The following is a 57169-nucleotide window of genomic DNA, read 5'->3' as shown; positions in this document are numbered from 1 at the left end:
CCAAACGACGCATGGCAAATTCCGCTTGGCCTAATCGGTGGGCTGCGCGATGAATCGGCCATTGTGTTGCAAGAAGACATGGCGAGCGGGCCGGTGGACCCGAGGTCGCTGGAATTCACTGCCGTGGAAATTGAGATCCAGCGGCATGAGGAGAGTATTCGCGCGGCCTCCTGGCATATCGTGAAGAAGTCCGACATGGTGACGGCAGGCCGCTATATCGCTCAGGAAGAAGTTTTCTACCGTGGTCTTGCTGGACGCCTGAGGAAGGACGAACCTTGGCTCTGTAACTTCCTCGAGGGCCGGCTCAAGCCGGCAGCAGAAGCAGCGCTCAAACCGAAACTAATCGGAGAAATCACCACCCCTTTCGAGCCTACATCGGCACCGATCAACAAGCTTCTTGCAGCATATCTGCTGGAGACTGACCGAATCTTATACGAGTGCAAACCACGTACCGAAACTGATGAGGAATTGAGGGCAATCAAAGACGCAACCCGCCTCGCCACTGTAGAAACGATCGCGATCTGCCGATATGGTGCCAACCGCAACTTCCCATCCACCAAGAAACATCGGCCCGCTAATACGGTGGATGTCTTCCTGAAAGTAAATAGTTCCGCGACTAAGTCGGATGAGACGGATTTAGAAAGTCAGTTGATTGATCTACTGAGTGGGCTTTCCGGCGGCGAATACGTCTATTTTGATGCGATGCCTCACCCGCTCGAGTTGGCACGAAATGGGCATAATCAAGCGCAAATGATCCAAGGCACGCGCGAGCGGTTCAAGCCGATCATTGAGGGTTTTGCGCGTGCAGAGTTGGGCGCCACCGAAGTGACCTTGATACCTCCAAGGAAGCAAGTGCCAGCAAAGTGGTCCATCAAGACTGAGATGCGTTCCGACGCAATTCAGCAAAAGTTGCGTCTTCTTGGTGGTATTGACGGTATATTTTGCGGCGCGCCGATCGTTGTTACACGCGAGATACTGCCAGAAGAGGAGAATTTTTGAAACTCAACCTTCAAAGCGAAGTGCGCACAAGGCACAGCACCATGCCTGTAAGGCTTTCGGGTGTCTTCCTTGACGCCGCGGGCAGCGAAAAAGGATTGACTGTGCTGCGTGTGCTTCCGAACGCGGCACCGACAGATGAGTGGACGTCAAGTATGAGTGTTGTCCCGCAACCGGTTTTCTGCCCCCAGCAAGGCGAAGTCGGCATCCTAGACCCATTCTGGTGGCAGTCGCTGGCCCAGGCGGACGCCAATGCGGAAACTCCGGCTGCGTTCACTGGCGGCGCGATGACTTGCCTCTTCACGCTGGCCAAGGATGTCGAATCTGATGACAGCCGCTGGCTGAAGGGCCAAGCAAGGATTGCTTCACCCGGTGATTACATCGACAGGCCCGTCCGATTGCCTGAAGGCGCCGAGATTGGCGCTATTGTTAATGAAATAAACCACGTATCCCTAAATGGACGATCCATCTATCCATTGTTGAAGTTGCGTCGCAGTAAGACAGACATGTCGATGCAAGTCGGCATCCGAAATGGCGCCATGGTATTCGCACAGAATGGCGCAATGATTGGCGTTATAGTCGCAACTTTTGGCGGCGGAGAGTTCTATTCCATTGCCCCGATTGAGGATATCATGGAGTGGCACGCGCTGAGCTTTTTTACCAAACCGCCGCAAGACAGACTCCAAACAAAGAAGAAGCGAATAGAGGTACGGGAGTTTGAGAGGCAAATTCGGGGTTCAGAAGAACTTATTCGGATGATTGGGAGTTGACCATGCACTTTGCCTCCCGCTCCCGACCTACTGATCGAAGCGAACTCTGCAGCCAGCTAATCATGAGCGCAGCCTTCGTCGCCTATGAAACTCAGAAAGTTAAGGCTCAAAGAAAGTGGGTGGAGGCGAACAAGAATCGCCAAATTATTTACGTCTTCGACACCGACATTATCAGGACCTGGTGCGCGCCTTGGAGAAGCGGGCCAGTCGATCCGATTACACTGGGCAACGGCTATGGCCAGGTGTTGCCGCGACAGATCATTGTCGATTTCAATGTCGACGAGGCAAACAACATTCTTCATAGGGAACGAAATCAGGCAGAAGCTGTTGCTTGGCTGCTTGCGAGCAGAGCTATGCGGGAGGCTTTCAGTTCGGGCGCACCGCTGTTGCTTACTGAGGCGCACTTTTCGGAAACGATGAAAGTCTATCAGAATGTCAAGAGAGACGCGGCAGTTCATAGGGATGTAGGGTTGAGGACTGTCCATGCTCGTCTGGACTTCCAGTTGGCTTCGACATTAAAGGCGGTACGAAGCAATCTCAATTCTGACGACAAGTGGGCGATTAACGCCCGAAACGCCGGAGCGATCGTCGCAAACATCCTTCGCATCATCGAATCTCGCAATGCCACGCGAATCCACGGGGCCGTGCGAGAATGGGATTCTTTCCACGATATCGTGCGCATCGGCAACGGCTTATTTAAGCTGACGGAGTTTCGTCCCGACCCTGAGACATTTGGCCGTAGAGTTGCGGACAAATGGGAGGGCCTCTGCAAAGCCGTCGTTGAGGGAGAGGATGCTGCGGAAATCGAGGAACTGCGGCAAGCGCTTCTGCCTGTTATCCGTCGCGCAAAGAGCAGGCTTAGTTTCGAGCGCTCCGAAATTGATGCTGCAGCAGTCGCCGAGGTAGCCTATCTAAACCGTCGCCTTCGGGCTGAAAACGTTGATTTGCGCGTCGTGCTCCTGACCGGTGACCGTGGACTGGCTTTAGCCATGGCACATGAAGGGGATGCAACGCTCTCGGGCAGCGACGAAACGGTCAGTGGTTTCGCGTTCGGTCATGTCCGGCATCTTTGGTCTTTCATCGATGTCGTGAAAAATGGCGAGGACGCTAGCGCAAAGCCAAAAGAGTTGTTCTCGGGGCTTCTTGCGTTTGAAGATGAGATCGAAAGCGCTAGCGACTTTCAGCGAGTACTTTTGGAAAACGCTATCGATCCGGGCCACGCCTATGTCCGGCGTGTTAGTGAAGTAGAAATTCGTGACGCGTATGAACGCTGGGAGCGATATACTAAGCAAGCATCGAATACGCAAAAGCATTTTCTTTTCGATACGCTAAAACTAGACGCGATCTCGAAAATCATAGTTGCTAAGATTTCTTCCGCAGAACCCGATATCACCAAAGAGCGAGTGCTTTCCCTTGTCACTGAGACGACAGCTAGAGCTCGTGACCGGGCGAATGTCGAATTCTCCGGTATCGGCGCCAACTCCTTGCTCGATCGTCACAAAAATGGCATCCGCAATCCGCCTGAGTTGATGTTCGACAGCCTCGTGAATACGGACGCGATATTCAAGGATCTAGCTCGGCCAAGACGTGTCTTCCAGACGGCGGAAGACTTCGCCGTTCGCTTCGATCAAATCTCGCTGGATTGCCATCAGCCCGATAAGGATGACACCATCGACGACGATTTTCGGCAGGAATGCTATCTGAAGTACCTTGTGCTTGGCGCTCTCTTCGCAAGCGCAAATCGCTGGATCGTTGCCGAACAGCACGCTGAAAGCGCAGTGCGGATCATCGAACGAGCTAGGGCGCTCAACGACCCAATACGAGTAAAGCAGACGGGAATAGATGAGCCAAGATCCCATATGAGTGGACGCGAAGGCTATTTCCTGCTCGCATCGTCCAAGCGCGTTAGGGCACAGACTATCACGCAGTTCAACGAGGCTCATAGAGTGTTGTTAAAGGCCCGCGAGCGCCTACGAGAAGATCGCAGCAAAGGTACGGCTCTTGGCGTACCATTCATTCGCTTCGACTCTGAGGTAGTTGCGATAGCCCTGGGACGCTACTACTCTGCTCGGAAACTTGCAATTGAGAAGCTTTCTATCGATGACCCTTGTAATGATCTTGTTGACGAGCTGTATGGAAGCATCGAGACCCTCCTAAAGGTCTTTCGTGATATGCATCTCGCGGACGAAAGGTCCGGTGCCATCAAAGGCGACAAGTTAGCCAACCTCCCGGCCGGGACAAGCACGAGCATCGCGACAAATCTCATTCAGGTGTTTGTCATCTCTGAGTTCCGCAAGCGCAGGGAATTCGAGGGACAGGCTCGCATTCCGATCAATAGGGCAATCATTTCCGACGCGGTCGACGTGATCATTGATCAAACTGATATTCTGTCGAAGTTTAGCGCTCACGGTTTTCTCGCCAGTGACGGTATAAGCGCGGAACAAGGTAACATAATCTGCTCTCCCTTGATGATGCTCTACGCAGCTGTGGGAGACCTAATCTTAGGCGCCAGGAAGATCCCTGTATTCAGAAAAGAGGCTGACGTCGATAAGATATTCGATCGTTATAGAGCGCTATTGACGCATTATGACGAGTGGCGATTCGGTGAGTTGCGAAAGTTCACAAGAATACTTATCGGGGAATATCGCAATTAAATTTTTTCCAACCGTACAAAATCGAAATTCATTTATCAAGGATATTTCTTTTCCCTGAGTTATAACAACGGTCATATCCCCTGACCGACATGCGCCCAGTCCCGCATTCCGATTGACGTGATCGTGTGTGGCTGGGCGAGGAGCTTGCGCCAGGCGTCGCAGGCGGCCTCGATGATCGCCTCGTAGTCGGCAAAGACGCGGTTCGACAGCCAGTTGCTGCGCAGGTACTGCCAGAGTAAGCGCTGTCCCGGCGTATCCCTCCGGTGTGGGCCGCAGGAGATCAGCTTTTCCGTTCGTCGGCCATGATCCGCTCTATCAGGTCAGGATTGGATTCCTGATCGATGAGGAACTGCCGGATGCCGCCGGGCCAGGAGCGGACGTCCTGGAGGAACTCCTGAAGGCTCTCGATGCCGCGCGCGGTGAACGCGGTGATGCCTTCCTCGGACCCGTCGATGATATGGATCATCTCGCCGTAGTCGATGTCGTCGGGATTGGCGGCGACGACCTCAAGCAGCTCCCGGTTCTCGCCGATCATCGTTGCCGCGTGTGCGAGACTGTAAAAGGTGGTGTCGCGAGCCATCAGGCGGCTTTCGGCTCCCGCTCGCGCCCGGCCGCCCAGTTCCACGGGAGCAGTTCCGTCAGGCGCGACATGGGCAGGTTCGGCATGCGGCCGAGCACATCGGCAAGCCATGCCTGCGGGTCGATGTCGTTGAGCTTGGCGGTGACGATCAGTGTGACCATGAAGGCCGCGCGCTCGCCGCCGCGTTGCGAGCCGGCGAAGAGCCATGCCTTTCTTCCCAGGGCGATACCGCGCAGGGCCCGCTCGGCGGCATTGTTCGTCAAACACACCCGACCATCGTGCAGGAACCGCGTGAAGGCGTCCCAGCGGCCATCCTTCTCGACCATGTAGTCGATCGCCTTGGCAACCGGATTGTGCCGGGACATCTGCGCCCGCTCGCTGCGGAACCAGGCGTGGAGTTCCTCGACGAGCGGGCGCGACAGCTCCTGTCTGGCTTGGCGCCGGGCATCGGCGGAGAGACCGTTGAGGTCGCGCTCGATCGCGAAGAGCGCGTCGATCCGCTCGACGGCCTTCAGCGCGACAGGCGATATCGCATGTGTGGCCTTGCCCTTGCGCACGGCATCGGCGACGTCGGCCAATTCGAAGAACTTCCGTCGGGCGTGGCTCCAGCACAGGGCGCTGGTCACGGGCGCTGGCTCGCGGCCCGCCCGGTAGAGATCGTTGTAGCCTCCCCCCGGGTCCGGCCTGTGGCCGGCCCGAGGGCAGGCTCCGGCATCGGCCTGCAGGACGCCGGTCCATCCGGCGAGGTGCCGGTTGGGATGGGTCTTCTCGCGATCGGCAGAGAAGTGGAACAGGACGGCGGGCGAGGCACCGCCGGCGAAGGGGCGGTCGTCACGAACATAGGTCCACAGCCGCGCCTGCCGGGTTCCACCTCGCGCCAGCAGCGGCACCGTCGTGTCGTCACCGTGGAGCCGATTGCCCGCCAGCACATGGGCCTTGATGAGCGCATGGATCGGCTCCAGCGCCACCGAGCAGGTTCCGACCTGGTCGGCGAGCGTCGACAGGCTGAGGTCGACGCCTTCGCGGGCATAGCGCTCGGCCTGCCGGTTCAGCGGCTGATGTTGCCTGAACTTCTCGAAGAAGATGGTGGCCAGAAGGTTTGGTCCCGCCCAGCCCCGCGGCGTGGCATGGAAGGGTGCCGGCGGCTGGCTGATCTTCTCGCAGTCCCGGCAGGTGAACTTCTCCCTGACGGTCTGGATCACCTTCCACCGGCGTGACACCGCCTCCAGGGTCTCGCTCGCCATTGTCCTCGGACCAATGGCGGACGATGGCTCGCCGTCTTCTCCCATCTTCACGATGCGCGAGGAGCCGCAGCAGGTGCATGCCTTCGGCGGCTCGATCACCACGCGCTCGCGCGGGAGATGTGCGGGGAAGGGCTTGCGGGCCGGACGGCGTCGCTCGAAGGCGGCGACCGTGGTGGTGCGGGCCGCTGCACGCTCGGACGCGATCTCGTCCTCGGTGGCGGCGGCTTCGAGATCCTCGAGCTGCAACTCCATCTGCTCGATCAGCCGGGCACGCCGTTCGGAGCTGTGGCCATACTGCTCGCGCCGGAGCTTGGCGATCTCCAGCCTCAGATGCGCGATCATCGCCTCAGATGTCGAGACCAACGCACGCGCCTCGGCCAACTCGGCCTCCGCCACCCTGGCGCGGGCGTCGGAAGCGGCGAGTTCGGCACGAAGTCTGGCGATCTCGGCGGCACCGTCGGACATGGCCAAATCTACCATGACCAACAGGTAAAACCCAGCATAACAGCGCAGTAGCCGCTCTCAACCAGCCTTTGCCGGACGCTGCGTCCAGCGCGGATTGCGCCAGTCGATCCCGTCGAGGAGATAGCCGAGCTGGGCTGCCGAAATCGCCACGGCACCCCCACCTGGACCGGCAGGCCAGACGAACTTGCCCGCCTCCAGACGTTTGCCGTAGAGCGACATGCCGATCCCGTCGTGCCACAGGATCTTCACCAGATCGCCGCGCCGACCACGGAAGCAGAAGATCTCCCCACCGTGCGCATCACGCCCCAGACCCTGCTGCACCTTCAGTGCCAGGCTGTTCATGCCGCACCGCATGTCGGTGACGCCCCCTGCGATCCAAACCTTCGCGCCGGCAGGAAACGCGATCATGATGCGTCCACGATCGGCAGCAGGCGAGCGAGCACGGCCGGATCGATCGAGATCGGCACGATCATCCGGCGCGCATTCCCCAGAACCACCTCGATCGTCGCCTCCGCGACGGGCGTCGCCACCACTAGCGGCGGCGTCTCGACGACCGCTGCCGATGCTGCGCTTGCCGCAAGCGACACAGCCATGAACGTCGGTGCCGCAGATCCCAGCCGGCCATCGCGATAATCCGCCCGCCATCGCGTCAGCAAAGAACGCGAAATCCCAACACGCCGTGCCGTCGCCGATCCCTGCCGGTGCCCCCGCAGGCTCTGCTCGACGATACGGATCTTCTCCTCGTCGGTCCAAGCCCGCCGGCGTCCGACCTCGTCGACAGATAGAACCTCAAACTCCGAAATGACCTTAGCGCCTGCCAAAAGGCATGCTCTTACGCACCAGCTCCTCAGTCAGCCAGACGGCCGACGCCGGAGGGATACGTCCCGGCCCCACCTTTCGCGCGTGGTCGTGAGCCACGATGTTCGAAGCCTTTGAAGGCTTGGACATATGACGATTTCAGAGCTTACGCTTAATACCAACGGCGTAACCGCCGTTCTCAGGCCACGGCCTTGAGTGGCGCCGGGGCATAGGCCCAGGGCAACAGGTCGTAGAGCTTGTTCTGCGGATGGCCGGCGACGATGCGGGTGATGACGTCGGCGAGGTATGCGTACGGATCGATGCCGTTGAGCTTGCAGGTCTCGATGAGCGAGGCGATCGTCGCCCAATGCTCGCCGCCGCCGTCGGAGCCGGCGAAGAGCGCATTCTTCCGATTGAGGGCGATGGGGCGGATACTGCGTTCGACGACGTTGGAGTCGATCTCGACGCGACCGTCATCGAGGAAGTGGGCTGGCCCGGCCCAGCGCGCGAGCGCGTAGCGGATCGCTTCGGCAAGCTTGCTCTTCTGGCTGACCAGCGCGAGCTTTTCGCGTAGCCATGGCTGGAGGGCATCGATGATGGGACGGCTTCTCTCCTGGCGCGCGGCGCGCCGCTCTTCGGGCGAGCGGCCCCGGATCTCGTTCTCGATCCTGTAGAGCTCGGCGATGCGGGCGAGCGCCTCCGTGGCGATCGGCGCCGGACCGGATTGCGCCAGTTCGTAGAACTTGCGACGGACATGCGACCAGCAGAATGCCAGGCTCACGGCGTTGCGCCGACCGCCGACTCTCTTGCGCCAAGAAAGCCGGACGCCGCAGATCAGTTGAGCATCGTGATGGCGCCGGAATTCTCGATGCAGCCGCTGCTCAACAGAAGCGAGGCCCGTGTCTTCAAGGAACTTGACCGGATGGTCCTCGACCGCAATCCCTGCTGGCAGGTCATGGCGCAGGTCTCTCTCGGCGAGATCCTCCGTTGCAAAGATCCGGCAGCTTATGGATGCATCAACTCGAAGCGCATCGACCTCCTCCTCGTCGGCGAGAACTGCCATCCACGCTACGCCGTCGAGTACCAGGGCGGCGGCCATCATCAGGGCGCTGCCGGCGCAGGCGACGCCGTCAAGAAGGAAGCGCTCCGTCGGGCCGGCATTCCTTACCACGAAGTCGTCGCCGGACCGACAACACCATCCGAACTGCGGCGCCTCGTCGAAAGGCTAGTGGATGTACCGATCGCTGAAATCCCAGACACAGCGAAAGCGGGGTTCCAACCGCACCTTCTTTGCACGGTTCTGACGAGGCGCGGTAGCGATCCTTTTGGAGGATCGTTTTGTGTCTGGACTTGACCATAGACTTGAGCCGGAGGGCGAGATCCTGCGGCGCGGCAATCAACGTGAGAGCGCAGCGACAATCAGGATGAGAATGCCGGCGGCTTGAGACGCAGGGAGGGCGTAGCCCGACCGGAGTTTCAAGCCGCCGGCGGCGTTCCTATTGGTGCGCCGTCTGTGATCGCGGCCGACCGGGTATGCCGGTGGTTTTTCCGATGGGAGGAATCACTTTGTGCCCGGACGCCATGTAACCGATCACCAGATGAGGCTTTTCATGAAGTTCCGGCAGACCCACACGACGGCCGTCGCGGCGGCGAAGGCGTCGATCAGCGCGGCCACGGCCTATCGCATCGAGAAGGATGCGAGGCTGCCCTCGCAGAGGAAGGTTGCGCGCCAGCGCCGCCGCCCCGATCCGCTCGCCGACATTTTCGACACCGAGATCGTGCCTTTGCTGAAGGCGGCGCCGGGTATCCGGCCAATCGCAATCTTCGAGGAGATGCTGCGGCGTCATCCCGAACTCGGTGCCGGCATTCGCCGCACCATCGAACGCCGTGTCCGATCCTGGCGGGCCGTTCACGGCGAGGAACAGGAGGTCATCTTCCGGCAGGCGCATGAGCCGGGCCGGCTCGGCCTGTCGGACTTCACCGACATGGGCGGCGCCGGCGTCACCATCGCGGGTCAGCCGCTCGATCATCGGCTCTATCACTTCCGGCTCGCCTATTCCGGCTTCGAGCATGCCCATGTCGTGCTCGGCGGTGAGAGCTTCGTCGCGCTCGCCGAAGGCCTGCAGAACGCGCTCTGGTCGCTCGGCGGGGTGCCGCGAGAGCACCGCAGCGACAGCCTCTCGGCGGCATTCCGCAACCTCGACAGGGATGCGCGTGCCGACCTGACGCGTCGTTACGAGGACCTCGTCGCCCATTACGGAATGACGGCCACCCGCAACAATGCCGGCATCGCCCACGAGAACGGTGCAATCGAAGGATCTCACGGACACCTCAAGCGGGCGATCGATGACGCCCTGTTGATGAGAGGCTCGTGCGACTTCGACGATCTGGCCGCCTACCGCCGCTTCGTCGACGAGATCGTCAGTCGCTGCAATGTCCGCCATGCCAGGCGCATCGACATCGAGCGCGCCGAACTCCAGGAACTGCCCGCCCGGCGGACATCCGACTAGGAGGAGGTCACCGTGCGCGTCACGTCATCGGGCGGCTTCACGCTGCGCAAGGTATTCTACACCGTGCCCTCGCGCCTGATTGGCCACCGCCTCAGGGTGCGCCTGTTCGACGATCGGCTGGACATCTTCATCGCGGCACGCAGCTCATGACCCTGCCGCGCGGGCGGGCCTCGCCATCCGGCAAGCACGACCAGGTCGTCAACTACCGCCATGTCATCCATTCCTTGCGCCGCAAGCCGATGGCGCTCCTGAACCTCGTCTATCGCGACCGGCTCTTTCCACGCGAGGCCTATCGACGAACCTTCGACATGCTCGTGGATCGTCTGCCGAAGCGGCAGGCCTGCCGCACCATGGTCGAACTCCTCGCGATGGCCCACGAGCGGGGTTGCGAGAGCGAACTGGCCGATCAGCTGCGCATCTCGCTCGACGCTCGACGACTGCCGGACATGGCCGCGCTGCGCGAACGGTTCGCGCCGGATCCGTCCCGGCTGCCCAGCGTCGTCGTGCATCTGGCGTCCCTCGATGCCTACGAAGGCCTGATCGGCGGCAGCCATGACCATGACCTCGCGCCAGGAGAGGTCGCATGAAGACGAACAGCGCCCCTTCGACGCCGCCCGCGGCGTCGCTCAGGACAGGCATCGACGCCGCAAGGCTCAGCCTCCTGCTCAACGAACTGCGTCTGCCCGCCATCAAGGTGATGTGGCCGCAGTTCGCCGAAGAGGCCGACAAGGAAGGCTGGCCGGCCGCCCGCTTCCTCGCCGCCATCATCGAACACGAGCTTGCCGAACGCGATCGGCGCCGCATCGAGCGCCATCTCACTGAGGCTCGCCTGCTGCCCGGCAAAACGCTTGACACCTTCGCATTCGACGCCGTGCCGATGATCTCCAAGGCGCAGATCATGGCCATCACCGCCGGCGACAGCTGGCTCGAGAAGGGAGCGAACCTGCTGCTGTTCGGCCCGCCCGGTGGCGGCAAGAGCCATCTCGCCTCGGCCATCGGCCTTGCTCTCGTCGAGAACGGCTGGCGGGTCATGTTCACCCGCACCACCGACCTCGTCCAGAAGCTGCAGGTCGCGCGCCGCGAGCTCGGGCTCGAAGCCGCCATCAACCGGCTCGATCGCTTCCACCTGCTGATCCTCGACGACCTCGCCTATGTCACCAAGGATCAGGCCGAGACCAGCGTGCTGTTCGAACTCATCAGCGCCCGCTACGAGCGGCGCTCCATGCTCATCACCGCCAACCAACCCTTTGGCGAATGGGGCAAGATCTTCCCGGACCCCGCCATGACGCTCGCCGCGGTCGACCGCCTCGTCCATCACGCCACGATCTTCGAACTGAACGTCGAGAGCTATCGGCGCCGCGAGGCCATCGAACGAAAACGTGGCCCAGGCCGGCCAGCGTCATTCGCAACACCGGCCAACATCGCTCCTGATTGACGCGCCGCGACAATCAAACCGACCAGCCCTCTTGCGCACGACAATCAATGCCGCGATCATGACCACCGCCGCGACACAAGATTCTCATCCAGATTGTCGCGCGCATCTCACCAGATTGTCGCGCTACAAGATCCGGCGTTTTGAGGTCATCAACGGCGCGATGGGCCGCCGGCGTTGGTCGCCCGATGACCGAGCGCGCATTCTGGAAGAGACACTTGCGCCGGGCGCGGTGGTGTCGGCGGTCGCGCGCCGGTATGACCTGACCCCGCAGCAACTGTTCACCTGGCGACGCGAAGCCCGCAAGCGTGCGGAGGCAGACGCTAAAGCGCTGGCCTCAGCGCCCATACCGCTGAATGAAATGGGCCGAATCGAGCGCGTCGGCACCTCGGCGGCTGCCCGACATGGCTCGATGACCTCCCAAACAGAGCCTCTCTCAATAAATTCCACCATCACCTTGCAGCGGTAAAGCTCGACGTCTGCCCCGGATAAGAATCCGCTTGACTCTAGATAGTGTTGTCTACCAAAATTCTAATACCGTAGGAGGAATGAATGTCGCAGCGGTGGCGCTTTGCGGTGCTGTCTTCTGTAGCCCCAAAGCAAAGGTTCAGCGTGAGGCGTCTCGTGCCGCTGATCATCGGTCTTGGATTGCTCTGTTCGCTGTACGGCTGTGCAACTTTCTCCGCTGGGCCTGCGCGCGTCTTCAACAACGAGACCGAATGCCCGGCGCTACGTGCGCAGTTCGGCGGGCCGGACTATGGTCGATACTTGGCGCTGTCGCCGACCGATCGCCGTGACTGGCGCAACATCTACGTCTTGACGGCAAAGAACTGCATGGATCGGGCGTACACGTCTTATGCAGCGTCGCTTGCGAACGGCGAGCGCGCCGGAGAGCTTATTGCCGCGATCACCAATATTGGACTGACGCAAACAGCGACGCTGATCAGCGCTGTCGAAACGAAGGATGTACTCACCGGCATTGCCTCCGGCTTGACCGGAGCGAAGGCCGCCTACAGTGAGAAGGCGCTGGTTCGCAACTCGATCCAGCTCGTGCTGACGCAGATGGATGCCAGCCGGGCGCTGATCGCGGGCCAGATCAATTCGAAGCTTGCCCTCAGCGATGCTGCTTATCCATTGCCGTTGGCGGAGTCAGATCTTGAGGAATACTACAGGGCCGGCACCTTGGCCGGAGCCATCATCAGGCTGCAGAGCACCGTCAGCGCGAACCAGCTGGCGGCGGAAAGCGCCAAGCAGACAGTCATCTCCTACGAACTCGGGCGAGGATCGGGTCAAGCCGCGCTTCGAAACGCCGTCACGCAGGGCGGGCGTCTAAACGAGGGCGTCAAGGCGGCGATCGTTGCCGCCCTCGCAGGCTCCGGGATCAGCTTCGAAGCTGTACTGTCGGAGCCGGCTTACGAAGAAAAGGCTAATGAAATCGCCAGAAGGCTTGGTTATCTCTAGGTATATCGGGAGGTCGTCTTGTCTGATATCCGGATCATCAACAAGCTCAGCGACGTGGAGGCTCAACAGCTCCGCATCGCCTTCGAGGCAGGCGGTCAAGTGACGATCGTCCCGGATAACACCGGAACGTTCACGCTGGTCTTCGTGCCAAGGGACGCCAAAAGCGGCCCCGCCACGTCGGGCACTTCTGCCTCGCCAAGTGGCGGATCGTCCTCATCCAGCCATCCGTCGCCGACATCGCCGTCGGGGGTCACCGCCTACATCTCGGAACTGCTGCGCCTATGCGACCAGGAGTGGCGCTTCTTCGGCGGGCAGACTTATGACCTTACAGGAAACACCACCACGATCGGGCACAAGGAGCAGGAGGACGGCTTCGCCGAACGCATCGGCGTCTACTGGAAGGATGGCGCCGATCTTTCCGGCATCAACGGGACGAACACCGACTGGCCTTGGTCGGCGGCCTTCATATCCTGGGTATCGAAGACGGCCGGAGCCGGTGCCCGCTTCCGCTATTCGAGCCAGCACTCCGTCTATATCAGTCAGGCGATCCGCGATCGCTCAACTAAGCGAGAGGACGCCGGCTACTGGTGCGAGCGTCTCAACGAGCGAAAGCCGATGGTCGGCGACATCGTCTGCTGGGCACGCGAGACCGGGGTCGACTACGACCACCAGAAGGGCGGCGACTATAAGAGCCATTGCGACGTCGTCGTCGAGGTGGCCGGGGACAAAGCCTGGGTGATCGGGGGCAATATCGGCAATTCGGTCACAAGGAGACCGCTCGCGCTGACGGCGGAAGGGTTCCTCTCCCCCAACCAACCATGCGGCGAAACTCTCTTCGCTATCATGGGTTGCCGGATCGACGAGCAGGCGGCCGTGGCGGCGGGGGTGTCGACGGATACGACTGACACCCTTCTGTCGAACCTCGTCGACGCCGTCAATGGCGGCGCGACCAAGATCGCGTTCGGCAAAGTCCTGGCGCTGGAGCTGAAGCAAAGTATCATCGAGCTCGGGCAAACGCTCGGCTGCGATCCGAGCCATCTTGCCGCGTGCATGGCCTTCGAGACCGGCGAAGAGTTCAAGTCGAGCACCCGGAACAAGATCAGCGGCGCGACGGGTCTCATTCAGTTCATGCCGAAGACGGCATTGGGTCTCGGCACCACCACCGACAAGCTCGCCGCGATGACCGAGGTCGAGCAGATGGCTTACGTCAGCAAGTATTTTGCACCTTATGCGGGTAAGATGCACTCGCTGTCCGATGTCTATATGGCCATCCTCTGGCCGAAGGCGGTGGGCAAGCCGGAGGCGTTCGCGCTATTTGTGACTCCGTCGACGGCCTACGTCCAGAACAAGGGTCTGGACGTGAATTCGGATGGCGCGGTCACGAAGGGCGAGGCGGCGTCCAAAGTCCAGGCGAAGCTAGACAAGGGCCTGTCATCGGCTTTCCTCGGATAGGATCGAACAGGAGCGCGCGCGTTGCCAACATTCGTCGACGATGCTCCGGAAACCGCACCGGAACCAACGACGGTTTCCGGACCGTCACCCATTCCGAGCTCCCGACAGGCGGATCAGTACCTTCTGTTGCTGCTCCTGATGCTCTGCATCATCGTCGTGCCATTAATCCTGGCGCTGGGATGGATCGTGATCACACTCGTGTCAGCGTCCGATTTCAAGATTCCCGTCAACGGCCCACTCGCTCAACTGCTGTTTGCGGTAGCTGCGGATCCGAGCCGATACATTGGCTCGATCACCGCGATCCTGCTGCCGACGTCGGCTGCTGTTACGGCGGCGAACTACGATAAGATCGATATACGGGGTTGGGGCTCGACGCTCTTCCTGATCCCGCTTGCCGGCCTCATCGCGGCGCTTATTGCGGCCCTTCTTGTCGACGTTGCGCTGCGCGACGAAACCAAGGACGTCAAAGCCGTGTCCAACATGTTCATCAACATGTCCGGTTCGCTCGCGGTCTATGTCATGATGCTTGTCGGGCTGAAGGCCGGCGCGGGAACGCCAGAGAGCAGGAACGCCAATGGGAACGACTAGAGCGCTTGCATTGTCTCTGGCGGCGGCGATTGGGCTCCAGGCCCATCCCGTCTCGGCGGACGAGCTGAAGATCGCGCTCGTCGTAGCCGCAAGTCCGGCCAGCGATGCTAAGCGCATTGCGCTCGGGATCGGCGGTGGATCGATCGATCTTCTCGCCCCGGTGGGCAAGACGCCGGCCGCGGCATCGATCGCTGCCGACAACACTAGGTATGCGACGCGGCTCACGGTCGAATGGAAGGACGGTCGGGCGCAGAGCATCCCCTTCTACCGTTATTCGGCCTTCGCCGACCTTGAGCCCTTGGAAATAGTCTTCGAGAAAGAGGCGCGGGACGCCGCCGACGGCGCCAATCGCATCTTCGTCGACAGGAATTGCGACGGACGCCAACCGGGATCGATGGCGGTGGCCTTCGCAATCATCGCCAACTGCGCGCCGGTCGCGCACTACATGGCCTCGCGGCTCGTCAGCGATACGGCGAAGGGGACCTATTACCGGGCCCTCAACGGCTGGTTCGTCGCGAACTACTACCTATACAGCGGACTCGGCTACGGCTTCCACCCGTTCGGACTTCATGAGGATCTGATCAGCCAATTGCAGTCTCTGCCGGCGCCGGGATCTGATGGCAAGGTCGGGCCGATCAACATCGCTGACGTCCAGAAGGCGCTGGACGAGTATCAAGACGAGCCGGTGCGAAAGGTATATCTGGTGCGCACACTGGTGAAGCAGCGTCGCTATCAAGATGCGATGGACATCCTCGTCGAGGCGAAAAGGAAGCTGTCGGAACCCGACCCTCAACTCCGGGAGCGCGCCCGCCAGAGCTATGCGACCTCCGAGGCTCATGTCAATCAGCTGATCGCCGACATGAAGAGGATGATACCGTAGAACAGTTTATCCCCGCTGCTCCGAACACGCACCGGAAGAAGCGGACTTGACGACCTGATTGGCCGCGGACCCGACCAGCTTTGGGGCATCCACCCCATACGTTCAATAACGTCGAGGTGAACCGCCCCGGGTTTGCCGGATGCTGTTTCGTTTGAGTCACGCGGCCATGGCCGGTTCCTCCAGCATGGCGTAGTAGCGTTCCTCGGCTTCGGCCGGCGGGATGTTGCCGATGGGCTCCAGCAGCCGGCGTTTGTTGAACCAGTCGACCCAGGTCAGCGTCGCGAACTCGACCGCCTCGAAGGATCGCCACGGTCCGCGCCGATGGATGACCTCGGCCTTGTAGAGGCCGTTGATCGTCTCGGCGAGAGCGTTGTCGTAGGAGTCTCCGACGCTGCCGACGGAGGGCTCGATGCCGGCTTCGGCCAGTCGCTCGGTATAGCGGATGCTGACATATTGCGATCGACGGTCCGAATGATGAACTAGGCCGCCGCGATGGACGGGCTGCCGTTCGTGCAGGGCCTGTTCCAGAGCATCGAGGACGAAGCTCGCATGCGCCGTCCGGCTCACCCGCCATCCGACGATCCGGCGGGCGTAGGCGTCGATGACGAAGGCGACGTAGACAAAGCCCGACCACGTGCTGACGTAGGTGAAGTCCGAGAGCCAGAGCCGGTTCAGCGCCGGAGCATGGAAGACCCGGTTCACATGGTCGAGCGGGCACGGGGCGGCCTTGTCTTGCACCGTGGTGCGGATCGGCTTGCCGCGGATGACGCCCTGAAGGCCGAGGTCGGCCATCAGCCGCTCGACCGTGCAGCGTGCAACTGCGAAGCCTTCGCGCAGCATCTGACGCAAGACCTTCCTCGCGCCGTAGACCTCGAAGTTCTCTGCGAAGACGCGCTCGATCTCCGGCTTGAGTGCCAAGTCTCGCTTTGCCCGCGCCGACAGCTTCTCGGGATCGACGCGCTTGGCGACATGGTCGCGCTAGGTCGACGGGGCGATCGGCAGCACCTTGCAGATCAGCTCGACCCCGTGGGCCTCGCGGTGATCGTCTATGAACGCGATCATCGTTTGAACGGGCGGTCGAGTTCCACCTGGGCAAAATAAGCGGACGCCTTGCGCAGGATCTCGTTGGCCTGCCGAAGCTCCCGGTTCTCCCTCTCCAGCGCTTTCAGCTTCGCGGCCATGTCGGTCGGAACACCGGCCCGCTTGCCGGCATCACAGGATCGCCGCCCAGCGCGACGGATGTTCATGCTCGTGATTCAGCACCAGCCGCACCGCGCGCTGGCGCACCTCCGGGGAAAACTTGTTCGTCGTCTTGCTCATGATGGCTCCACCTTCTCAGGAGTTGGAGCCTCCGGCAAACCCGGGGCGGTTCAGTCGCGGCGAGGCGTGGGATGTCCATCTCGACGACCATAGCGATCGATGAGGACGCCATGTTGATGACCACACGCAAACCGGCCTCGGTCGGCGAAATCCTGACGGAAGAGTTCATGCGGCCGCTCGGCCTGACGCAGGCGGCTCTGGCCGAGGCGATGGGCGTGCAGCGCAAGCATGTGAACGAACTGTGCAATGACCGGCGTAACGTCACGGCAGCGACGGCGCTCATTCTGGCACGGGTATTCGGCAACAGCCCGGACTTCTGGCTGAACACGCAGCGCCGCAGCGACCTGTGGAACGTCATGAATTCGCCCGGCGAGCGGGCGCGGGTGGATCGTGCCAGGCCCCTGGCGAAGGCGGCATAGCAAGGGGCGATCCCGAAGATCTGCCACCGTTTCGTCGCGATGGCCGCACGGCCGGCGTTCTGGCTTCAGTTTCTCCTTTGGCCGCTGCTTGATGCCTGTCCGACCCGCCCCCTCACCAATCACCCGCGAACCGCCGCCTCCCCCCGTCCGCTCCCCTCCCCCGGCATCCAGACCCGCTCCTGCCGGGCGAGCCAGGTCCGTTCGGCGGCCCAGTCGTGGCCCTCCCAGCCCTCCCATGTGAAGCCGAAGAGCCTGAGGGGATGGTCCGGGAAGGAATGCAGGGCGTGGCGGATCCCGACGAAGCCGGTGCTGGGGATGCGCCAGTCCGTTGCGGCCAGCTGCAGGTCCTCGAAGCACTGGCTGGCCAGCGATGCGGGGAGGAGGGAGACTTCCTTTCCCATGCGGCCGAAGCGCTCGAAGGCCTGCTTCGTCCAGTGCTCCTTCCGCGTGACGATCCGCCTCTCCACCCGCTCGCGGAACTTCGGCGTCGGGTGCCACCGTCGGATCGCGTCGGGATGCCAGGGGAGGATCACCCGGCGCGCGCCCCGGATATAGACGTTGCTGACGAACGCGGGGTCCCCGAACCAGAGGCCGAGGAGCTTGCCCGAATTGACCAGCACCATCATGTCGGTCCGGCTCCCGCCCTGCGCGGGCCCGTAGGGCGGGAAATTGAAGCGCATGACGAAGTCCGCTTCGTCGATCTCCCTGCCGTCGCGATCGCCCAGAGGGCCGTTTCCGACGATGGCGACATAGCGCTGCATGCCGTCAGGCCCGGCGGGCGCGGCCGACCGTCTTCCGGCCGGGCCGCGACGCCGTTCGCGACAGGAGACGCCGAGCGCCGCCCCTGGCGGCGGCGAAGACATCCCCGGCCACCGCGCGCTGCGGCTCGCGAGAGGGGACGATGAACGCCGTGTCCGCCCGGGCGGGCAGCGCCATTCGCGAAGGTTCGTTGGAGAGCACGTTGGCCTGGACCGATGACACCCGGCGCCACTATGCCCGTCGCGCGGCGCGCCGCGCAAGCGGCCCGCGCGAAGACACGCCTGGCCTGCGCTCGATCAGGGCCGCCGCGCGGGTGGTCGGGACGTCGGCCCGGATCTGCCGGCGCCCGGGGGGTGGCCTCACGCGATCGATCCTGAAAGCGCCGCTCGCGGGTCGGCTCATACCGCAGAACCCGGTAGACGTACTCGCCGCGGATCCTCTAATCCGTTTCTCAGCGGCTGCCGGCACGTCGCTCGGCAGCAAGACAGGTTAGCGGCGCGCATGAGCAGTTCTCTCTACCGTGGATCGCCCAAGCACAAGAACAGACCGGTTCTCGGCAGGAAAGGGACGCTCTGTCCCGAGTGGACGCACGAGATGGATGCGGGCGGCTACGCCAGCGATCCGTTCGGCCATGCGTGGGAAAAGACCGTCGCCCACACGATGTTCGAGGAAAGCGAACCTGACCCGAACGGTTCGGCCAAGCGCTACGCCACCATGAAAGGGATCGCCTTCGTCGCCCAGCCGACTGCGGACGGGACGTGGCATGGATATCCTGAACCCTGGAACCGCGTCCCTGCCGATCTGGTCGCGAAATGGCAGGACGCGGGAAAGGTGACGACGCAACAATTGAAACGGTATAAGGATTTTCCCACCGACCATGTCACATGGGCGCTGGATGGCGACGATGAGTGAGTTTGCCGTTTTCGGCAACCCGGAGCGATTCGAGATCGCGGTTCGATGGACCAGCGACGCGGAGCCGCGTGCCGGACGTCCGGCGGCCTATGGATGGTCGATGGGGGATCTGCGGATCACCGTCGCGAACCACGTTCTGACCGCAAGCCGTCGCGGAAAGAACAGCCAGACACACGTGGGCTGGTACCTCGCCCCCGTGCTCGACTGGCTTGCATCCAACTGGGCTGCGCTGCTGCACGAAGAGGACTTCGCGTGGCCGGAGCGCAGCGGCGTGCCAGCGGTGATCGCATGTCACCGTGCGCTGGATCGGACGATCGGCGTGAAGGACGTCGAAGGCCGCGAACAGTACAAGGCGACGCAGGCATGGTACCATCGCCATGCATTGCGGAGTGCTGCGGAAGGCGGTCTGGTTCCAGACCTGTTCATACGCCGCCTGCTGGACGACATCGAGCTGTCCTGGTCCGCCGAGGCACCCTTGTTCGCGCCTGACGGATTTACGTTCATCTCCCAACCGGGCGTGGCGCGGCTATCGGTCGACGAGGTCGCCGGACCGCTGTGGGAAGTGCTCGGCTGGGCCGCCAGCCAACCTCCCGCTCTGGACGACGGCGATCGTGCCTCATGGCACGCTCTCGCAGACAAGATCGACCACATTCCATCCTTGGGCTCGGAATCCCTCGATCGCGCCTATGTCGAGGGGCGCATCCTCGAACTGGTGCGCGCGTCGCTGGAGCGGATCGGCAGGGCCGAGCTGATCGAGGAGAGCGTAACGCCCCACAAACCCTATGTGAGCGAGATGTCGCCGGCGGTTGCCATGTTCGGAGGCGTGAGCCCCCGACTGGGCGTCGGCGACGTCGATCGTCTCTGCGGCCTTCTGGCGGCGCGGGCGGGCGGCGGCGACGGCGTTGCTCTGCGCGACCTCGTTTCGGCGAAGGGCAACGCGCCGCTGGGGGTGCCCCATGAGGATGGCTACTCTCTCGCGGACGATTTTCTGGAAACGCTCGGGCTCCCGGGAGACCACGCGTTCATCGACGTCCGGCGGATCGCGTCCGACCTCGGCATCGAGGTGCTGGAGGAAGCGCTCGAAACGGACACCATCCGCGGCGTGGCACTGGCTGGCCAGGGCTTCTCGCCGACCGTCCTTCTGAACACGACGAGCCCTTTCAACCTCAACGAATTCGGCAGGCGGTATACGCTCGCGCATGAACTCTGCCACGTTCTCCATGACCGCTCGCGGGCGCGGCGCGTGGCGCATGTCAGCGGACCGTGGGTCGCGCCGGGCATCGAGCGTCGGGCGAATGCCTTCGCAGCTTACCTGCTCATGCCGCGGGTGCTCGTGACGCAGGGCTGGCGGTCGAGCTTCGTGACGAGTCGCGGCGCGTTCGAGGCCTTCGCCAACCGCCTGCAGGTCAACGAGACGGCGCTGATCGAGCATCTGTACAATCTCAGGCTGATCGACGACCTCGCCCGCGAAAGGCTTCGGGCCGCCTTCCGGCGGCAGTGAGCGGCCGGCAAGCGAACGCTCGTTCCACCGTCGCCGGATTGCGCACTGTCGCGCGGGCTCCGGGCGATCAATGCACCTCGCATCGGCGCGCATCAGCGCGATTTCCTGCCTCCTCTTCCTCAAGATGGACGAGGAGCGCTCCTCAGAGCCATATCCAGCACCGCAACGGTGGCAGTCTGGTGCCTCAGAAGCCGTTCGGGCATCCCGGTCCTGCCGAAGGCGTTCGCCGATGGCGGCTGTCGTGTGCCGCTCTCCGCCCCACCCCGCCCTACGCCGCCACCGCCTCCACCGGCGGTTCCTTCGCCCCGGTCATGAAGGCCACCGCATCCGACATCGTGTAGTCCTTCGGGTCGATCACGCAGAGCCGGCGGCCGAGCCGGTGGATGTGGATGCGGTCGGCGACTTCGAAGACGTGCGGCATGTTGTGCGAGATCAGGATGATCGGGATGCCGCGGGAGCGGACGTCGAGGATGAGTTCCAGCACGCGGCGCGATTCCTTGACGCCCAGCGCCGCCGTCGGCTCGTCGAGGATGATCACCCTGGAGCCGAAGGCCGCCGCGCGCGCCACCGCCACGCCCTGGCGCTGGCCGCCCGACAGGGTCTCGACCGGCTGGTTGATGTTCTGGATGGTCGTCAGGCCGAGATCGGAGAGCTTCTTGCGCGCGAAGTCTTCCATGGCCCGGTGGTCGAGCTTGCGCAGCCAGGTGCCCATGAAGCCCGGCCGGCGCAGTTCGCGGCCCATGAACATGTTGTCGGCGATCGACAGCGCCGGCGACATGGCGAGCGTCTGGTAGACCGTCTCGATGCCCTTGGCGCGCGCGTCGTTGGGCGAGGTGAAGCCGATCGGCGCGCCGTCGAGCCAGATCGTGCCGGCATCGGGGATCACTGCGCCCGACAGCGCCTTGATCAGGGTCGACTTGCCGGCGCCGTTGTCGCCGATCACCGCCAGGATCTCGCCCGGCATCAGGTCGAAGTCGCAGCGGTCGAGCGCGGTCACCCGGCCGTAGCGCTTGACGAGGCCGCGGGCCTTGAGGACGTGTTCCATCAGGCGGATACCTTTCTGATCCACTGGTCCACCGCCACCGCGGCGATGATGAGGACGCCGATGAGCAGGTAGGTCCACTGCGCGTCGGCGCCGGCCATGCGCAGGCCCATCTCGAAGACGCCGACGATCAGCGCCCCGAGGAACATGCCGACGATCGTGCCGCGGCCGCCGAACAGCGAGATGCCGCCGATCACCACCGCCGTGATCGCCTGGATGTTGCCGAGGATGCCGGTGGAGGCCGAGGGCGAGACCGAGCCGAAGCGGCCGATCATCACCCAGCCGGCGATGCCGCAGAACAGGCCGGCCAGCGCATAGGCCTGGATCAGCACGCGCTTGCGCGGCACGCCGGCGAGTTCGGCCGCTTCCGGGTCGTCGCCGACGGCATAAACGTGCCGGCCCCAGGCGGTGTGGCGCAGCACGTAGGCCATGATGGCGACCAGCACGATCAGGAGCACCACCGCCAGCGTCACCCGGGCGCCGGCGAAGTCGAAGGCGCTGCCCCAGAACTGCAGCGACGGCGCATTGGCCTCGATGTCCTGGCTGCGGATCGTCTCGTTCGCCGAATAGATGTAGTTGGTGGCCAGAAACACCTGCCAGGTGCCCAGCGTGACGATGAAGGGCGGGATGCGCATGCGCGCCACGAGCACGCCGTTGATGGCGCCCATCAGCGTGCCGGCGGCGAGCCCGATGGCGATCGAGAGTTCCGCCGGCAGGCCGTAGCGGAAGGTGAACTGGCCCATGATGACGGAGGTCAGCACGGCGATCGCGCCGACCGACAGGTCGATGCCGGCCGTCAGCACCACCAGCGACTGGGCGATGCCCAGGATGCCGACGATGCCGATCTGCTGGAAGATCAGGCTCAGCGTGCTGATGCGCCAGAAATTGGCGTTGATCAGGCCGAACACCACGCAGGCGACCACCAGCACGATCAGCGGCACCAGCGCCGGCGTCCGGTGCAGCAGGCCGTGCAGCCGGTGGAAGAGATTCTTCTCGATCAGGTCGAACTCGGCGACCTTGTCGTCGCGGCGCGCCTTGACGACGTCCTCGAAATTGTCGGCGTTGCTCACGTCACGAACCCTCCCACGGCCGCGCCGGCCGGAACGGGCGGCCCCGTTCCGGGCGTGCGCCCCACTGTGCGGCGATTGTCAGCCGGCGTAAAGGCGGCCGGGCGGAGGTCGTCCGCCCGGCCGGGCGTCGATCAGCCCCAGCAGAGCTTCTTGCCCTCTTCGACGGAGATCGAGCTGACCCCATCGACGGGCTTGTCGGTGACGAGCGCCACGCCCGTGTCGAAGAAGGACTTGCCCTCGCTCGCCGCCGGCTTGGTGCCGTCCTTGGCCCAGGCGGCGATCGCCTCGATGCCCTTGGAGGCCATCAGCAGCGGGTACTGCTGCGAGGTCGCGCCGATCACGCCGTCGGCGACGTTGGCCACGCCCGGGCACCCGCCGTCGACCGACACGATCAGCACGTCCTTCTCGCGGCCGATCGCCTTCAGCGCCTCGTAGGCGCCGGCGGCGGCCGGCTCGTTGATCGTGTAGACCACGTTGATCTCGGGATCGCGGGCGAGCAGGTTTTCCATGGCCTTGCGGCCGCCTTCCTCGTTGCCCTGCGTCACGTCGTTGCCGACGATGCGCGGGTCCTTCTCGTCGCCCCACTTGTTGGGATCGCCGAGCTCGATTCCGAAGCCCTGCAGGAAGCCCTGGTCGCGCAGCACGTCGACCGAGGGCTGCGACACGTCGAGGTCGAGCATGGCGATCTTCGCGTCGGCGGCCTTGTCGCCGAGCGACGCGGCGGCCCATTTGCCGATCAGTTCGCCGGCGAGGAAATTGTCGGTGGCGAACGTCATGTCGGCGGACTCGATCGGCTCCAGCGGCGTGTCGAGCGCGATCACCAGCAGGCCGGCGTCCCGCGCCTTCTTCACCGAGGGCACGATCGCCGAGGTGGACGAGGCGGTGAGCAGGATGCCCTTGGCGCCGTCGGCGATGCAGGTCTCGATCGCGGCGACCTGGGTCTCGTTGTCGCCGTCGACCTTGCCGGCATAGGACTTGAGGTCGATGCCGAGTTCCTTGGCCTTGGCCTCGGCGCCTTCCTTCATCTTCACGAAGAACGGATTGGTGTCCGTCTTGGTGATCAGGCAGGCCGACACGCCGGCAGCCGAGGCCGGGGCGGCGAAAGCGATCATGCAGGCGGCGGCGCCGGCGAAGACGGCCTGCTCGAGTGCGAATTTCCTGGTCACGGTAGTCCTCCCGTTGATTGAACATCCGGTCCGGCCTCCCGCCGGACGCGCAACAATCCGGCCGGTGCCGGCCTGCTGTCCCGCCCATAAAAAGACGAGGCGGCACGGTCTGTCAATAGATAATTCATTCTGATTTAGTAATTGACAGGATCGGCTGCCTCGCGGCATTCTTCGTGCTACCGGTCGAAACCAGAGAGCCGGATTCGGGGGAGAGGCGTGGATAGCGGAGTGACCAGGCCGGACGCGGACGGCCGGCAGGACTGGTTCCAGCGCGGCACCAACCAGAGCGGCATGCGCGACGCCAACGAGCGTCTCGTGCTGTCCCTGGTGCGTCGCCACGGCAGCCTTGCCAAGACCGACATCGCCCGCATGACCAGCCTCTCGGCGCAGACCGTCTCCGTCATCATGCGGGAGCTGGAGGCCGAGCGGCTGCTGCTGCGCGGCGCGCCGGTGCGCGGCAAGGTCGGCCAGCCCTCGGTGCCGCTGTCGCTCGATCCGGACGGGGCGCTGTTCCTCGGGCTGAAGATCGGCCGGCGCAGCGCCAATCTCGTGCTGATCGATTTCCTGGGCAGAGTGCGCGCCACCGAGAGCCGCTCCTATCCCTACCCCACGCCCTCGGAGACCATCGAATTCGTGCGCACCGGCATCGCCCGCTTCCGCGCCGGGCTGAGCCCCGAGCAGGACAAGCGCATCGCCGGGCTCGGCATCGCCATGCCCTTCGAGCTGTGGAACTGGGCCGACACGGTGGGGGCGCCGCGCGCCGTCATGGACCAGTGGCGCGGCGCCGACATCCGCGCCGACATCGCCCTGCACTGCCCCTTCCCCGTCTACCTGCAGAACGACGCGACGGCGGCCTGCGGGGCGGAGCTCGTCTTCGGCGACACCAGCGACCTGCGCGATTTCCTCTATTTCTACGTCGGCTCCTTCATCGGCGGCGGCATCGTGCTCAACGGCGCGCTCTACACCGGGCGAACCGGCAATGCCGGCGCGCTCGGCTCGATGCCGGTGCCGGGGCCGGACGGCCGGCCGATCCAGCTCATCGACATCGCCTCCATCGCCGTGCTCGAACGCGAGATCGCGCGGACGGGGCGCGACGCCACCTTCCTGTGGACCTCGCCGGAGGACTGGGGCGACATCGAGCCGGCGCTCGGCGCCTGGATCGAAAGTGCCGCGCGCGGCATCGCCTATGCCGTCGTCGCCGCCTCCTCCGTCGTCGATTTCGAGGCCGTCTTCATCGAGGGCTGGATGCCGCGCGTCGTGCGCGACCGGATGATCGCGGCGGTCGACGAGGCGCTGAAAGGGTTCGATTCCGAAGGCATCCGGATTCCGGCGCTGCGCGCGGGCAGCGTCGGCATCCATGCGCGGGCGATCGGCGGGGCGAGCCTGCCGCTGTTCGACCGCTTTTTAACCCAGACCGCGCTGACCAAGGACCACCCATGATCCTGTGCTGCGGAGAAGCGCTGATCGACATGCTGCCGCGGCTCACCGCCGAGGGCGAGCCCGCCTTCGCGCCGCATGCCGGCGGGGCGGTGTTCAACACCGCCGTCGCGCTCGGCAGACTGGGGGCGCCGGCCGGCTTCTTCTCCGGCCTCTCGACCGATTTCCTCGGCCACCAGCTCGACCGGGCGCTGGCCGACGCCGGTGTCGACACGCGCCACTGCGTGCGCTCCGACCGGCCGACCACGCTCGCCTTCGTGCGGCTCGAGGGCGGCCACGCCTCCTACACCTTCTACGACGAGGGCACCGCCGGGCGGATGATCTCGGCCGACGATCTCCCCGCCCTCGGCGACGACGTCACCGCCCTGCTCTTCGGCGCGATCAGCCTGATCCCCGAGCCCTGCGGCAGCGCCTACGAGGCGCTGATGGCGCGCGAATGCGGCCGCCGCGTCGTCATGTTCGACCCCAACATCCGCCCGGGCTTCATTGCCGACCGCGACCGCCATCTCGCCCGGATGCGCCGGATGCTCGCCCTGTCCGACATCGTCAAGCTGTCGGAGGAGGATCTCGCCTGGTTCGGCGAACCCGGCGACATCGGCGCGGTCGCACGCGGCTGGCTGGCGCTCGGGCCGAAGCTCGTCGTCGTCACGCGCGGCGGCGACGGCCTTGTCGCCTTCAACCGCGACCACATGGTCTCGGTGCCGGCCCGGCGCGTGCCGGTCGTCGACACGGTGGGTGCCGGCGACACCGTCAATGCCGGGATTCTCGCTTCGCTGCACGCGGCCGGGCGGCTGACCCGGGAGGGCATCGCGCAGCTCGGCGAGGCGGAGCTGATCGCCACCCTCGAATTCGCCGCGCTCGCCGCTTCCGTCACCGTCGGCCGCGCCGGGGCCAATCCGCCCTGGCGCCACGAACTGTCCTGACACGACGCGCACCGTTCCCGCGCCGGTCCGCCTTCCCCCCGCCACCGCGACGCGGTTGGCGCTTGGCGCCTCGCCCCTTCGCCTGTAGGAGATGGCGCCGGGGAGACGGGGCGCAGGAAGGCGCGGAGAGACGAGAGTGCGGATACTGGTCACCGGCGCGGCCGGCTTCATCGGCTACCACGTGGCGAAGGCCCTGCTCGAGGCCGGCCACGCGGTCACCGGCTTCGACGACGTCAATCCCTATTACGATCCGAAGCTGAAGCGCGACCGGCTGGCGCTGCTCGCCCCCTATCCCGGCTTCCGCATGGTCGAGGGCGGGCTCGAGGATCGCGCCGCGATGGAGACGCTGTTTTCCGAAGGCCGTTTCGAGCGGGTCGTCCATCTCGCCGCCCAGGCCGGCGTGCGCCATTCCATCGCAAACCCGCACGCCTATGCCGGTTCCAACCTCGTCGGCTTCCTGCACGTCCTGGAAGGCTGCCGCCACACGGGGGTCGGGCATCTGGTCTATGCGTCGAGCAGTTCGGTCTATGGTGCCAACCGCAAGCTCCCCTTCTCCGAGCACGACAACGTCGACCATCCCGTCAGCCTCTATGCCGCCACCAAGAAGGCCAACGAGCTGATGGCGCACAGCTATGCGCATCTCTACCGCCTGCCGGTGACCGGGCTGCGCTTCTTCACCGTCTACGGCCCCTGGGGCAGGCCCGACATGGCGCCGATCAAGTTCGCGCGCGCCATCCTCGCCGGCGAGCCCATCGACGTCTACAACGGCGGCAATCTCTCGCGCGACTTCACCTATGTCGACGACGTCGTCGACGGCGTGGTGCGGGCGCTCGGTCACGTTCCCGCAGCGCCCGACGGGCCCGTCGCGCCCGATCCGGCGACCTCGCCGACCGCGCCCTACCGCGTCTTCAACATCGGCAACAGCGCGCCGGTGCCGCTGATGGATTTCATCGCCGCCATCGAGGCCGCGACCGGCCGGACGGCGAAGCTCAACATGCTGCCCATGCAGCCCGGCGACGTCGCCAACACCTTCGCCGACGTCGGCGATCTGGCGGCCGCCACCGGCTTCGCGCCGAAGGTTTCGGTCGACGAGGGCATCCGCCGCTTCGTGGCCTGGTACCGGGGCTACTACGGCGCCTGACCGCGCCGCCGCCTGCCGCCGCTTCCACCGGCGGTCGGTCGCGAATTCGGGGCGTCTCGTGCCGATTTTCCGGTCGACAGGATGTTTTTACCGCCGATCGCCCGTCCCGTGGCATGGCTTGGCTTGCCGCGCGGCGCGAAATCCGGGACAGAGCGTGCAATTCCAAAATCCGCGAAGGCTGAACGACGGCATGTCCGCACCGATGTCCCATCTCAAACGGCTCGAGGCCGAGTCGATCCACATCATCCGCGAGGTCGCCGCGACCATGGCCAAGCCGGTGATGCTCTATTCGATCGGCAAGGATTCGGCCGTGATGCTGCATCTCGCCATGAAGGCCTTCCACCCCGGAACGCCGCCCTTCCCGCTCCTGCACGTCGACACCACCTGGAAGTTCCGCGAGATGATCGCGTTCCGCGACCGGACCGCGCGCGAACTCGGACTCGATCTCCTCGTCCACATCAACGAGGACGGGGTGCGCGACGGCGTCGGCCCGTTCAGCCACGGCTCGAACGTCCACACCCACGTCATGAAGACGGTCGGCCTGCGCCAGGCGCTCGACCGGTACGGCTTCGACGCGGCCTTCGGCGGCGCGCGCCGCGACGAGGAGAAGAGCCGCGCCAAGGAGCGCATCTTCTCCTTCCGCGACGGCCAGCACGGCTGGGACCCGAAGAACCAGCGGCCGGAAATGTGGAAGATCTACAACACGCGCGTCGCGCCCGGCGAATCGATCCGCGTCTTCCCGCTGTCGAACTGGACCGAGCTCGACATCTGGCAGTACATCCTGCTGGAGGCCATCCCGATCGTCCCGCTCTATTTCGCCAGGACGCGGCCCGTCGTCGAGCGCGACGGCATGCTGATCATGGTCGACGACGACCGCATGAAGCTGCGCCCCGGTGAGACCGTCCAGCAGCGCAAGGTCCGCTTCCGCACGCTCGGCTGCTACCCGCTGACGGGCGCGATCGAGTCCGATGCCGAGACGCTGGAGGACATCGTCGAGGAGATGCTGATCGCCCGCACGTCCGAGCGGCAGGGCCGGCTGATCGACCGCGACGAGGCCGGCTCGATGGAGAAGAAGAAGCGCGAGGGCTATTTCTGATGCACGACACCGTCGCGAACACTGCTACGCCCCGCGACCTGCGCGGCTATCTGGCCGAGCAGGAGCGGAAGTCGCTGCTGCGCTTCCTCACCTGCGGCTCGGTCGACGACGGCAAGTCGACGCTGATCGGCCGGCTGCTCTACGACACCAAGCTGATCTTCGAGGACCAGCTGGCGGCGCTGGAGAAGGACTCGAAGAAGCACGGCACCACCGGCGACGACATCGATTTCGCGCTGCTGGTCGACGGGCTGGAGGCCGAGCGCGAGCAGGGCATCACCATCGACGTCGCCTACCGCTTCTTCGCCACGCCGAAGCGCAAGTTCATCGTCGCCGACACGCCCGGCCACGAGCAGTACACCCGCAACATGGCGACCGGCGCCTCGACGGCCGATCTCGCCGTGGTGCTCGTCGACGCGCGCGCCGGCATCATCCGCCAGACGCGGCGGCATTCCTTCATCGCCTCGCTGCTCGGCATCCGCCACGTGGTGGTGGCCATCAACAAGATCGATCTCGTCGGCTATGACAAGGCCGTCTTCGACAGGATCGCGGCGGAGTACCGCGCCTTCGCCCGCGACCTCGGCTTCGAGACGATCACGCCGATCCCGATGTCGGCGCGCTACGGCGACAACGTCACCACGGCGTCGGCCAACACCGGCTGGTACGACGGCCCGACGCTGCTCGAGCATCTGGAGGCCGTGCCGGTCGACCGCATCGACGCCGGCAAGCCGTTCCGCCTGCCGGTCCAGTACGTGAACCGGCCGAACCTCGATTTCCGCGGCTTCTCCGGCACCATCGCCTCGGGCACCGTCTCTGCCGGCGACGCGGTTGTGGTGGCCAAGTCGGGCAAGGCCTCGACGGTGGCGCGCATCGTCACCGCCGACGGCGATCTCGAGACGGCCGAGGCCGGCCAGGCGGTGACGCTGGTGCTCGCCGACGAGGTCGAGGTGTCGCGCGGCAACATGCTGGTGTCGCCGTCGGCGCGGCCGGAGGTGGCCGACCAGTTCAACGCCGACATCGTCTGGTTCGACGAGCAGCCGATGCTGCCCGGCCGCACCTATCTGCTGCGCACCGAGACCGACCAGGCGCCGGCCTCGGTCACCGAACTCAAGTACCGCATCGACGTCAACAGCTTCGCGCACGAGGCGGCGAAGTCGCTCGACCTGAACGAGATCGGCTCCTGCAACCTCTCGGTGCAGCAGCCGATCGCCTTCGACGCCTATGCCGACAACCGCGCCACCGGCGCCTTCATCCTCATCGACCGGATGACCAACCGCACCGTCGGTGCCGGCCTCATCCGCCACCCGCTGCGGCGCGCCTCCAACATCCACTGGCAGTCGCTCGACGTCGACAAGGCGGCGCGGGCGCAGATGAAGCACCAGAAGCCGGTGGTGCTGTGGTTCACCGGCCTGTCGGGTTCGGGCAAGTCGACCATCGCCAACCTGCTGGAGAAGCGGCTCCACACCGACGGCCGCCACACCTACATCCTCGACGGCGACAACGTCCGCCACGGGCTGAACCGCGATCTCGGCTTCACCGAGGAGGACCGCGTCGAGAACATCCGCCGGGTGGCCGAGACGGCGAAGCTGATGGTCGATGCCGGGCTGATCGTCATCGTCTCCTTCATCTCGCCCTTCCAGGCCGAGCGCCGCATGGCGCGCGAACTGGTGGCCGAGGGCGAGTTCGTCGAGGTCTTCGTCGACACGCCCTTCGAGGAATGCGCGCGGCGCGACCCGAAGGGGCTCTACGCCAAGGCGCTGCGCGGCGAGATCAAGAACTTCACCGGCGTCGATTCGCCCTACCAGCCGCCGGAGAACCCGGAGATCCGGCTCGACACGGTCGGCCGTTCGCCGGAAGACCTGGTCGAGGAGGTCGCGGGCTGGCTGCGCACGCGGGGGATCGCATGACGACCCCTGCCCTGCCCTCCGACGAAGACATCCTCGCCCTCTTCGAGGACCTCGCGCTCGCCGCCGGCCGCGCGATCATGGCCGTCTATGCCACCGATTTCGACACGCTGACCAAGGCCGACGAATCGCCCGTCACCGTGGCGGACCGGCAGGCCGAGGCGATCATCCTCGACGGGCTGCGGGCGGCGCTGCCGGGCATCGTCTGCGTGGCCGAGGAAGAGGTGGCGGACGGGAAGGTGCCGGCTGCCCTTGGCTCGGCCTTCATCCTCGTCGACCCGCTCGACGGGACGAAGGAATTCGTCGGCCGCAAGGGCGACTTCACCGTCAACGTCGCGCTGGTGCGCGAGGGTGCTCCCTCGATCGGCGCGGTCTACGCGCCGGCCCGCAACAGGCTCTATTCCGGCCGGCCGGGCGCGGCCATGGTCGCAGAGGTCTCGCCGGAGGGCGTCGTCCTCGCCCGCCGGCCGATGGCGGCGCGCAAGCCGGCCAGCCCGCCGCGCATCGTCGCCAGCCGCTCGCACCGGACGCCCGAGACCGACGCCTTCATCGACCGGCATCCCGGCGCCGAGACGGTCTCGGTCGGCTCCTCCCTGAAGTTCTGCCTGCTCGCCGATGGCGAGGCCGATCTCTACCCGCGCTTCGGCCGGACGATGGAGTGGGACACGGCGGCCGGCGACGCCGTGCTGCGCGCGGCCGGCGGAACGACCACGCTCGTCGACGGCGGCACCTTCGTCTACGGCAAGCGCGGCCAGGCCGACGACGTCGACTTCGCCAATCCCTGGTTCATCGCCCGCGGCGCCTGACCGGACTTCTCTCTCGCTTCAGCCATGAAAAAAGGCGGCGAGGCCGAGGCCCGCCGCCTTCGTCGTTCGACGGAGCGGATCGCGCGTCAGCCGCGCGCCTTGCCCGGGATCAGCGCCCAGACGGCCGGCACGATCGCCGAGGCGAGCGCGACCTTGACGAGGTCGGGGACGATGAAGGGCACGACGCCGAAGGTCCAGGCCTTCTCCGCACCGATCAGCACGGCGAGCCAGCCGAAGCCGCAGGCCATCATCGCCGCTTCCGCCACCAGCATGGCGCCGAAGAGCTTGAAGGCGGAGCGGTCCCAGCCGCGGTCGGCGGCCCAGCCGGCGATGGCGGCCATGGCGACGAAGCCGATCAGGTAGCCGCCGGTCGAGCCCATCATGTAGGCGAGGCCGATGCCCTTTTCCGGCGTCGACTGGAAGACCGGGAAGCCCATCGCGCCCTCGACGAGGTAGAGGGCGAGCGTGGCGACGGCGAGGCGCATGCCGAAGGTGGTGGCGATCAAAAGGATGGCCAGCGTCTGCAACGACAGGTCGACCGGGCCGAGCACGACCTTGGTCTTGGCCGACAGCGTGAGCAGCAGCGTGCCGCCGACGACGAGCATGGCCTGCATGGCCAGGCGCGAGGCGCCCTTCTCGGGCATTGCCAGCATGGCGAGAGGAGTGGTTGCGCTCGCTGCAGTCATGGGGGAGGCTCTCCGTTGGGTTCGGGCGGCCGCCAGTGGCCGTTGCGTTTCCCTATAGAAACTTCCGTGTTATGCGGCAATCTCCACCGGCCCATCTTCCACCACAGGCAGCGCATTTCATGGCCATCGAATTCGACACCCGGTTCGAGCCGGCCCACGGGCAGGCGGTCGAGGTCGCGCCGGGCGTGCGCCGGGTGACGGCAAACAATCCGAGCCCCTTCACCTTCCACGGCACCAACAGCTACCTCGTCGGCACCGACACGCTGGCCGTCATCGATCCCGGGCCGGAGGACGAGGCGCATCTGAAGGCGCTGCTTGCGGCGATCGGCGGGCGGCCGGTCAGCCACGTCTTCGTCAGCCACACCCATCGCGACCACTCGCCGCTCGCCCGCCGGCTGGCTGCGGCGACCGGGGCGCGGGTGTTGGCGGAGGGACCGCACCGGCCGGCGCGGCGGCTCAGGATCGGCGAGACCAATCCGCTCGACGCCAGCGCCGATACCGATTTTTCGCCGAACCATGCGCTCGCCGACGGCGAGATCGTGCAGGGCGACGGCTGGGCGATCGGCACGGTGCTGACGCCCGGCCACGCGGCCAACCACGCCGCCTTCGCGCTGGAGGGGACCGGCATCCTCTTCTCGGCCGACCACGTGATGGCCTGGTCGACCTCGATCGTCGCCCCGCCGGACGGCGCGATGGCCGACTACATGGCCTCGCTGGACAGGCTGGCCGCGCGCGATGACGGGCTCTATCTGCCCGGCCACGGCGGGCCGGTGGCGAAGCCCGCCGGCTTCGTGCGGGCGCTGCGCACCCACCGGCGGATGCGCGAGGCGGCGATCGTCGAGCGGCTGAAGGCCGGCGACCGGACGATCCCGGACGTGGTGCGGGCGATCTATGCCAGCACCGACCCGCGGCTCTTCGGGGCGGCTGGGCTGTCGGTGCTCGCCCACCTCGAGGATCTCGTGGCGCGCGGGGTCGTGGCCGTGGACGGCGAGGTGTCGATCGACGCCGCCTACCGCCCGGCCTGAACGAGCCTCAGCGCTTGCGCACGAATTCGGTGCGCAGCACGAGGCCCTTGATGGTCTCGTGGCGGCAGTCGATCTCGTCGGGATTGCCGGTCAGCCGGATCGAGCGGATCACCGTCCCCTGCTTCAGCGTCTGGTTGGCGCCCTTGACCTTCAGGTCCTTGATCAGGGTCACCGAATCGCCGTCGGCGAGCACGTTGCCGGCCGCGTCGCGGACGATGTCGGCAGCCGCGGCCGCGGCCGCCATCTCGGAGGCCGGGCGCCAGTCGCCGGTCGTTTCGTCGTAGACGTAGTCGTCGTCGCCAGCCATGGCGGTTTCCTTCGGTGGGAGGGTGGGAGGGTGCGGTCCGGGCGGCCTAGTCCTCGGTGCCCGGATCCATCCGCGCGTCGAGATCGGCGAGGAAGCTGCGGATGCGGGCGGCGTTGTCGCCGAGGTCGTGGCGGGCGAAATGAGAGGCCGAGCGCAGGTCGACGAAGGTCGATTCGCCCTCGTCGGTCAGGCGGATGACGAGGTCGCAGGGAAAGCGCAGCCAATGCGAGAAGGCGCGCACCTCGATGCTCGCCTCGCCGTCAGCGAGCGCGTCGGCCGGCTGGTCCTCCGCCGCGTCCGGCAAGGGCGGCGGCGGCGCGTCCTCGGCGGTCGGCGCGGGGGCTTCCTCGGCCGGCGGCGCCGCGCCGCCCTCGTCTTCGGCGGCCGGCGGCGCGGGTTCCTCGGCCACCCCGTGGCGGGCAGCGACCGTCCAGCCGCGATCGGCGATCAGCAGCATCACCTGCGCCATGACCTGATCGGGGGAGACGGGGTAGCGGCGGCCGACGAGGTCGGGATAGCCCTCGCGGATCATCCGCGCGGCGGCGGCGTCGATCGGGCCGACCCGGTTGGCGAGCGGCGGGCGTTCGTCCGCGAGGGTGCGGAACTGCGGCGGATCGGCGAGGTCGGTGGCGACGTCGCTGAGCTGGGGATGCTCCAGCACGCGCCAGGCGCTGACCGCAAAGGGCGAAAGCAGGATGCAGCAGACGATTGCGGCGAAGAGTGCGCGCCGGCCGCCGCGGTCGCCGCGCTCCCAGAGATCGGCGAAGCCCGCGAAGGCGAAGGCGAGGCCGGTGGCCGCGACGAGGCAGCCGATCAGCAGGACGCCGAGGAAGGGCACGGTTTCCAGCAGGCCGTAGCGGTGCGACAGGCCGGCCATGAGGAGCAGGACCGTGTCGAACCAGGCGAACCGCGCCGCCCAGCGCGCGGCGCGCGAGTCGCGCCGCTCGATGACCGCCCTGGCCTTCTTCATGGCCGCGCCGCTGCCGGGGCGGCGAGCGCCGCCCCGCGGGTCACCGGCGCGTGAAGGCGGTCGGCGCCCATCGTGTCAGGCCGTCGGCAGCCGGTAGCCGCGGAACTGGTCGCGCAGCGTCGTCTTCTGGATCTTGCCGGTGGCGGTGTGCGGGATCTCGTCGACGAAGACGACGTCGTCGGGCATCCACCATTTGGCGATCTTGCCGTCCATGTAGCCGAGGATCGCCTCCTTGCTCGGCTCCTTGCCGGGCTTGCGGACGATGACCAGCAGCGGCCGCTCGTCCCACTTGGGATGGGCGACGCCGATGACGGCGGCCTCGGCGACTTCGGGATGGCCGACGGCCAGGTTCTCGAGGTCGATGGTCGAGATCCACTCGCCGCCCGACTTGATGACGTCCTTGGCGCGGTCGGTGATCTGCATGTAGCCGTTCGGGTTGATGTGGGCGACGTCGCCCGTGTCGAACCAGCCCTCGGCGTCGAACTGCTCGGCGCCCGCGCCGCCGTAATAGGAGGAGGCGACCGCCGGGCCGCGCACCTTGAGCCGGCCGAAGGTCTTGCCGTCCCACGGCCGCTCATTGTTCTCGTCGTCCGTCACCTTCATCTCGACGCCGAAGGGCGCGTAGCCCTGCGTCTGCTTGATGTCGAACAGCGCGTCGCCCTCCAGACCCGCATATTCGGGCTTGATGGTGGCGAGCGAGCCGAGCGGGCTCATCTCGGTCATGCCCCAGGCGTGGATGACCTGGACGCCGTAGTTCTTCTCGAACTTCTCGGTGATGGCGCGCGGGCAGGCCGAGCCGCCGATGACGACCTTGTTGAGATGCGGCAGCAACAGGCCGTTCTGCTCCAGATGCTGCAGGAGCATCAGCCAGACGGTGGGCACCGCGGCCGAGAAGGTGACCTTCTCGGTGTCGAGCAGTTCGTAGATCGAGGCGCCGTCCATCTTGCCGCCGGGCATGACCATCTTGGCGCCGATCATCGGGGCGGACTGGGCAAGGCCCCAGGCATTGGCGTGGAACATCGGCACGACCGGCAGGATGACGTCGCGCGAGGAGATGCCCATGGCGTCGGGCATGCAGGCGATCATGGCGTGCAGCACGTTGGAGCGGTGCGAATAGACCACGCCCTTCGGATCGCCGGTGGTGCCGGACGTGTAGCACATGCCGCACGCCTCGTTCTCGTCCATCGCCAGCCAGGCGAAATCGCCGTCGGCCTCGGCGATCCAGTCCTCGTAGGCGACGACGTTCGGCAGCCTGCTTTCGGGCATGTGCGCGGCGTCGGTGAGCACGATGACCTTCTGCAGGCTCTTCACCAGCGGCGCGATCTTCTCGACCAGCGGCATGAAGGTGAGGTCGACGAAGAGCGCCCGGTCCTCGGCGTGGTTCATGATCCAGGCGATCTGCTCGGGGAAGAGCCGCGGGTTCAGCGTGTGGTAGACGCCGCCCATGCCCATGATGCCGTACCAGGCCTCGAGGTGGCGCGCCGAGTTCCAGGCCAGCGTGCCGATGCGCTCGCCGCGCTTGAAGCCGTCGCGCGCAAGGCGCTGCGCGACCTTGAGCGCGCGCGTCCGCGCCTGCCCGTAGGTCGTGCGGACGATCGGGCCCTCGACCGAGCGGGAGACGATCTCCCGGGCGCCGTGCTGCCTGGCGGCGTTGTCGAGGATCTTGTGGTTGAGCAGCGGCCATTGCTGCATGAGACCGAGCATGAATGTGCCTCCCGTCGTTCTTTTTGGATGCGTACCTATAGCCTGTCGGGCTCCCCGCTTGTCCAGTAGCGCGAACGGACCGGGGCCGCAAATTGCCAAGCCGCCGTCACCTGCCATACTAAGGCCATGCTCGCCGTCGAAGTTTGATTCGTCGGGGCGGCGATACACACGACGGAGAACCCCGCCATGGATTCGCGTTCGCACGACGATTTTTTCCCGCCCGAGCGTTCCGTCCGCGACGAAGCCTTTGCCGCAACCGAGACGGTGTCCGCCGCCGGGGAGCCCGCGCATGACGAAGCCTCCGGACGCGGCGACCTCCACGACGCCATCGACGATCTCGAACTCGAACTGGCAAGCTTGCTGACCCCCGACCTCGAAGCCATCGACGTCGAGACCGTGGAACTCGAAGCCTCGGACCTCGACGGCCTGGACCTCGACCGCCTGGATGTCGCGGCGGAGCCCGGCGCGGTGGAGCCCGGGGCATCGGAGCGCGCCGCACCCGGTGCCGAGGCGACCGGCCAGGACGCGCAGGAATTCGACGCGGCCGGCCGGCCGGAGTCGGGGCCTGCCGCGGCTGCGCCGGCGATCGCCGTCCTGCCCGCCGCCGAACCCGCTTTCGTCCTGCCGCCGGAAACGGCCGAGGCCGGTGTGGACGCGGATGGAGAGGCGGCGAGCGCCGAGGCGTTCGTGGCCGACAGGCTGATCGAGACGATCGAACTGGAGCTTTCGCTCGACGACGCGGACGGCACGATCGCACCGGAAGCCGAGGCCGCGGAAACCCCGGTGATCGCCGCGGAAAGCGGAACGGTCGTCGCGGAAGCCTGGAGCGGCGTCGCGGAGGGCTCCGGCGAGACGGTCGTCGTTGCAGCCGCGACGCTCGCCGTCGCTCGGGACGAGGTTCTGCAGGCCGGGGACGAGAGCGCAGCCGGCGTCGCGACCGCCGATCCGGAAGCCGGTGACCCGGTCGCCGAAGCGGCCCCCGCCGAGGAGCCCCTCGATGCGTCCCTCGACGCGCCGCTCGACGCTCCCCTGGGGCCGGTCGCGGAAGCGGCCGCGCCGGCCGATGCCGAACACGAGATGCCGGTCGAGGTCGCCGCCGCTGCGGCGCCGGAGGCCGGGGCTGGACCGGCCGAAGACGTCGAGCCGGCGCTGCCGGTGATCGCGGAGGCGCCGGCCAGCGACGTCGCGCCGGCCGCCGAGGCCACCGGAGACGGGAGCGGCGCTTCGGCGGTCGAGGCCGGTGCGGCCGCCGAGGCCGACGCCGCGGAGGATGGCGGAACCGACATCGTGCTGCCCGCAGCGATCATGGTCGCGCCGCAGCCCGAGGGCGCGGAGGCGACCGGCGCGCGTTTCGAGGAGGCGCTGGGCGCGCAGGACATTCCGGCCGCCGGCTTCGAGGCCGCGGTGCGCAAGGCGGCCGCGCAGGCGGCCGGGCGCTTCCTGTTCCAGATGCCCGTGCATACGGTGCACGACTGCCAGCGCGTGGCGGCGGTGAACCTGGCCGGCGACGAGGCACCGACGACGATGCTGGTGCTGCTTGCCGGCGACGGCCGGTCGTTCCGGCTGGAAGACGCGCGGGCGAGCGACAATCCCTTCGCCGGCATGGCGGTCTCCTATGGCGGGCTGCTCGCGCATCTGAAGAGCCTGCCCCCCCGCGCGGCCGCCTGAGGCCGGCGCGGCCCGCGCGGCGGGCGCACGATTGTTCCGCTGGCGCCATTCGACTGGGCCAGCGGCCCCGGCGGGTTTCGCCGCGGCGGCGGAACGGCTAGCGTCGCGGCGATCTGTCCGGCCCGCCGCTTCCGGCGGGCGCCCGTCCCGCGGAGCCTCGCCCCCATGAACACCCATCCGCCGCTGTCGAACATCCAGGCCCGCGACGTCGAGGCGCTGCTGCATCCCTACACGCCGATCCACCGGCTGCGCGAGACCGGGCCGCTGATGATCGAGCGCGGCAAGGGCGTCTTCGTCTACGACACGCGCGGCAAGGAATATATCGAGGGCATGTCGGGCCTGTGGTGCGCCGGCCTCGGCTTCGGCGACGAGGAGCTGATCGACGCCGCGACCGAGCAGATGCGCACCCTGCCCTACTACCACCTGTTCGGCGCCAAGGGCATGGAGCCCGCCGTCGAACTGGCCGAGAAGCTGAAGGAGATCGCGCCGGTGCCGATCTCCAAGGTGTTCTTCACCTCGTCGGGCTCGGAGGCCAACGACACGCAGGTGAAGCTCGCCTGGTACATGAACAACGCCATGGGCCGGCCGGAGAAGAAGAAGATCATCAGCCGGGTGAAGGCCTATCACGGCGTGACCATCATGTCGGCCTCGCTGACCGGCCTGCCCTACAACCACAAGGGCTGGGACCTGCCGGTCGACCGGGTGCTGCACACGGATTGTCCCCACTACTACCGCTTCGGCGCCGAGGGCGAAAGCGAGGCGGAGTTCACCGCCCGCATCGTGAAATCGCTGCGCGACCTGATCGAGCGCGAGGGGCCGGAGACGATCGCGGCGATGATCGCCGAGCCGGTGATGGGCGCGGGCGGCGTGATCGTGCCGCCGGCCGGCTATTATCCGGCGGTGAAGGCGGTGCTCGACGAGCACGACATCATCCTGATCGACGACGAGGTGATCAACGGCTTCTGCCGCACCGGCGAATGGTGGGGCTGCCAGTCGCTGGGCATGACGCCGACGACCATCTCGGCCGCCAAGCAGATGACGGCGGCCTATGCGCCGCTGGGGGCCGTGATGGTGCCGGAGGACATCTACCAGGCCTATGTCGACCATTCGCGGCAGATCGGCACCTTCGGCCATGGCTTCACCTATGGCGGGCATCCGCTCGGCTGCGCGCTCGGCGTCAAGGCGATCGAGATCTACCAGAAGCGCGACATCCTCGGCCACGTGCGGTCGCTGGCGCCGGTCTTCGCCGCAAGGCTCGACGCGCTGAAGGCGCATCCGCTGGTGGGCGAGGTGCGCTACTGCGGGCTCGTCGGCGGCGTCGAGCTGGTGGCCGACAAGGCGACGAAGCGGCCCTTCGATGCGGGCAAGGGCGTCGGCGCGCAGGTGGCGAAGATCCTCGAGGGGCACGGGCTGATCCTGCGGGCGATCGGCGACACGATGGCGCTCTGCCCGCCGATGATCATCGGCGAGGGCGAACTCGACGAACTGTTCGACCGGCTGGACAGGGGCCTGGCCGACGCCGAGGCGCTGGTGGCGAAGGAAGGCCTGCGCGCCGGCTGAGAGCCTCGCGCCGCCGGGCGGCGGCCGGTCGGGACCGCGGTCACGATCGCGCGCGCAGCCGCGTGCGGGCTTGGCGCGGCGGTTCGGGCGCGCCATGTTCTGACCGACCATGCCGGCGGCAGGCGCCGGTGCCCTGCAGGAGACGTCGCCATGTCCAATCCCTCCCCCGGTTTCGCGCGGAACCCCGCCAAGTCGATCGCGGTCGCCCCGCATGCCGGGACGGTCACGGTGAAGGCCGGCGGCACGACGGTGGCCCGAACCGACCGGGCGCTGCTGCTGACCGAGGCGCCCTACCCGCCGGTCCTCTACGTCCCCTTCGCCGACATCGACTTCTCGGGCCTCGTGAAGACGGCGCGGTCGACGCACTGCCCCTACAAGGGCGACGCCTCCTACTGGAGCGTGACCGCGGCGGGAGCGGCCGGAGAGAACGCCATGTGGGCCTACGAGACGCCCTTCGACGAGATGGCGGCGATCCGCGACCACGGCGCCTTCTATGCCGACCGGGTGACCGTCGAGACGGACTGAGCGCGCAGCGGGCGCACGGCCGCGGCCGCCGCCGGAGCGATGTCCGGGCAGACGGGAACGCGGCCGGGTCCTGCGGGACGGATCCGCGTCACGACGTGTCGAAGGCGAGCGCCCGGACGGCGAACCAGTGCGTCTCGCGCAGGGCCTCCTGGGCCTCGTCCTGAGGACCGCGCAGACGCCGGCCTGGCGGGCGCCCGCCGCGCAGCGGCGAGATCCGGCGCCAGGGAACCGCGGAGAGTGCCCCGGAGAGGGCGACGGCGCCTTGCCGCGCGGCCCGGCGCGCGCGGCGCGCCTGCCAGCGGAGGAAGCGCCGCGCCTGCGCGTCGAGGTCGGCGAGCGCGCCGGCCAGCGCCGCGAGCCTTCGGCAGAGCCGCGCCGCGTCGAGCGGATCGTCCGGCGAGGGCTTGGGCGGCAGCCGGTGCGGGGCGGTCCCGTCGAAGCACAGCACGCGCGGGGCGGCGTGCGGCGGCACGGTGCGACGGCGCTTCGCGAGCGGACGCCGCGGCGGATCGGCGAGCGGCAGCGCCGGCACGGCGGCGGCGGGCCGGGACGCCGGGCGGGCCGGGACCGACACGCCCGGCGGCACGACGGCGGCGATGCCGAGACGGTGCAGCTCGGGCAGGGGCGACGTCGCGGCAGGCCGGCGCTGCGGAACGGTTCCGGGACCCGCGGCCTCCGGCCCGCCCCCGGAGTCGCCGGGCTCCGCAGGCGGATCGAGATCCCGTGCGGCGACGACGATCAGCCGGCGGACGGCCGCTTCGGCCGGGCGCAGCAGCCGCAGCACCGCGCGGTGGACGCGGCGCGGCAGCGTCGGCGCGGGCGCGGGCGCGGGAACATGCGGGGACAGTTTACTTTCTTCCTCTCGCGCGGTGCCGCGCGAGAGGAAGAAAGTAAACTGTCCCCGGATTTCCGGGCCGGCCATGGCGAGGATCGCGCAGAGGACGCGCTTCAGCGCCGCCCGGTTCCGCTCGATCGCCAGATGCCAGTCCATGCCCGTCTCTCCTCTCCCGGCCGGACGGTCCCGCCGGATCGGTGAAGTCTAACGCCGGCCGGAGGGGGCGTGGACAGAGCGGACGAAAGAAGGGAGCGGCGCCGGCCGGACGGACTGAAGCATCCGGCGCGGCGGCCGTCTTGAAGACCGCGCCGGTTGCGGCCATCTGTTGCCCATTCCCGACTCACCCTGCAGATCGAGTGTTCTCCCATGACCACAGACATCCAAGAAGCCGAAACCCGATCCTTCGAGGCCGACGTCGCCCGCCTGCTGCACATGATGGTGCATTCGGTCTATTCCGACCGCGACGTGTTCCTGCGCGAGCTGATCTCCAACGCCGCCGACGCCTGCGAGAAGCTGCGCTACGAGGCGACGCAGCACCCCGGGCTGCTCGGCGACGACGCCAAGCCTTCGATCACCATCACGGCGGATGCCGACGCGCGGCGGCTGGTGGTGGAGGACAACGGCATCGGCATGGGCCGCGACGAGCTGGTGGAGGCGCTGGGCACCATCGCCCGCTCCGGCACCCGCGCCTTCATGGAGCGCGTCGCGGCGGCGAAATCCGGCGAGGGGGCGGAGCTGATCGGCCAGTTCGGCGTCGGCTTCTACTCGTCCTTCATGGTGGCCGACAAGGTGGACGTGCTGACGCGGCGGGCCGGCAGCGCGGAGGCCTGGCGCTGGTCGTCGGACGGCAAGGGCTCCTACGAGATCGCACCGGCCGACGCCGCCGAGGCGCCGGCGCGCGGCACGCGCGTGGTGCTGCATCTGATGGAGGATGCCGACGGCTACACCAGGGCCTACCGGCTGGAGCAGCTGATCAAGGAGCAGTCCGGCCACGTGCCGGTGCCGATCGCGCTCCGCGACACGCCCGACGCGGCGCCCCGCGACGTCGCCGACGGCACGGCGCTGTGGACGAAGCCGAAGAGCGCGATCACGCCGGAGGAGTATGCCGACTTCTACCGCGGCGTCTCGGGCCAGTATGACGAGCCGGCGGCGACCATCCATTTCCGCGCCGAGGGGCGGCACGAATACGGCGCGCTCGCCTTCGTGCCCGGCTCGCGCCCGTTCGACCTGTTCGACCAGGACCGCAAGGGGCGGATGAAGCTCTACGTGCGCCGCGTCTTCATCACCGACGAGGCCGACCTCCTGCCGCGCTGGCTGCGCTTCGTGCGCGGCCTCGTCGATTCGGCCGACCTGCCGCTCAACCTGTCGCGCGAGATGATCCAGGACAGCCCGCTGATGGCGGCGATCCGCAAGGGCGTGACGAACCGCATCCTGTCCGACCTCGGCAAGCTCGCCGATAGCGACGCGGAGGCCTATGCGAAGATCTGGGAGAATTTCGGCGTCGTGCTCAAGGAGGGGCTCTACGAGGATTTCGAGCGCCGCGAGCAGCTGCTGAAGCTCGCCCGCTTCCGCTCGACCGCCTCGGGCGAGGGCTGGCGCAGCCTCGCCGACTGCGTGGCGGCGATGAAGGAGGGCCAGACGGCGCTCTACTACATGACCGGCGACGACCGCGCCCGTCTCGAAGCCTCGCCGCAGCTCGAAGGGTTCCGCGCGCGGGGCGTCGAGGTGCTGCTCCTCACCGATCCGGTCGACAGCTTCTGGGTGACGATGGTCGAGAATTTCGACGGCAAGCCGCTGAAGTCGGTCACCCAGGGCGGGGCCGACCTGTCGGGCATCGCGCGGCCGGACGACGCGGAGACGCCGGACGCGGAGACGCCGCCGGCGATGGCGGGCTTCATCGCCTTCGTGAAGGCGACGCTGGGCGAGGCCGTCTCCGACGTGCGCGCCTCCGACCGGCTGACCGAGAGCGCGGTGTGCCTGGTGGCGCCGGAGGGCGGCCCCGACCGCCAGATCGAGCGGCTGCTCGGCGCGGCCGGCCGCCTCGACCACGCGTCGCGGCCGGTGCTCGAGATCAACACCGCCAGCGCCCGCATCCGCGCGCTGGCTGCGCTCGGCGACGGCGACCCCGCGCTTCGGGAGGACGTCGCGCATCTGCTCTACGACGAGGCGCGCGTGCTCGACGGCGACAAGCCGCTCGACGCGAAGGCCTTCTCGCAGCGCCTGTCGCGGCTGGTGGAGCGGAGCATCGGCGGGGCGTAGGCGGGGGGGACGGCGGAGCTGCGGTTCCTCTCCCCCGGGCAGGGGGAGAGGTGGATCGGGCGAAGCCCGAGACGGTGAGGGGGTGCTTGGCCGTGACCTCGAGGTCTGCGGCAGCATGGGGTTGGAGGACGGGCGGGTCGATGGTGGCGCTCGTTCGTCCGCCGCTCCGATGGGGCTGAAGCGCTGCAAGGCCCCCTCACCGTCCCGGGCTACGCCCGGGCCACCTCTCCCCCCTGCGGGGGTAGAGGAAAGAGGCGGCGCCGGTGGCGCTCGTTCGTCCGCCGCTCCGATGGGGCTGAAGCGCTGCAAGGCCCCCTCACCGTCCCGGGCTTCGCCCGGGCCACCTCTCCCCCCTGCGGGGGGAGAGGAAAGAAGCGGCGGTGGTCGTTCTCCCTCATGCCCCGTATGTCGGGCGCGAGGCCGGAGCTGCGGTTCCTCTCCCCCGGGCAGGGGGAGAGGTGGATCGGGCGAAGCCCGAGACGGTGAGGGGGTGCTTGGCCGTGCCCTCGAGGTCCGCGGCAGCATGGCGTAGCCGACAGGCGGCGGCGCCGGTGGCGCTCGTTCGTCCGCCGCTCCGATGGGGCTGAAGCGCTGCAAGGCCCCCACTCCGTCCCGGGCCTCACGACAAGGCGGGCGGCCCAAGGCCCCCCTCACCGTCCCGGGCTTCGCCCGGGCCACCTCTCCCCCCGTTCCGGGGGGAGAGGAAAGAGGCGGCGGCGGTTTCCGACTGCCGACTGCCGACTGCCGACTGCCTGCCGCCTACTCCCTACTCCCTACTCCCTACTCCCTATTCGCTACTCCCCCTCTTCCCCACCGCCGCCTGCGCCGCCGCGAGCCTGGCGATGGGCACCCGGAACGGCGAGCAGGAGACGTAGTCGAGGCCGACGTCTTCGCAGAAGCGGATCGAGGCGGGGTCGCCGCCGTGTTCGCCGCAGATGCCGAGCTTGATGTCCGGCCGGGTGGCGCGGCCCTTGTCGGCGGCCATGCGGACGAGTTCGCCGACGCCGTCGACGTCGAGGGTGACGAAGGGGTCGGCGTCGACGATGCCCTTCTGGCGGTAGGTCTCGAGGAAGGGGGCCGCGTCGTCGCGGGAGATGCCGAAGGTGGTCTGGGTCAGGTCGTTGGTGCCGAAGGAGAAGAACTCGGCGGATTGCGCGATGACGTGGGCGCGGATGGCGGCGCGGGGGAGCTCGATCATGGTGCCGACGAGATAGGCGATCGTCACGCCCGTTTCGGCCATGACCGCCTGCGCCACGGCGTCGATGCGCGCCTTGACGAAATCGAGCTCCTTCACGATGCCGACCAGCGGCACCATGATCTCGGGCTCGACCGGACGGCCGGTGCGGCGGCCGGCCTCGACGGCGGCCTCGACGATGGCGCGGGCCTGCATCTCGGCGATCTCGGGATAGGAGACGGCGAGACGGCAGCCGCGGTGGCCGAGCATCGGGTTGAACTCGTGCAGCGCCTCGGTGCGGCGGGCGAGCTTCTCGGGCGGGACGCCGAGGGCGGCGGCGACCTCGTCGATCTCCTCCGCGGTCTTGGGCAGGAACTCGTGCAGCGGCGGATCGAGCAGGCGGATGGTGACCGGCAGGCCGGCCATGATCTCGAACAGCTCGACGAAATCGGAGCGCTGCATGGGCAGGAGCTTGTCGAGGGCGGCGCGGCGGCCGCTTTCGGTGTCGGCCAGGATCATCTCGCGCATGGCGGTGATGCGGCCGCCCTCGAAGAACATGTGCTCGGTGCGGCAGAGCCCGATGCCCTCGGCGCCGAAGGAGCGCGCGGTGCGGGCATCGGCCGGGGTCTCGGCATTGGCGCGCACGGCCATGCGGCGGATGCCGTCGGCCCATTGCATGATGGCGGCGAAATCGCCCGACAGTTCCGGCTGCAGCATCGGCACGCGGCCGGCGAGCACCTGGCCGGAGCCGCCGTCGATGGTGACGACGTCGCCCTTGCGGAAGGTGCGGCCCATGGCGAGCATGGTCTGGGCGCGGTAGTCGACGCGCAGCGCGCCGGCGCCCGAGACGCAGGGCTTGCCCATGCCGCGCGCGACCACGGCGGCGTGGCTGGTCATGCCGCCGCGCGTGGTGAGAATGCCCTCGGCGGCGTGCATGCCGTGAATGTCCTCGGGGCTGGTCTCGACGCGCACCAGGATGACCTTGCGGCCGGCCGCGCGCGCCTCCTCGGCATCGTCGGAGGAGAAGACGATCTCGCCGGTGGCCGCGCCCGGCGAGGCGGGCAGGCCGATGGCGACGACGTCGCGTGCGGCGCGCGGATCGATGGTGGGGTGGAGCAGCTGGTCGAGCGAGGCCGGGTCGATGCGCGCCACCGCCTCCTCGCGCGTGATCAGCCCCTCGCCCGCCATCTCGACGGCGATGCGCAGCGCGGCCCTCGCCGTGCGCTTGCCCGCGCGGGTCTGCAGCATCCACAGCTTGCCGCGCTCGATGGTGAATTCGAGATCCTGCATGTCGCGGTAGTGGCGCTCCAGCGTGCCGGCGATGGCCACGAAGTCGCGGAAGGCGGCCGGCATCAGCTTTTCGAGCGAGGGCTTGTCGGAGCCGGCGGCGATGCGGGCGGCCTCGGTGATGTTCTGCGGCGTGCGGATGCCGGCCACGACGTCCTCGCCCTGCGCATTGACCAGGAACTCGCCGTAGAGGGCGTTCTCGCCGGTGGAGGGATTGCGGGTGAAGGCGACGCCGGTGGCGGAGGTGTCGCCCATGTTGCCGAACACCATGGCCTGGACGTTGACGGCGGTGCCCCAGCTCTCGGGGATGTCGTGCAGGCGGCGGTAGGTGATGGCGCGCGGGTTCATCCAGGACTGGAAGACGGCGCCGATGGCACCCCAGAGCTGCTCGCGCGGATCCTGCGGGAAGGGCCGCTCCAGCTCCTCGAAGACGCGGGCCTTGTAGAGCTCGACGATGCGCACCCAGTCGTCGGCGCCGATCTCGGTGTCGAGGTCGACGCCGAGGCGGGCCTTCTGGTCCTCCAGGATCTCCTCGAAGACCTCGTGGTCGAGGCCGAGCACGACGTCGCAATACATCTGGATGAAGCGGCGGTAGCTGTCATAGGCGAAGCGGCGGTCGCCGGCATCGCGCGCCAGCGCCTCGACGGTCTCGTCGTTGAGGCCGAGATTGAGCACGGTGTCCATCATGCCGGGCATGGAGGCGCGGCCGCCGGAACGGACGGAGACGAGGAGCAGGCGCGCCGGATCGCCGAAGCGCTTGCCGGTGAGCCGGCCGACCTCGTCGAGTGCGGCGTCGACCTGGTCGTCGAGATCGGCGGGATAGCTGCGGCCGTTGGCGTAGTACCAGGTGCAGAGCTCGGTGGTGATGGTGAAGCCGGGCGGCACGGGCAGGCCGAGCCCGCTCATCTCGGCCAGGTTGGCGCCCTTGCCGCCGAGCAGGTCGCGGTCGCCGGCGCCGCCTTCCGCCTTGCCGCCGCCGAATCCGTAGACCCACTTCGCCATGGCCAGTCCTCCATTGCAGTGCACAAGACGCGTGTTAGAGGCTCGACGGGCGCATTTCCATCGCAAAAGAACAGACGCCGCCACTTTGCGGCGGCAGGCGCGCCCCGGTCGCGGGCACGACTCCGGCCGGCTTGCCGCCGGCCCGGGTCCGCCGGAGGTGTGCCACCAACCGTCGCAGGGATATTGCGCAAGGCAGGGCGGAGCCATATAACGCGCCGCATCGCGGCACGGTCATGGGGCGTAGCCAAGCGGTAAGGCAGCGGTTTTTGGTACCGCCATTCCCTGGTTCGAATCCAGGCGCCCCAGCCAGCTTCTATTTTCCGTTTATAAACAATGGCTTAGCATTTTTGACGTCGAGGCAACCGGAACACTTTTCCGGCTCACGCATCCGTGTCACGCTTTTGTCATCACCTGACCGCGCGATTCCTCCGACCTCATCGAGGGCCGCTTCAAGACCGGCAAGGTAGTCATCGAACAAGTCAGCCTGATCAGGCCAGTTTTCCGGGTATGTGTTAAACATTGAGCGAATCCCTCTGTTATTGGGCTCGCTCAAGCTTTATCTAGAGATGGTTGTCGGGTTGTCGCGCTTGCTTGAGTCGATCACAACTGACAATCTACTATTTGAACACGCCATGGGAGACAGGAGCCGTGGCCAGCAACAATTACTCCATCGATTACGAGCCAAGGCTACGAGCAATCTGGAATCAACACGCTATTCCTGTCGTCTTGCGTCGAGACGGCAAGGGTCAGAAAATCCGAATGCGTCTGCCATTCTCAGAGGGCAATCGCGAGTGGTTGTCGAAGATCAGGAGCCGCGGTTCGAAGCCGCGATGGATCGGTGGTGACGGTAAGAACTACTGGGAATTGCCGAAAACCTGGTTCACTGATCTCGTCAACCGATCACTTGAGACTCACGGCGCCGTCTACGTCATACAGCCATACCGAGAACATGAGATCTGCGCACGCGCCTGCATGGAAGCAACTGGACATGAGTGTCAGTGCTCTTGCATGGGCGCGAATCATGGCGCGGGTATAGACAACAGTTGGTTTGAGGTCTCGGAGACTTTTGCCACGCGCTGGCAAGACCGTGAACTGGCGTGTCGGTTGATGAACAGAAGGCGCGCTTAGCCATTTTTCTGTTCGGAAGGGTCGACGATGATCGCCAAACGATAAACAGCCATCGCCGCCGCTATCATTAATATGACTGAATACACCAGTAGAAAACATCCAATAAAAGAACCAGCGAGTTTTACATAAACAAATATGACAATTGCTTCATTATAATAAACTGATATTTTTACAAAAAGATCGTATATAAAGCTAGACTGATATAATATTGTCCATACTAGACATGATACTTGAACAAGTATGTAGTGGAAAAATATCGCATTAATAGCTTCGAGATAATTGATGCCATGAGAAGCTTTTACCTGACGCAGCGCTTGCTTGAGGCGCCCACTTATTATGCTGAAGATTATCGCATACGTTCCAAGGCTGAAGCCGAGAAGACTGGGAATAAGGCTCTCGGCCTTCGCAACCCATTTGGGCTCAAGCCAAAGCGAGTAACTAGCGGCGGTAATCAAGATCGCCAAGCCAAAGAATGGCGACTGGAGCATGCCTCGGATACCGCCGTAAGCGCGTCGATAGCGGTTCAGCCATATGAAGAGGGTGCGCCATGGCTTGAACCAACCGAGCATGATCAGTTGTTCGCCTTCTTACGAGCTGGGATCAACCTGAAGAATGCAGCCCTTTCGCTCTGCTCTTCAGGGTCGTAGCGATCTTGCAGCTGCTTAGGATAGTCCTCGCTATTAAGACGGACCGCCCCTTGATCATCACGACCTTTCACCTCAACAAAACCATTTTCTAAAGCCACTTTACTTATTTTATTTATATCATCGTCGGGCTTTATCGAACTATTTGACTCTGCTCGGTAAGAAATAGTTATCTCCCTGCTATTTGTTCCATCCAGATGCTTCTCAATGTTTGCTTCAAAATCCTCGTCGAATATATCAGTATTCGGTTTTGATATACGAATATTGATCTCTTTTATTTTCTTTATGCTAAACATATATTCAAGCGAAGATTTATCTTGAACAATGCTAATCTTTGCTTGCCCAAACACACTGGCGATAGGCGCCTGCGTCGCCAATCCGTTAAAAAATCTCAACGCCGAATTAGCTGTAAGATACTTTCCTTTAGAGTATGTCTGAAAGTATATCTTATGCTCTTCAGCATCCATATAGAAATAAAATGCCGCCGCATTCGGAAATAGGTTGCGCGGAATATTGATTTCAGAAATGTCTTCTTCTGTCGCTTCACTCATCTGAGCCGCATTAAACCAATTTCCGTCACCATCTAGTTTGACGAAAGTAGTTATCGCACCAGTTAATATATTGTTTGAAGCTCCGGTGCCATCGATACTGGATACCATCGCGTATCTGTCACCATGCACCTGCGAAACTAGCCGATTCGAGTATATGGAGCGTAGCCACTTCATGTAGATATCTGGTGAATGTGGATGCAGTCGAACGTTCAAAGCCGAAGCAGATATCTTAACCTTACGCGCCATAGTGCGTTCTCCCCGCAATCGCCCCCATCCATGCTACTGTTTAGTTCCGGACATGCCAATCGATAGTTGCGCCGCTATCAGTGGTTCGGGCCCGCCGAGTAGACTCGGCGGACTCCTGAACGTCATCGCGTCGAGCGGCAGCTAGCCGACCTCAACCAGAGCTTCAGCGGCGATCTCAACGAGCTTCAGTGCTTCATCGAACCGGTAGTCGGCGATACGTCGAGCGTTGCAGAAGGTCAGCAATTCGACGTCGGTGAACCGGCTGACCAGAAGCTGCACCGCATCATCTGCAGCCTTCTGAGCCGCCGCCTCCCTTGCCGCCTTCTCGTCCTCCCTCTTCTGGCGCTTCTTCTCTTCGCGTTGCGCCAACTTGGCCCGACGTGCGGCTTCTTCCGGCGTCTCCTTCGCAGCGCGCTTGGCCTCGGCAGCGGCCTTCCTTTCAGCCGCGCGCGCGGCCTTCCCTTTGTCGATAAGCGAGCGCACTTCATCAGCCGACGGAATCTCGTTGCGGGCGATGGCCGCGACGATGTCCACCCTCACGTCCTCGGGCGTGCTCGGGGCCGCCAGACGGTAGAGCGTGGCGGGCGGCAGAACCGAAACCGATTCGTATTTGGAGGCGAGTTCGAAGGCACTCATGTAGTTCTGCGCCGTGCGCTCCGTCATGCTGAATTCGGCGTCGAGCCAAGGGCCGAACTGGCCATGTTCCAGCTTGGCCTTGATTGCCAGAAGCTCGCCGCCCGCCTTAATGATGCTCGCCTGAATCAGGCTCCTGATCTTCGTAGCGGCCGCGCGGGCAGCCTTCGCGACGTCCGGCGCGACGCCGTTGTAGTCGAAGCGGTCGAAGTCTGCGGCTGCCACGGGTGCAGCGATGATCGCCGGCAGGTCCTTAACAGGGGCCGCCTCCACGATCGGCTTGACGGTCGGGGCCGGCGCGACGTCGCCGAGGTCCAGATCGCAAAGGGTGTCGTTCACGTCGTCTTCGCTGAGGTCGAGATCGTTTTCCGGCGTGTCGTCGCCGAATTCAAGATCGTCGAAGAGTTCTTTGATTTCGTCGTTGCTGAGGTCGAAATTGTTCTTCGGGGTGTAGTCGGTCATCGGTGCTCCTCTCCGGTTGGCCGACAACGCGCAAAGCCGCGCCGGCTAGGTTGAGCCGGCCGGGTCAGGGTGCGCGTCGTTCGGGAATGCCCATTGGTCACATTTCGCGTAGGAAAAAAACAGGCAAATTCAGGCAAATGAGAATGCCTGTTGATTCAGGCACTTAGCCGGGGCCGATTTCCGTCGTGATCCTCCGCCATGAGCCAATCCGGCCACACGTCGCCGACTTCGCCGAGCACGAACTTGACCGCGCAAGGATCGATCTCGCCGGAGAAGGGTGACGGCTCGACGGCAAGCAGGGCTTCGAGAAGCTCGCCGTAGTGCTCCGGGTGCGTCCGGCCGTCCGCGATGAACCAGGCGCCGGTGTCGATGCCGACCGTGCGCATGCACGCGTGGATCATGTCGCGGCGCTCTTCGACGTCGCGGATGCGCATGCGCATGATGGCCGTGAGGGAACCGACGGCGAACGCATAGCGCTCGGCCGGCATGTATAGTGCAGAGTGCATTAGGTGCTCCTGTTGATTTGCCGGAGCTTCTTGAATCATAAGGACTGAGATTGCAACAGAAAAAATCAAACAATCGCTCGAAGCCGAAAGTAATCGGTCAGCACTGACTGAATTTATACTTCCACAAAGCTCGCCGGCGGCTTGAGATCATGCATGGCGCGGTCATGGAAGCGGCCGGGCGCGGCGAGTTCGCCGGGCATCGTCAGAAACGGCCTGTAGAGCCCGCCTGATGGCCTCAAGGTGCGCCGGGCGCTCAGGGGCCGGAGAAGGGCCAACGCGAATCCTGAGCCTCTTGTGAGTCAAAGAGGGCAGATGCGGCGCATGAGCCTCGATCGGGCCGGCGCGCGGGGCTTGTCTTGGCTGGCGAGGAAGTCGACCACGCGCTCGCGATACGGCTCATAGATCGCCCGGCCTGCCTGCTTCACGCCATTGGAGGCGAAGAGCCAGTCGCCGTTGATCGGCCGGGTGATGTCTCTGAACGGCCTGATGAGGTTCGCATCCTTGACGCTGTAGTTTGCCCACGGCAGCCTCGGGTTCGGGCGAGTCTGCGCTTGGTGCTGGCGAACCGTCGGCCACTCGCCGCCTGCCTTCCGGAGAGCCTTGCGCACAGCCTCAAGCTCGTCCGGGGCTGCCTGAATCTCGCCGTGCATGTGGAGCCTGCCGGTCTTGGAGAGTTCGAGCGCGAACCAGAATTCCGGCTTCCTGCCGAGCACCTTCTGAAGATGGTAACGAAGGCGCCTGAGGAGCCATTCGGGTCGCTGCTTGGCCTTGGCCTCGATCTCCGGCGACAGGTTGAGCGTGAAGTCTGTCGTCGGACCGAGCGTCTGAAGACCGTAGTGAAACCACTCGACGGCGAACTCGTCGCTCAGGTCGCGAAACTCGGCGGGGGTGCGATAGGTCCGGGCCGTCTGGAAGGAACGCGAGTGCCAGAAGCGAGCCGTGCGATCTTCCTCTTCGTCGTCGAGGGTCTCGGTGATCAGAGGGGCGTGGGAGACGACAGAGGCGTTGAGACGGACGGTCCGGTGGGTTGGTCGGTTGAGGGTGGAGTGGAAGGGGTAGGGGTAGGAGTAGGAGGGGGTGTGGTAGGTAACTGAAGTCCCCCCGGCCGCGCGAACTTGGTCAAGGGCCACAAAGGCTTGGAAAACCGGGCGGAACGCGGCGTCGCGACCCACAGATTTCGCGTGCGTCCGCTTTACTTTTTTGTCAACTTTCCGGCTGGTCGAGCCGCTGCCCGACGTAGGAATTTTTTCCTCGTCGGCCGTGCAATCGGCCGACGACCTGCTATAACCGTCCATGTGAACTCCGATCACTTGGCCGGCCTTCGTTGCGAGCGAATGGCCGGCCTTCTTTTTGTGAGTCAGTTATAGCGGCGGGCTGGCCTGATGCGCGGCGAGATCGCAAATATCGTTTTCGGCAGCCTCGTCACCCGCCGCGCCGGTTGAGCAGGTTGCCGGGTCGGGTTTGCCTGCGAAGCTCATCGGCGACCATTCCTCGAAGGCCGTCCGTCATCTCGCGCCGCACCTGCTTGGCGAGGTCGGCGTTCTGCTCCGGCGTGCCGCCGCTGGCGTTGACGGTGACGGGCGCCGAGATGTTGACGACCGGGCCGGCCGCGGCGTTGTCGTTGCCGGCGTGGAGTTCCCGCGCCACGCGGCCGGGCGCGTCGCTGCCGACGTAGCCGCCGGCCGCGAAAGCGGGAAGGCGGTTGTCGTTGACGGCTTCGAGCAACGCCCGGTGCCGTGCCGTCGCGGCGGCGTTCACCACGAACTCGCCGTCGCTGAGCATCGCCGGGATACGGTCTTCGGTCGGCCCGCCGGGGCCGCGCACGGGCCCGCCGCCGGCAAGGCGCATCACCTTCGGCTGTTGCCGCGCCGCGTCGACCATGCCGCCGGTGCTGAAGCCGAAGAGGCTGAAGAGCCAACCCATGATGCCGCCGCCGCCACCGGCCGCGCCGACGTCCTGAACGGTGAAGATCGCGTCGAGAAGCTGGTCGAAGATCCGATCGCTCAGTCGGCCGATCGCGTTGCCGAGCGCTTCGAGCGGCGGCACGCCGCTCATGATGTCCTGCCGGAAGCCGCCGATGAAGTCGCGGGTTGCGTCGGCCACGGTCTGCATGCGCCCGGTCTGAGCGTCGAGCGCGGCGTTCTCCAGATAGATGGCTTCGTTGAGCGCGATGATCCGCTGCCGCTGCTCATCGGTAGCGGCTGAACCGGCGCGCCGTGCCGCCGCTGCCGCGCGCTGCTCCTGATCAGACGCGCCGACCAGGCGAAGCTCTTCCTCAAGCTCGACGATGAGATCGCGCACGGCTTGGCGCTCGCGCTCGGCGCTGCTTGCCGATGCCGACCGACCGGCCGCACGGCCACCGGTGGCGGGCTTGATGACCGGCGGCACCCAATCGGCCGTCGCGGCCGCGGCCGGTGCCTGCCGTGCCTTCTGGCGCGCGTCGAGAACCGAGATGATCATGCCTTCTTCGGCCGTGAGCGCCTCCATGCGGCGTTCATGCTCGGCGAGCGCCTCGCCGATCGTCGACTCGCCGATCGACGTGCCCATGATGCCGTCGCCGGCACCTTCGCCGCGCCGCTGCCGGTCGCGTAGCTCGATGATCTGGCGCTCGACGTCGAGGCGCTCCCTGCCGAGATTGGCGAGGTTCTCCTGAAGGACGACGTCGCGCTGCGCATCGAAGCCGTTGAAGGCGGCGATGAAGTCGCCGAGCGCCGTCGTCGCCTCGATGATCGCGCCCTTGAGCGCCGTGCCGACCGTCGCCGCCACCTGCTGGAATTTCCGGTCGACTTCGTCGGCGCGCGCAATCACGTCTTCGTCGAGCACAATGCCGAGATCGTTCGCCGCCTTGATCTGGTCGCGGATCGCGCGTTCGCCACGATCGACAAGCTCGACGAAGCGCTCGCCGCCGGTGCCGCCGAAGACTTCGTCGGCGATGCGGATGCGTGCGGCGCGATCGAACTTCTCAAGCTTGCCGATGATCTCGGTGAAGAGCGCCGACGGGTCTTTCAGCTTGCGCTTGAGATCGTCGGCCGTGAAGCCGAGCCGGGTGAAGGCCTCGGCGGCCGGGCCGCTGCCGGTCATGATCCATTCGTCGGCGCGAAGGTTGAGTTCCTTGAGGCCGTCGATCATGGCGCCGACGTCAATCCGGTTCTGCTCGGCGACGAACTTCAGTTCCTGAAACGCCTTCACGCTCAAGCCGGCGCGCTTGGCTTCATCGCCGATCGTGGCGATTCCTTTGGCGACGTCGGCGAGCCGCCCGGCGACGCCGAGCACGCCACCGGCGGCGAGGCCGGCAAGGCCCGCCTTCATGGTGGTGCTCATTCGGGCCGCTGCCGCGCCCATGGTCTTTTCCAGCCGATCGCCGGACGCCTTGGCGCGGCGTTCGATCTTGCCGAACTCATCGCCCGACACGCGGCTTGCGCGCTGCATGTTGCGCTCGAAGTCGCGGATACGCGCCTCAAGCGCAACGACAAGGCGTTCTTCATCGGAAGACATGGCGGCTCCTATGCTGCAAGTAGGTCGTCGAGGTCGTCGGTGTCATAGATCGATCGGCTGTTGTCGTTGGCCGCGACGGCACGGCCAACGGCCATGGCGGCAGCGACGGCACCGTCGATCCGGTCGAAGCGGGTCGCCTTGTGCATGCGCACGAGGCCGGTATCGCCGCGCGAGGCGACGACGCTGTCGAAGTGGTGGCGAAGCACCGGGTGCCCGGCATGGCGGATGCGCCGGCCGTTTACCGTGCGCTCAAGGTGGCCGATCGCCGGGCCAAGGGTCAGCGGACCCTGCCGGAACTCGATTGCCGGCAGGCCGTCGGCGGCGAGCCGCTGCATGGTCATGCGCGCAAGGTGAGGGTCGAAGAGGATTTCGTTGACGGTGAACGTCGCGCACAACTCGCGGATATGCGCTTCGACGATCTCGGGTTCGATCACCGGGCCGTCGATCACGTTGATCAGGCCGGCGTCGCGCCAGACGAGATAAGGCACGCCGTCGCGGGTTGCGCGGCCGGCGAGATCGTCACCAGGAACGAAGAACCAAGGGTGCACGGTGATCCGGCCGTCGGCATGCCGCCACGCCGCGACCACGGCCGTGAGGTCGCCGTTCACGCTCATGTCGACGCCGATCGTGCACGGCAGGGCTTCGAGGTCGGCGAGATCGAAGTGCGGATCGTGCCCGGCGTCGTAGACGGCCATATCGAAGAGCGGGTCGCGCGACGCCGCTTTCCAGATGTTCAGGTTGAATTGCTCGAAGGCGTGCCGTTCGGCCGGCCGGTTCTCGGCTTCCTTGGCAAGGGTGCGCATGGCCTGAAGATTCGGGAAGCCGTGCTTCAGGCCGGGGTTGACGCGGTGCCAGACGGCTTCGTCCTGCCAATCGTCGTTCGCCGCTGCCTCGAAGATGATCGGCAGGAAGGCCGGGTTGTCGATCTCGCCGGCCGCGACCTTGCGGGCGTAGTCGTAGAGCTCGAAGCCGATGTTCTCATTGCCACGGCCGGCCGTGGTGGCGATCACCATGAGCGTGTTGCTCGTTTTGACGAGGCCGGACTTCAGGGCCTCCCAAAGGTCGCGGCCTTTCCAGACGTGGATTTCGTCGACCAGGACGAAGGCCGGCGTCTTGCCGTGCTGGGCCGCGCCGTCGCTCGAAATCGCCTGAAGGGAGACGTCGTCGGTTTTGAAGACGATCTTCTTGACGCTGTTGTGCGCGTCATAGATGCGCGTGGCGGCGACAAGGCGCTTGTCCATGCGCACGATGTTCGCTGCCTCCCGGAAGCCGAGCCCGGCTTGCTCGCGATCGGAGGCGGCGAAGATCACCTGCCCGGCGCGCACGCGTTCGGGGCCGATCGTGTGCAGAAGCGCCAGCGCGGCGGCGAGGCTGGTCTTCCGGTTGCCGCGCGGGATCATCCAGAAGACCGTCTCGACGACGCGGCGGCCGTCGGGGTGCCTCGGTCCATAGATGCGGCGCACCATGCGCTCCTGAAACTCATGAAGCTGGAATGCGCTCTTCGGCCCGGTGCTCGCCGGGTGCTTCAGGCGGCGAAGGAACTCGACGGCACGCTCGCCATAGCCGAGCGGGTCGTCGATCGGGCTGCCGTCGAAGATCCATGCCGGATAGGTGCTCGCCTTCATCGCACGGCCAAGGGGTTGTCGTCGTCGTCATCGTCGGCCGCGTCCATCATCGCGGCGCGCGAGCGTGCCGACGGCGTCAAGCCGAGTTCGCCAGCGCAGCGCAGTTGCTGCTGCTGGGCAGCCGTGAGGATGCCGGCTGCCGAATGCCGCTTGCCGTTCGCCAGAACGTAGCCTTCGGCCTGCAAAAGCCGGTGCATCTCGCGCATCGTGCCCGTGGCGATGACGAAGTTTTCCAGCACGGCAAGGTCGGCGATCGTCAGCACCTTGCGCTCATGGATCAGGATGGGCGCGACGCGGCGCCATTCGGCTTTCGCATCCTTGGACAGGTAGGCCGGCGGCGACGGTATCTTCGTCACCGGCGAGGTGCCGGCAACGATGGTCGAAGGCTTCACGCCGCGCACGGGGTCGCCTCCTTGTCGAAGTTGGCGGCGAACACTGCACGCATGAAGCCGACCGGCGATGCCGAGCGCACGTTCGCCCGGTCGGCGTTCTTCTTGGCGTCAAGAATGCGCCGCCGGTCGATCGTCTGGTCCGGAACGGGGTCCGGCCTGGGCATGACGAAGCCGCCGCCAGTCCAGAGACACGTCTTCTTGCTGTAGTTGTCGTTTGCGTGCCAAGCCGTGAACTGCCACGGATCGAAGGTGTGATCGGGCTTGCGCCAATAGGTCGAGATCGTCGAGACGGGGTTCTCGATGAGATAGGGAACCTCGAAGAACTCTGCCCATTCGGCGGCGACGGCGAAGAGTTCCACCGACGACGACAAGGCGTGCAAGCCTTTCCCTTGGAACCACCGCGCGCCGGACACGGCGAGATGGTCGCACGGCGGGAATGCCGCGAAGAACCGGCAGCGCGTCACCATGTCCTTCGACGGTTTCCAGCGGCGCGCGTCGGCGCGAATGAAGTGGATGCTCCCTTCGGTTCGGTCGGCCGGGTGCGCGATATCGATGCAGTAGCAGTCCCAGCCGGCCGCCGCGAAAGGCTCGGCAGAGTGGCCGCTCAACTCATAGAGGAAGATCGCAACGGGCTTCACGACACGGCCACCGCTCGAAGCTCAAGACCGCGCCGACGGCCGATCTCGACCACGCGCTTGACGTCGTAGGCGACGCCGTCGTGCATGATCCGGTCGGCCGTGGTGATGTCGGGCCGGTAGCGGATGCGGAAGACGGCGACAGTCCTGTCGGCCTCGCCGTAGCCGGCAAGGAACTCTTCGGTTGCCGTCTCGACGATCTCGGCGCGCACAACGCCGATGTTCGTCCAGTCGGTGACGGTCGCACCCGAACCGGTGACCGTCGCCGATTTGCGTTCGATGTAGATCAGGCGGTCGAGCTTGCCGGCGCGCATCACAGGCTCCACCGGATGACGGCTTCGACCTTCATCACGCCATGGCCGAACTGCGGATCGGGGTCGCGCGGGAAGGTCACGTGCGTCATGGCGAATTCGTCGAGGGCGCAATCGGTCATCGCCGGCCACGTGAGCAACGCGTTCTGAACGGCGAAGGTGATCGTCTTCGCCGTGTCGGCGCCGGCCTCGATTGCCCACACGTGCACTTCGAGG

General features: G+C 65.8%; 49 protein-coding genes, 1 tRNA gene, 4 pseudogenes and 1 other annotated feature (2 of these 55 cut by a window edge). Of the genes and pseudogenes, 26 read left to right on the top strand and 28 right to left on the bottom strand.

Translation table 11 applies throughout. The features are described from left to right. From IAI54_RS26975 to IAI54_RS26965, 3 genes are all read left to right on the top strand, one after another. Positions 1–999 carry the 3' portion of a hypothetical protein gene (locus IAI54_RS26975; RefSeq protein WP_187970107.1) on the top strand. It extends 771 nt beyond the left edge of the window, so only the last 999 of its 1770 coding nucleotides appear in the window; its start codon lies beyond the left edge, outside the window; the stop codon is at positions 997–999. Continuing rightward, positions 996–1766, top strand: a complete 771-nt coding sequence (locus tag IAI54_RS26970) for a hypothetical protein (RefSeq protein WP_187970106.1) — start codon at positions 996–998, stop codon at positions 1764–1766. The genes IAI54_RS26975 and IAI54_RS26970 overlap by 4 nt, the downstream gene beginning before the upstream one ends. Before the next feature lie 62 nt (positions 1767–1828). Next, the gene (locus IAI54_RS26965) at positions 1829–4420 is read left to right on the top strand and encodes a hypothetical protein (RefSeq protein ID WP_187970105.1); all 2592 of its coding nucleotides are present in this window, start codon (positions 1829–1831) and stop codon (positions 4418–4420) included. Positions 4421–4700: 280 nt separating this feature from the next. On the opposite strand, the gene IAI54_RS26960 is transcribed toward IAI54_RS26965, so the two are convergent. The 5 genes and pseudogenes from IAI54_RS26960 to tnpC (IAI54_RS26940) all read right to left on the bottom strand — a co-directional run. Next, positions 4701–5000, bottom strand: coding sequence for a hypothetical protein (locus IAI54_RS26960; protein ID WP_187973373.1), 300 nt, complete (start codon positions 4998–5000; stop codon positions 4701–4703). Next, a complete protein-coding gene (gene tnpC, locus IAI54_RS26955) occupies positions 5000–6709 on the bottom strand; it encodes an IS66 family transposase (RefSeq protein WP_187970104.1) in 1710 nt (569 codons plus the stop codon). The genes IAI54_RS26960 and tnpC (IAI54_RS26955) overlap by 1 nt, the downstream gene beginning before the upstream one ends. A 57-nt stretch (positions 6710–6766) precedes the next feature. Further along, positions 6767–7117, bottom strand: a complete 351-nt coding sequence (gene tnpB / locus IAI54_RS26950; protein ID WP_187970103.1) for an IS66 family insertion sequence element accessory protein TnpB — start codon at positions 7115–7117, stop codon at positions 6767–6769. Then, a complete protein-coding gene (gene tnpA, locus IAI54_RS26945; protein WP_187970102.1) occupies positions 7114–7530 on the bottom strand; it encodes an IS66-like element accessory protein TnpA in 417 nt (138 codons plus the stop codon). Before tnpA ends, tnpB begins: the two co-directional genes overlap by 4 nt. 176 nt (positions 7531–7706) lie before the next feature. After that, positions 7707–8297: pseudogene (gene tnpC / locus IAI54_RS26940) on the bottom strand (IS66 family transposase); the annotation flags it as partial. An 18-nt stretch (positions 8298–8315) separates the two neighbouring features. On the opposite strand from tnpC (IAI54_RS26940), the pseudogene IAI54_RS26935 reads away from it, so the two are divergent. The 8 genes and pseudogenes from IAI54_RS26935 to IAI54_RS26900 all read left to right on the top strand — a co-directional run. Continuing rightward, positions 8316–8747: pseudogene (locus tag IAI54_RS26935) on the top strand (DUF2726 domain-containing protein); the annotation flags it as partial. Positions 8748–9075: 328 nt separating this feature from the next. Further along, positions 9076–10604 (top strand): annotated as a pseudogene (gene istA / locus IAI54_RS26930) (IS21 family transposase). Further along, positions 10601–11452, top strand: coding sequence for an IS21-like element helper ATPase IstB (gene istB / locus IAI54_RS26925; protein ID WP_187970101.1), 852 nt, complete (start codon positions 10601–10603; stop codon positions 11450–11452). The pseudogene istA and the gene istB overlap by 4 nt, the downstream one beginning before the upstream one ends. Before the next feature lie 31 nt (positions 11453–11483). Further along, complete coding sequence (locus IAI54_RS26920) at positions 11484–11918, top strand: transposase (RefSeq protein WP_187970100.1); 435 nt, start codon at positions 11484–11486, stop codon at positions 11916–11918. An 83-nt stretch (positions 11919–12001) separates the two neighbouring features. Beyond that, positions 12002–12910, top strand: a complete 909-nt coding sequence (locus tag IAI54_RS26915; RefSeq protein WP_187970099.1) for a hypothetical protein — start codon at positions 12002–12004, stop codon at positions 12908–12910. A gap of 18 nt (positions 12911–12928) precedes the next feature. Continuing rightward, positions 12929–14362: a DUF2272 domain-containing protein gene (locus IAI54_RS26910; RefSeq protein ID WP_187970098.1), complete on the top strand. Its 1434-nt coding sequence runs from the start codon at positions 12929–12931 to the stop codon at positions 14360–14362. Between the two features lie 21 nt (positions 14363–14383). After that, the gene (locus IAI54_RS26905) at positions 14384–14950 is read left to right on the top strand and encodes a hypothetical protein (RefSeq protein WP_187970097.1); all 567 of its coding nucleotides are present in this window, start codon (positions 14384–14386) and stop codon (positions 14948–14950) included. Further along, positions 14937–15830: a hypothetical protein gene (locus IAI54_RS26900; protein ID WP_187970096.1), complete on the top strand. Its 894-nt coding sequence runs from the start codon at positions 14937–14939 to the stop codon at positions 15828–15830. Before IAI54_RS26905 ends, IAI54_RS26900 begins: the two co-directional genes overlap by 14 nt. A 156-nt stretch (positions 15831–15986) precedes the next feature. Here IAI54_RS26900 and IAI54_RS26895 read toward each other — a convergent pair. Then, positions 15987–17150: pseudogene (locus IAI54_RS26895) on the bottom strand (IS3 family transposase). Further along, positions 16818–16934 (bottom strand) — a sequence feature (AL1L pseudoknot). Its footprint overlaps the pseudogene before it by 117 nt. Before the next feature lie 110 nt (positions 17151–17260). Between IAI54_RS26895 and IAI54_RS26890 the strand changes: the two are divergent. Beyond that, entirely contained in the window at positions 17261–17569 is a 309-nt protein-coding gene (locus tag IAI54_RS26890) for a HigA family addiction module antitoxin (protein ID WP_187973371.1), read from the top strand. 119 nt (positions 17570–17688) lie between these two features. On the opposite strand, the gene IAI54_RS26885 is transcribed toward IAI54_RS26890, so the two are convergent. Next, complete coding sequence (locus IAI54_RS26885) at positions 17689–18330, bottom strand: glycosyltransferase family 29 protein (RefSeq protein ID WP_187970095.1); 642 nt, start codon at positions 18328–18330, stop codon at positions 17689–17691. 499 nt (positions 18331–18829) lie between these two features. Between IAI54_RS26885 and IAI54_RS26875 the strand changes: the two genes are divergently transcribed. Beyond that, positions 18830–19240: a hypothetical protein gene (locus IAI54_RS26875; protein ID WP_187970093.1), complete on the top strand. Its 411-nt coding sequence runs from the start codon at positions 18830–18832 to the stop codon at positions 19238–19240. After that, the gene (locus IAI54_RS26870; RefSeq protein ID WP_187970092.1) at positions 19233–20741 is read left to right on the top strand and encodes an ImmA/IrrE family metallo-endopeptidase; all 1509 of its coding nucleotides are present in this window, start codon (positions 19233–19235) and stop codon (positions 20739–20741) included. The genes IAI54_RS26875 and IAI54_RS26870 overlap by 8 nt, the downstream gene beginning before the upstream one ends. A 268-nt stretch (positions 20742–21009) precedes the next feature. Here IAI54_RS26870 and IAI54_RS26865 read toward each other — a convergent pair whose 3' ends face one another. From IAI54_RS26865 to IAI54_RS26855, 3 genes are all read right to left on the bottom strand, one after another. Next, positions 21010–21786, bottom strand: coding sequence for an ATP-binding cassette domain-containing protein (locus IAI54_RS26865; protein ID WP_187970091.1), 777 nt, complete (start codon positions 21784–21786; stop codon positions 21010–21012). Next, on the bottom strand, positions 21786–22853 hold the full coding sequence (locus tag IAI54_RS26860) for an ABC transporter permease (RefSeq protein WP_187970090.1): 1068 nt from the start codon (positions 22851–22853) through the stop codon (positions 21786–21788). Before IAI54_RS26860 ends, IAI54_RS26865 begins: the two co-directional genes overlap by 1 nt. A gap of 131 nt (positions 22854–22984) precedes the next feature. Next, complete coding sequence (locus IAI54_RS26855; RefSeq protein ID WP_420838252.1) at positions 22985–24019, bottom strand: sugar ABC transporter substrate-binding protein; 1035 nt, start codon at positions 24017–24019, stop codon at positions 22985–22987. A gap of 291 nt (positions 24020–24310) precedes the next feature. Here IAI54_RS26855 and IAI54_RS26850 point away from each other — a divergent pair, with 291 nt between their 5' ends. From IAI54_RS26850 to cysQ, 6 genes are all read left to right on the top strand, one after another. Then, positions 24311–25459, top strand: coding sequence for an ROK family transcriptional regulator (locus tag IAI54_RS26850; RefSeq protein WP_187973369.1), 1149 nt, complete (start codon positions 24311–24313; stop codon positions 25457–25459). Further along, complete coding sequence (locus IAI54_RS26845; RefSeq protein WP_187970089.1) at positions 25456–26379, top strand: carbohydrate kinase family protein; 924 nt, start codon at positions 25456–25458, stop codon at positions 26377–26379. Before IAI54_RS26850 ends, IAI54_RS26845 begins: the two co-directional genes overlap by 4 nt. 136 nt (positions 26380–26515) lie before the next feature. Beyond that, complete coding sequence (locus IAI54_RS26840) at positions 26516–27520, top strand: NAD-dependent epimerase (RefSeq protein ID WP_275403593.1); 1005 nt, start codon at positions 26516–26518, stop codon at positions 27518–27520. A gap of 190 nt (positions 27521–27710) precedes the next feature. After that, positions 27711–28616 carry a sulfate adenylyltransferase subunit CysD gene (cysD, locus tag IAI54_RS26835; RefSeq protein ID WP_187970087.1) on the top strand — a complete coding sequence of 302 codons (906 nt, stop codon included), beginning with the start codon at positions 27711–27713 and terminating at the stop codon, positions 28614–28616. Then, on the top strand, positions 28616–30520 hold the full coding sequence (gene cysN / locus IAI54_RS26830; RefSeq protein WP_187970086.1) for a sulfate adenylyltransferase subunit CysN: 1905 nt from the start codon (positions 28616–28618) through the stop codon (positions 30518–30520). The genes cysD and cysN overlap by 1 nt, the downstream gene beginning before the upstream one ends. Beyond that, the gene (gene cysQ / locus IAI54_RS26825; RefSeq protein ID WP_187970085.1) at positions 30517–31323 is read left to right on the top strand and encodes a 3'(2'),5'-bisphosphate nucleotidase CysQ; all 807 of its coding nucleotides are present in this window, start codon (positions 30517–30519) and stop codon (positions 31321–31323) included. Before cysN ends, cysQ begins: the two co-directional genes overlap by 4 nt. 86 nt (positions 31324–31409) lie before the next feature. Here the strand turns inward: cysQ and IAI54_RS26820 are convergent, their stop codons facing one another. Then, positions 31410–32009 (bottom strand): biotin transporter BioY, encoded by a 600-nt coding sequence (locus IAI54_RS26820; protein ID WP_187970084.1) that lies wholly within the window; start codon positions 32007–32009, stop codon positions 31410–31412. A 119-nt stretch (positions 32010–32128) separates the two neighbouring features. Between IAI54_RS26820 and IAI54_RS26815 the strand changes: the two genes are divergently transcribed. Next, positions 32129–33034, top strand: a complete 906-nt coding sequence (locus tag IAI54_RS26815; RefSeq protein ID WP_187970083.1) for an MBL fold metallo-hydrolase — start codon at positions 32129–32131, stop codon at positions 33032–33034. A gap of 7 nt (positions 33035–33041) precedes the next feature. Here the strand turns inward: IAI54_RS26815 and IAI54_RS26810 are convergent, their stop codons facing one another. From IAI54_RS26810 to IAI54_RS26800, 3 genes are all read right to left on the bottom strand, one after another. Next, the gene (locus IAI54_RS26810; protein WP_187970082.1) at positions 33042–33341 is read right to left on the bottom strand and encodes an alkylphosphonate utilization protein; all 300 of its coding nucleotides are present in this window, start codon (positions 33339–33341) and stop codon (positions 33042–33044) included. 46 nt (positions 33342–33387) lie between these two features. Next, positions 33388–34311: a DUF1499 domain-containing protein gene (locus IAI54_RS26805; RefSeq protein ID WP_187970081.1), complete on the bottom strand. Its 924-nt coding sequence runs from the start codon at positions 34309–34311 to the stop codon at positions 33388–33390. A 75-nt stretch (positions 34312–34386) separates the two neighbouring features. After that, the gene (locus IAI54_RS26800) at positions 34387–36015 is read right to left on the bottom strand and encodes a fatty-acid--CoA ligase (RefSeq protein ID WP_187970080.1); all 1629 of its coding nucleotides are present in this window, start codon (positions 36013–36015) and stop codon (positions 34387–34389) included. Positions 36016–36201: 186 nt separating this feature from the next. Between IAI54_RS26800 and IAI54_RS26795 the strand changes: the two genes are divergently transcribed. The 3 genes from IAI54_RS26795 (at position 36202) to IAI54_RS26785 (ending at position 39768) form a co-directional block, all read left to right on the top strand. Then, positions 36202–37683, top strand: a complete 1482-nt coding sequence (locus IAI54_RS26795; protein ID WP_187970079.1) for a hypothetical protein — start codon at positions 36202–36204, stop codon at positions 37681–37683. Between the two features lie 165 nt (positions 37684–37848). Further along, the gene (locus IAI54_RS26790; protein ID WP_187970078.1) at positions 37849–39243 is read left to right on the top strand and encodes an aminotransferase; all 1395 of its coding nucleotides are present in this window, start codon (positions 37849–37851) and stop codon (positions 39241–39243) included. A gap of 150 nt (positions 39244–39393) precedes the next feature. Next, positions 39394–39768: a DUF427 domain-containing protein gene (locus IAI54_RS26785; RefSeq protein WP_187970077.1), complete on the top strand. Its 375-nt coding sequence runs from the start codon at positions 39394–39396 to the stop codon at positions 39766–39768. A gap of 88 nt (positions 39769–39856) precedes the next feature. On the opposite strand, the gene IAI54_RS26780 is transcribed toward IAI54_RS26785, so the two are convergent. After that, complete coding sequence (locus IAI54_RS26780; protein ID WP_187970076.1) at positions 39857–40759, bottom strand: hypothetical protein; 903 nt, start codon at positions 40757–40759, stop codon at positions 39857–39859. Positions 40760–40969: 210 nt separating this feature from the next. Between IAI54_RS26780 and htpG the strand changes: the two genes are divergently transcribed. Beyond that, positions 40970–42862 (top strand): molecular chaperone HtpG, encoded by a 1893-nt coding sequence (gene htpG / locus IAI54_RS26775; protein ID WP_187970075.1) that lies wholly within the window; start codon positions 40970–40972, stop codon positions 42860–42862. Positions 42863–43649: 787 nt separating this feature from the next. On the opposite strand, the gene ppdK is transcribed toward htpG, so the two are convergent. Then, the gene (gene ppdK, locus IAI54_RS26770; protein ID WP_187970074.1) at positions 43650–46325 is read right to left on the bottom strand and encodes a pyruvate, phosphate dikinase; all 2676 of its coding nucleotides are present in this window, start codon (positions 46323–46325) and stop codon (positions 43650–43652) included. Positions 46326–46559: 234 nt separating this feature from the next. Between ppdK and IAI54_RS26765 the strand changes: the two genes are divergently transcribed. Beyond that, positions 46560–46634, top strand: a tRNA-Gln gene (locus IAI54_RS26765). A 4-nt stretch (positions 46635–46638) separates the two neighbouring features. Here IAI54_RS26765 and IAI54_RS26760 read toward each other — a convergent pair. The 12 genes from IAI54_RS26760 to gp17 form a co-directional block, all read right to left on the bottom strand. After that, positions 46639–46845, bottom strand: a complete 207-nt coding sequence (locus IAI54_RS26760) for a hypothetical protein (protein ID WP_187970073.1) — start codon at positions 46843–46845, stop codon at positions 46639–46641. 604 nt (positions 46846–47449) lie between these two features. After that, entirely contained in the window at positions 47450–48022 is a 573-nt protein-coding gene (locus IAI54_RS26755; protein WP_187970072.1) for a hypothetical protein, read from the bottom strand. Between the two features lie 2 nt (positions 48023–48024). Then, a complete protein-coding gene (locus IAI54_RS26750) occupies positions 48025–48894 on the bottom strand; it encodes a DUF4747 family protein (protein WP_187970071.1) in 870 nt (289 codons plus the stop codon). Between the two features lie 141 nt (positions 48895–49035). Next, positions 49036–49989 (bottom strand): DUF3102 domain-containing protein, encoded by a 954-nt coding sequence (locus tag IAI54_RS26745; RefSeq protein ID WP_187970070.1) that lies wholly within the window; start codon positions 49987–49989, stop codon positions 49036–49038. Between the two features lie 155 nt (positions 49990–50144). Continuing rightward, positions 50145–50477, bottom strand: a complete 333-nt coding sequence (locus tag IAI54_RS26740) for a hypothetical protein (protein WP_187970069.1) — start codon at positions 50475–50477, stop codon at positions 50145–50147. Between the two features lie 317 nt (positions 50478–50794). After that, positions 50795–51790, bottom strand: coding sequence for a hypothetical protein (locus IAI54_RS26735; RefSeq protein WP_187970068.1), 996 nt, complete (start codon positions 51788–51790; stop codon positions 50795–50797). A gap of 127 nt (positions 51791–51917) precedes the next feature. Continuing rightward, on the bottom strand, positions 51918–53990 hold the full coding sequence (locus IAI54_RS26730) for a tail tape measure protein (protein ID WP_187970067.1): 2073 nt from the start codon (positions 53988–53990) through the stop codon (positions 51918–51920). Between the two features lie 8 nt (positions 53991–53998). After that, entirely contained in the window at positions 53999–55615 is a 1617-nt protein-coding gene (locus IAI54_RS26725; protein WP_187970066.1) for a terminase large subunit, read from the bottom strand. Beyond that, on the bottom strand, positions 55612–56016 hold the full coding sequence (locus IAI54_RS26720) for a phage terminase small subunit P27 family (RefSeq protein ID WP_187970065.1): 405 nt from the start codon (positions 56014–56016) through the stop codon (positions 55612–55614). Before IAI54_RS26720 ends, IAI54_RS26725 begins: the two co-directional genes overlap by 4 nt. After that, positions 56004–56645, bottom strand: coding sequence for a hypothetical protein (locus IAI54_RS26715; protein ID WP_187970064.1), 642 nt, complete (start codon positions 56643–56645; stop codon positions 56004–56006). The genes IAI54_RS26720 and IAI54_RS26715 overlap by 13 nt, the downstream gene beginning before the upstream one ends. Further along, positions 56642–56956, bottom strand: a complete 315-nt coding sequence (locus IAI54_RS26710; protein ID WP_187970063.1) for a phage head closure protein — start codon at positions 56954–56956, stop codon at positions 56642–56644. The genes IAI54_RS26715 and IAI54_RS26710 overlap by 4 nt, the downstream gene beginning before the upstream one ends. Then, positions 56956–57169, bottom strand: partial view of a tail completion protein gp17 gene (gene gp17, locus IAI54_RS26705; RefSeq protein WP_187970062.1) — the 3' portion only. The gene runs 200 nt beyond the window's last position; only the last 214 of its 414 coding nucleotides appear in the window; its start codon lies off the right edge, out of view; the stop codon is at positions 56956–56958. Before gp17 ends, IAI54_RS26710 begins: the two co-directional genes overlap by 1 nt.

It is taken from the genome of Aquibium microcysteis, from assembly GCF_014495845.1.
In the GTDB taxonomy this organism is placed as follows: domain Bacteria; phylum Pseudomonadota; class Alphaproteobacteria; order Rhizobiales; family Rhizobiaceae; genus Aquibium; species Aquibium microcysteis.
Note: the sequence above shows the minus strand (reverse complement) of the source record. Positions and strands in the feature narration are given on the sequence as shown.

Coding starts and splice junctions, on each gene's coding strand:
- cysN (WP_187970086.1), top strand. CDS start 28,616: ATGCACGACACCGTCGCGAACACTGCTACGCCCCGCGACCTGCGCGGC.
- IAI54_RS26865 (WP_187970091.1), bottom strand. CDS start 21,786: ATGGAACACGTCCTCAAGGCCCGCGGCCTCGTCAAGCGCTACGGCCGG.
- IAI54_RS26750 (WP_187970071.1), bottom strand. CDS start 48,894: ATGGCGCGTAAGGTTAAGATATCTGCTTCGGCTTTGAACGTTCGACTG.
- IAI54_RS26845 (WP_187970089.1), top strand. CDS start 25,456: ATGATCCTGTGCTGCGGAGAAGCGCTGATCGACATGCTGCCGCGGCTC.
- IAI54_RS26730 (WP_187970067.1), bottom strand. CDS start 53,990: ATGTCTTCCGATGAAGAACGCCTTGTCGTTGCGCTTGAGGCGCGTATC.
- IAI54_RS26805 (WP_187970081.1), bottom strand. CDS start 34,311: ATGAAGAAGGCCAGGGCGGTCATCGAGCGGCGCGACTCGCGCGCCGCG.
- IAI54_RS26885 (WP_187970095.1), bottom strand. CDS start 18,330: ATGCAGCGCTATGTCGCCATCGTCGGAAACGGCCCTCTGGGCGATCGC.
- IAI54_RS26810 (WP_187970082.1), bottom strand. CDS start 33,341: ATGGCTGGCGACGACGACTACGTCTACGACGAAACGACCGGCGACTGG.
- IAI54_RS26710 (WP_187970063.1), bottom strand. CDS start 56,956: ATGCGCGCCGGCAAGCTCGACCGCCTGATCTACATCGAACGCAAATCG.
- IAI54_RS26760 (WP_187970073.1), bottom strand. CDS start 46,845: ATGTTTAACACATACCCGGAAAACTGGCCTGATCAGGCTGACTTGTTC.
- IAI54_RS26900 (WP_187970096.1), top strand. CDS start 14,937: ATGGGAACGACTAGAGCGCTTGCATTGTCTCTGGCGGCGGCGATTGGG.
- IAI54_RS26725 (WP_187970066.1), bottom strand. CDS start 55,615: ATGAAGGCGAGCACCTATCCGGCATGGATCTTCGACGGCAGCCCGATC.
- htpG (WP_187970075.1), top strand. CDS start 40,970: ATGACCACAGACATCCAAGAAGCCGAAACCCGATCCTTCGAGGCCGAC.
- IAI54_RS26780 (WP_187970076.1), bottom strand. CDS start 40,759: ATGGACTGGCATCTGGCGATCGAGCGGAACCGGGCGGCGCTGAAGCGC.
- IAI54_RS26850 (WP_187973369.1), top strand. CDS start 24,311: ATGCGCGACGCCAACGAGCGTCTCGTGCTGTCCCTGGTGCGTCGCCAC.
- tnpB (WP_187970103.1), bottom strand. CDS start 7,117: ATGATCGCGTTTCCTGCCGGCGCGAAGGTTTGGATCGCAGGGGGCGTC.
- IAI54_RS26755 (WP_187970072.1), bottom strand. CDS start 48,022: ATGCTCGGTTGGTTCAAGCCATGGCGCACCCTCTTCATATGGCTGAAC.
- IAI54_RS26800 (WP_187970080.1), bottom strand. CDS start 36,015: ATGCTCGGTCTCATGCAGCAATGGCCGCTGCTCAACCACAAGATCCTC.
- IAI54_RS26890 (WP_187973371.1), top strand. CDS start 17,261: ATGTTGATGACCACACGCAAACCGGCCTCGGTCGGCGAAATCCTGACG.
- IAI54_RS26820 (WP_187970084.1), bottom strand. CDS start 32,009: ATGACTGCAGCGAGCGCAACCACTCCTCTCGCCATGCTGGCAATGCCC.
- IAI54_RS26965 (WP_187970105.1), top strand. CDS start 1,829: ATGAGCGCAGCCTTCGTCGCCTATGAAACTCAGAAAGTTAAGGCTCAA.
- IAI54_RS26790 (WP_187970078.1), top strand. CDS start 37,849: ATGAACACCCATCCGCCGCTGTCGAACATCCAGGCCCGCGACGTCGAG.
- IAI54_RS26960 (WP_187973373.1), bottom strand. CDS start 5,000: ATGGCTCGCGACACCACCTTTTACAGTCTCGCACACGCGGCAACGATG.
- cysD (WP_187970087.1), top strand. CDS start 27,711: ATGTCCGCACCGATGTCCCATCTCAAACGGCTCGAGGCCGAGTCGATC.
- IAI54_RS26870 (WP_187970092.1), top strand. CDS start 19,233: ATGAGTGAGTTTGCCGTTTTCGGCAACCCGGAGCGATTCGAGATCGCG.
- IAI54_RS26875 (WP_187970093.1), top strand. CDS start 18,830: ATGAGCAGTTCTCTCTACCGTGGATCGCCCAAGCACAAGAACAGACCG.
- IAI54_RS26815 (WP_187970083.1), top strand. CDS start 32,129: ATGGCCATCGAATTCGACACCCGGTTCGAGCCGGCCCACGGGCAGGCG.
- istB (WP_187970101.1), top strand. CDS start 10,601: ATGAAGACGAACAGCGCCCCTTCGACGCCGCCCGCGGCGTCGCTCAGG.
- tnpC (WP_187970104.1), bottom strand. CDS start 6,709: ATGTCCGACGGTGCCGCCGAGATCGCCAGACTTCGTGCCGAACTCGCC.
- IAI54_RS26740 (WP_187970069.1), bottom strand. CDS start 50,477: ATGCCGGCCGAGCGCTATGCGTTCGCCGTCGGTTCCCTCACGGCCATC.
- ppdK (WP_187970074.1), bottom strand. CDS start 46,325: ATGGCGAAGTGGGTCTACGGATTCGGCGGCGGCAAGGCGGAAGGCGGC.
- IAI54_RS26735 (WP_187970068.1), bottom strand. CDS start 51,790: ATGGACGGTTATAGCAGGTCGTCGGCCGATTGCACGGCCGACGAGGAA.
- IAI54_RS26745 (WP_187970070.1), bottom strand. CDS start 49,989: ATGACCGACTACACCCCGAAGAACAATTTCGACCTCAGCAACGACGAA.
- cysQ (WP_187970085.1), top strand. CDS start 30,517: ATGACGACCCCTGCCCTGCCCTCCGACGAAGACATCCTCGCCCTCTTC.
- IAI54_RS26915 (WP_187970099.1), top strand. CDS start 12,002: ATGTCGCAGCGGTGGCGCTTTGCGGTGCTGTCTTCTGTAGCCCCAAAG.
- IAI54_RS26785 (WP_187970077.1), top strand. CDS start 39,394: ATGTCCAATCCCTCCCCCGGTTTCGCGCGGAACCCCGCCAAGTCGATC.
- IAI54_RS26795 (WP_187970079.1), top strand. CDS start 36,202: ATGGATTCGCGTTCGCACGACGATTTTTTCCCGCCCGAGCGTTCCGTC.